The organism is Pedobacter nyackensis (assembly GCF_900176505.1).
GTDB lineage: Bacteria > Bacteroidota > Bacteroidia > Sphingobacteriales > Sphingobacteriaceae > Pedobacter > Pedobacter nyackensis.
Genome location: NZ_FWYB01000001.1, coordinates 501,100 through 558,770 on the forward strand (window position 1 = coordinate 501,100; position 57,671 = coordinate 558,770).

The following is a 57,671-nucleotide window of genomic DNA, read 5'->3' on the forward strand; positions in this document are numbered from 1 at the left end:
TAAAGCCGATAATGCCGGCGATGCGATCTTTGCAATATCAAAGGCTTTTATTTGGGATGCTGTAAAAGTAAATATCCCTGGTAAAGCACCAGCGTTAGCCATGTCTTTATATCCTATGGAGAGTAATTTTGCTGTTTGGCAGGAATCCGCACAATCCATGAAAAAAATATTGGAAAACTATTCAAAACTCTGGGGTGCGTATCCTTATGCTACGGCTGTAAATATCGGCGGTTTAGTTACAGGGATTGCTGGGCCTGGCGCTTGTTTCCTTTATTATAAATCTAATGGGATGGCAAACGGTGTATGGCCGATTTTGAACCATGAGCTTGGTCATAACTGGTTTAACATTATGGTCGCCGGTAATGGTCGACATGGTTGGATGGTTGAAGGTTTAAATTCATTTATCAATCATGTAAATGGAGAACAGTTAAAAAGGCAAACTGCGTTTGAGATGCCCGATGCTGTACAATGGCTTACAAAAGCAAAACCAGGACAAACCGCTGCTACTCCCGCTGAACTCGTTACCTACAATAATTTTGCTTTACTCTCCTATATGAAGCCGGCAATCGCCATAAATCTACTGAGAACGCAGGTTTTAGGAGCGGAACGATTTGATCCTGCATTTCGTGGATTTATCGCCGACTGGAAATTTAAACATCCTATGCCTTCAGATTTCTTCCGTTACATGGAGAGCGCGACGGGAGAAGATCTTTCCTGGTTCTGGCAAAGCTGGTTCATGAACGACTGGAGGTTGGACCAATCCCTAACAGAGGTTGCGTATGTTGATAACCGGTCCGAAAAAGGTATAAATATTAAGCTTCTGAATAAAGGAAAGATGGTGATGCCTGTTGTGGTAGAGGTTATTGAATTTAACGGAAATATAAATCGGGTTAAGCTACCTGCCGAAATCTGGCAGAAAGGCCCGGAATGGGTTTTTCATTACCCTTCAACTACTACGGTCATTTCTGTGAAGATTGATCCGGATCAGCGTCTTCCGGATCAGGATTATAGTAACAATACCTGGCAGGGCAATTCTGTGCGTAAATCAGTTCCTGCAGGAGTTACCGCAAAAAAGATTGTTGAACAATATCTCCATGCTGTCGGTGGAAGAAACAAAGCTATGAAAGTGTTTACGGCCGACCTTGAGTACTTTAAACTTGTAGATGAAGTTGAATATGTCTTAATCCGAACTGTCAATGAAGGTCAATATGATACGGAGATCAGACTTTCTAGTCTCCCATATCCCCTACATAAATATACCACAAAGGAGAGTGATGTCCGGTATAGACAAATGGGTACTCAAATGGAACTGAACACAACACAAAAGAAAAGTATTCAACAGATGTGTCAGCTGTTTCCCGAACTGCAACTCCTGGAATCCGATATGCAGCTGGAAGAGACTATACAAAATATAAATGGCACCGATGTTTATGTGCTTCATCTGGATAGGGGGAAACCCGGAGAAAGGAAGTGCTATTATGAAGTAAGCAGCGGATTAAAGGTGAAAGAAGTCTACCTCGGGGCTGAAGATTTTAATTTGTTGTATTCAAGTTTGGATATAGCAGAGTATAAACCGGTAAATGGCCTGCTCCTTCCTCATACGCTTATACTGAAGCGCGCAGGCGAAAACATCGTCATGTTAAAGAAAAAGCAATTTAAACTAACCATAAACTAATCTTAAAATAATGAAAAGACCAATTTTATCACTTCTAGGCCTGAGTATTTTCGCCCTTAGTGTTTCTGCTCAGAATAAACTGGAACTGACGGCTAAAATGCCGGAACTGATCAACGATGACGTGGTTTATCTATGGAACCCGATCGATAAAACGACAGATTCAACCTATGTTAAAAACCATAGTTTCTCTTTTTCCAACCCGATGAAAGGGGGCGGTTCTACCTTTATTTTGCAGGCCGGCAAAAATCCTGAGAAAACCGGACTGGGAATGGTCGTTTACCTGGAAGTGGGAAAAATGAATATTGCCGGAAATGGAACAGGGTTTAAGGGGGCAACTTTTACGGGGGATGCTTTTGTATCTGATTGGGTTGCTATGGAAAAAGCTATGGAAGAATCTTATCGTAACCTGGATAAAATCGACGAGCTGAGTATCGAATTGGGAGAAGCCAGAAAGATAGGCGATGAGCAGGCAGCGAACTCACTTGTGGCACAGATCACGATGTTAACACAAAAGGTTACCGCAAGTGGTAAAAAATGGATCGATAATCATTTGAATTCGGGTCCGTCTACCTATTTGCTCAATGCAGTTTTACCTAATATGCTTTCTCGTGAGGAGACATTGGCTTATCTGAATAAATTTACCGGCAGTGCTAAAAATCAGATCACAACAGCTATGTTGTCCGGTCTCACAGGCTCTAGGGCGCAATGGGTAGATAAACAGGCACCAGATTTTAGTCAGCCTGATGCGAAAGGGAAAGTGAGTAGCCTGGCCGACTTTAAAGGCAAATATGTGTTGGTTGATTTCTGGGCGAGCTGGTGTACACCCTGTAAAGCGGAAATTACAGAATTAAAATCTGTTTATGAAAAGTTCAAGGACAAGAATTTTACCATTGTAAGTATTTCTCTTGATAAAGACAAAGAAAAATGGCTGCAATCTATTACTGAAGAACAAATGCCATGGTTACAACTGTCAGATTTGAAAGCGGAGCAGAATAGTGCTGTATTGGCTTACAAGGTACAGGGTATTCCCGCCAACTTTTTAATTGATCCGACAGGCAAAATCGTAGGCGTAGGCTTCCGTGATGGTACTACTCCTGGTTCAAAAACGCTGGAAAACACCTTAATCAGATTGTTAAAATAACTCGGCATTCACCACTAAACCAAACTCATGAATTATTTTTATCGAACAATATGTGTCCTGATTTACGGCGTCATGTTTTTAACCATTTTTCTGCAGCCGGCATTGGCACAGCAGAAAAATGAAGATAAGGTTAACATCAATATCCGTAATGGAAAGCTTGAAGAGATCATTCAGGCTGTGATGAAGCAAACTTCGGTTAAGATCGTGTACAATCAGGAACTGGTACAGAAGAGCCCGCGCCAAACTTTTATAGCTAAAAATGAACCGCTCAAATCAGTAATGAAACGGCTATTGAAGGGGTCTGCCCTCACCTTTGTGATGATGGACAAAGTAATGGTCATTGCGCCTAAAGAAGAGGATGATGAAGCAGCTCAAATTAGCAATACTGTGAAGGGGATGGTGCAGGATGATAAGGGGAATCCGATTCCGGCAGTGACTGTAAATGTAACAGGAACGCCCTCTACTACATTTACAAATGAAAAGGGCACATTTAGCATTTTATTGGAAGAAGGTAAATCGCTTACTTTTTCTTCTGTAGGATTTCAAAAGAAAACCATCAGGCCAAAATCAGGAGAAATGATTACTGTCAGACTGGAATCGGAATTAAATGAGATGGAAGAATTCGTGGTAACGGGTTATCAGACTGTGAATAAGCGTTTGTCTGCCAGTTCTACCTATACCTTAAAAGGGACTGAAGTTAAAGAACCTGGTGCTACAAATATCGTTTCCATGCTACAAGGTAAGGTTCCGGGACTATCTGTTGCGAAAAATTCTGGAAGTCCGAATGCGATTCCGTCCATGCGAATGAGAGGAACCTCTACTTTGATCGGAAATGCAAATCCGATTATTGTTGTTGACGGGATTATCCGGGAAAACCCAAATGCTATTAATCCGGATAACCTTTTGGGGGTTGAGCCAAGTAGCCGTGATATGTACTTAATGAAAGATGGTATTCTGTCAAAAGCCAGTTTAACCGGAAATTCCATTAGTGGATTAAATGTAAATGATGTGGAAAGTATTACCTTCTTAAAAGATGCTTCAGCTACAGCAATCTATGGAACCAGGGCCGCAAATGGGGTAATCGTGATCACGACTAAAAAAGGAAAGGCTGGTAAGCCTGAGATTAGTTATTCCAGTACTTTAGGTACTTCGCGCAGGCCACAGTATAGTGATATGCAACTGATGAATTCACAGCAGCGTGTCCGGTTTTCCAGAGAGATGTACCAGGACGGGTATACCTATCAAAGCGTACCCATTAACATGGGATATGAAGGTGCCTTTATGGACCTGATGAACAAAAAAATTACGGAGGGACAGTTTCAGAAAACGGTAGCGGATTTAGAAAAGCTGAATACAGATTGGTTTGGTATACTGTTTCAAAATACGCTGAATGTAAGCCAGCATCTGAGCCTCTCTGGAGGAAGTGAAAAAACGAGTTATTATTCTTCTGCTTCTTATGAGGATAATAAAGGTACAGCTAAAGAAGACCGGCTAAGAGAAGGTAGTGTTTCTGTAGCCATAAATTCCCAGTTGAACAGAAAGCTTACCTTAAACTTTAATTTGAATGGAAGTCAACGGTTTTCTTCAGGCTACTTTAGTGTAAATCCCCTTGACTATGCGATACAAACCAGCCGTGCAATTTCCCCATCACTGGTTTATCCAAGCATTAAAGAAGATTCTTTTGGTTTTGTTACTCCATTGGATTATAACATCCTTAATGAGATTGAGCAGACAGGAAGTTCAGTTAAGAATTCGCAACTGGCATCTTCGTTGAGCCTCAACTATCTTGTTCTTCGTGGACTTACCCTTACTTCGTTGGCAAGCGGAAATGTGAACGCATTAAATTCTGAACAATATGCTACGGAGCTTAGTAATTATGTTGCCCTTAGCAGGGGGTATAATTATGGTTCCGTCGCACCAGGAAGCGTTATGGAACTAAATTCTATCTTACCTTTTGGTGGGGTTTTGCTGCCGTCAAACTCATCGGTATATGGCTATACGCTACGTAACATGGCTGAATTTAACCGTAGTATTTTTACCGAAAATGATGTGTTTAATATTGTGGCCGGACAGGAGATCAGGTCTGTAAAAAACGATGGTTTGGACAATCTGCTTCCTGGATATTTGCGGGACCGGGGCGAAGGGTTTTCCATGGTGCCCAATTCTATCCCTATGATCAGCCCAAAGCGGACAAATACGCTTAATAATTTCATGTCCTTATTTGCTACTGCAAGCTATAGTTATGCAAATAAATACATTGTAAATGGAAACATAAGAACAGATGCTTCCAATCGTTTTGGCCAGTTTGCCAATCAGCGTTTTTTACCTGTATGGAGTATTGCCGGTCGTTGGAACATTAGCTCTGAAAAGTGGCTCCAAAACAGCAAAATTATTAATGACCTGGGTTTAAAGGCTTCTTATGGATTTCAGGGGAATGTAATCAGTTCCGTAGGTCCGGATCTGATTTTGAGTATACCAGACGTTAATTCGGCACTTAATGGTGGGGCAAATGAATTTTATTTGAATATCAAATCTTTACCCTACCCAGGTCTGAGGTGGGAAAAAACTAAAAGTCTGAACCTGGAAATGAATGGTTCATTATTTAATTCATTTCTGAATTTCAACATGGCCTATTATCGTAAAAGAACCACTGATGCCATTACTCGAAAGTTTATTCCACTGGAGTATGGTGTGCCTATCATGCTCGTTAATGGCGGTAATATTAAAAATTATGGTTATGAAATGCTGCTGGGCATGAACCTCATCCGTAGGAAGAACTTAAACTGGCGGATGTCTGTAAATTCAGCAAAGAACTTTAATACCCTGGAGAAAGGAACAATCGAAACCACCAGTTCGATAATTGCGGATTATCTGAGTGGTGCTGTACTTGTTGAAGGACAGTCTATCAATACATTTTATGTTTTTTCATTTAAAGGACTGAATCCAAAAACCGGGGTGCCGATGTTTAAAGGGATAGATGAAGATGGGGTCGTGCCAAAGGGCTCATTTATCGATTTTTTAAAACCAGCAGGATCACGTGATGCTAAGATTAGCGGCGGATTAAATACTTCTGTGGATTATAGTGCTTTCTCCCTGGGGATGTCTTTTGCCTTTAAATTAGGCTCAAAAAGATTGAGAAATCCGGTTTATAAAGCCTCTGACGTATCTATCCCGATGACCCAAGAAAATCTGCCTGCAATTTTGGAGGAGCGTTGGCGTAAGCCGGGTGATGAAGCCTTTACTGATATTCCGGCTTTTCCTAAAAATAATGGTCTGCAGGGCGAGGGATTTGTTGTGATGACAAATGAAACGGGTTCTACCACCTCTAGTATGAGTCGTTATGATATGTACAACCATTCTGACGCAAATTTGGTTTCTGGAAGTTTTCTAAGGTGCAATGCAATTAATTTTTCTTATCGCTTAGCTGATAACCTGGTGAAACGGATGAAATTAAAGCAGGTTTCCGTTTCCGGAACAGCTTCTAATTTATTTGTAATCGCAGATAAAAAGTTAAGAGGCCAGGATCCCGAAATTGATGGTGTGGGTACAACAGCGTTGCCTATCAGTAAAATCTTCAGTTTGGGTTTAAATGTGATTTTTTAATAAAAAACTATGAAAAGAAATTTATCTATTTTACTTCTTCTTTCGGGCTTTTTTCTGGTGTCATCCTGTAAAAAATTTTTGGAAGAACAGTCTCAGACGGATATTATTCCCAGATCTGCTTCTGCATTGAACGAATTATTATTGGGTGCGGCCTATGTCAATAATGCCGGTCCTGGATATGATAGGAGCCTTCGTCTTTTGGATGATGATGTGGCTCAGGGTGCATTTTATAAATATGGTAATAACATGTATTTTGCCTATACCTGGCAGCCTGAGGGCCTGGGTAAAGATGGCTTAACCGCGGGATCAGATTCATGGACCGTCTTATACCCGCGCATTCTTACCTGCAATATGGTTTTAGATTATGCGACTAAAGTAACTGGTACAACTGCAGAAATAGAGAATGTAGTTGGTCAGGCCTGTCTTTTGCGGGCATTTTATTATTTTAAACTGGTTAATCTTTATGCAAAACCTTATAGTGATAAATTATCCGATCCGTCCAAAGATCCGGGTGTTCCATTAATGCTTAGTTCTGGTCTTTCGTTTGAAGGAAAGCCACGCAATACAGTAGCGGAGGTTTACAAACAAATCGTAGAAGACCTGGATAGAGGAATTGAATTTCTGGAAAGAAATGGTAAAAATAACAACGTTTACCGCATTAACCATATCGCAGGCTATTTGCTCTCCTCGAGGGTACAGTTACAGCTGGGCAACTGGCAAAAGGTGATTGATGCGACAACAAATGTACTGAATAGAAAGTCGGATTTAATGGATTTGGCCACCTGGGGCGCTGTAAATCAAAATGGTAAACCTATTATTGGTCCTGTGAATCAGGAAAGCTTATGGGTGCATAGTAATCCTGATGAGGTTATCTTTGACGGGAATACTCAGGAAGGGTACAGTTATATACTTTCTGATGACCTGATTTCCAACTTTGAAACGGGAGATTTGAGATCGAGTATTTACATTAAGAATAAAAGATCCATTAAACGCCCAACTGTTGGTTACATTGCAAAAGTTGGGCAAGCTTTCCGGGTATCAGAAGCTTTATTGAACCGGGCAGAAGCTTATGCGCAATTGAATAAATTAGGGCAAACAGGAAATGCACAGCTAGCCTTGGATGATTTAAATACCTTAAGGAAAAAAAGGTTTACTCCCGCAACTTATCATGACCTTGTGAGCTTAGGTGCTGATGACCTGCTTCAAAAATGTTATGATGAAAAACGTAGGGAATTTTTTGATGAAGAGAATCATCGGTGGTTTGACCTTCGCCGTCATGGCATGCCTTCTTTTACACATTCGTATTATGAGAGTGATGTGCAAGTTTTAAAATATGTCCTTCTTGATCATGATCCGGGCTATGTACTTCAAATTCCTAAAGTAGCATTAGATAAGAACGCAAAATTAACCCGAAATCCAGATCCAGCACGACGTATTGGACATTAATCAGATCGACATGAAATTAAGAACTTTAATATCCCCATTGATCGCGCTGCTTATGGTTGCGGGCTGTAAAAAGGAGGCCGCCATAGTACCAGATACGATTACACCTGAATATAGCCTTCCTCAAGGGAATCATCCTTACGATACTCAAATCGTGGATTTTTACCACACCTATGGTTGCTATGTGTTATATAAATTTACTGAAAAAGATTTTAACTGGAACATTTCCAGTAAGCTTTCCTATGTTGCCGATCAAGGTGACGAAAACTATATCGCACCCGCACTTGTAGCGCTGGACAAATATTTATTTAAGTATTACAGCACGGGTTTTCTGAAGAAGGCTTTGCCTTATAAAATTATCCTTTCAGCCAGGATCAGAGAAATTATTGATGGTAATGATACACTCGCTACGCCTATTAACAGTGTAAGTACTTTTAGTCATTTTGCTTTTGGCCATGCCGGCAGCAGTTTAGCAGGTATGACTGAGGATGAACTGAAGGTAATGAAGGTAGATTTGCATAGGGAATTCTGGATGCAAGCTGTGAGTTTCGGTAAAATCCATTTGCCACCAGCTTTTATTAGTGCTACTAATTATGCCGATGTGTTTCCTTGGACGGCAAAGTCCAACGGGGTTTTCTACCCAACAGTGGATGGAGTAGCTGCTGATGTTTATACTGATTTTCGAGGATATATTGATGTTATTGCTTCAAAAACTGTTGAAGAGTTAGAACAAAGCTTGTTTAAGCCCGCAAATGATCCCAATGGAAAGTATAAGCTAAAGTATAACATGATTATTAGTTACTATAAATCGGTTTACGGAGTTGATTTGCAAGGTATCGCTCGTTAACAGGCATGTTGCTGACCGGTAAGTAAATCCATAGGAAACCAAAATATACATATGAAAAAGATATGCTCGCTGCTGATCCTGGCGATCCCCTTGATGGGGATCTGCCAGCAGCAAAAATTTATGATAAAAGGGCGGGTTGAAGGCCTGCCAGCTAAAACTAAAGCTTACCTGGTTTATCAGCTCGGATCAAAGATGATACAGGATTCCTGTAAGGTTAGTAATGGGGTGTTTCAGTTTGCCGGAATTGTGCCGGAGGCTATGGAAGCCTCCCTGTTATTAGGTCGTGCCGGAAAACAGCCCGATGCGGAGCCAATGGACTGTCAGTCTGTCTATCTTGAAAATGGGATTATACAGGTGCAGGGTAAAGACTCTCTGATTCGTAGTACTGTTAAAGGAACACAGCTTAATGCCGACAACCAGGAACGGACGGCATTAATGAAGCGTTATTCAGGCGCCAGTCAAGCTATTCAAAAAGAAGCTATGGTAGGATTTGTAAGGAAGCATCCGAATTCGAGAGTTAGCCTGGAGTGGATGAATTTAGTTGGATACAGAGATAGTGTTGTAATGGCCAACTATCTTTTGTTGTCTGATGCGTTAAGAAATACAGAAATGGGAAAGGAGCTCAGTCATGGAGCAAAGACCGTACTGTCCATCCGTCCCGGACAAATCGCACCAGATTTCACCCTTTTGGACCCTGAGGGACGTCCGGTAAAGTTATCTGACTTTAGAGGCAAGTATGTACTGCTTGATTTTTGGGCCAGCTGGTGTAAACCTTGTCGTGCTGTGCAACCCGAGTTAAAAGCTTTGAATGAAGCGCTAAAAGCAACAGGTAAATTTGCCATTCTAGCCGTTTCTCTTGATAAAAATAAGGAAGCATGGTTAAAGGCAATAGCCGAGGATCAGGTGCCTTGGTTGCAGGTAGCAGATCTTAATGGACAAGGAAATAGGGCTGCACAGTTGTATGATGTAACGATATTACCTTCCAGTTTCTTAATCGGTCCTGATGGGACTATCCAGCCAGCAAAGGTGAAGGAGAAATTATTCAGAGAGAAATTACTACCAGTTGATCATCTTGCGAACGGTGGAGTCGATGAGGTATCCTTATCAGACCTTAATATGCAGGTGATATTGACAGCTCTTGCTAAAGAAAAATCGCTCAATGAAGATATTACAGCAGATTATAACCAATTGAACCAGATCCTGGAAACGGATATCGGAGAAAGGGCGCTTGGGAAGGAACTTGACCTGCTGGATCTTGAAAAAGACGGTGCTGCGATTTACCAATTGCTGAATACCAAAGGTGTGCTGTACAATAAACAAAAGCAAAATATGAAGCAGAAGTTTATAGCGGAGCATCCGGATTCTTATGTCAGTTTGTATACATTGGCGGAATTGGAATATATGTATAGTGCCGATAGCTATGCGGTGGCTTATCAGCAATTAACAAACAGGCTTAAAAACACCAGTATTGCGGCATTCATAAAGGGGAAAATAGACAAACTAAAAATCACTGCGACAGGAACGAATGCTAAAGATTTTACCCGTAAAAATCAATATGGCAAGTCCATAAGCCTCAGCGATTATCGCGGTAAGCTGGTATTGCTTGATTTTTGGGGCAGCTGGTGTGTACCTTGTCGGCAAACACATCCCCATTTAAAAGAACTGTACGATAAATATAAAAGTAAGGGACTTGAAATTGTTGCTGTAGCTAATGAAAAGAGCAAAGATCTGGAGAAGAGCAAACAGGCCTGGCATGCAGCAATTAAAAAGGATGATATTAACTGGGTACATGTATTGAATGATGAAGGATCAGGGGGGGCGGATATTGTTTCGGCTTATGGTATAACAAGTTATCCGACTAAATTATTGCTGGACCAGAAAGGAAGAATCCTGATGAGGGTGTCATCAGGATTGAATGAGGAAATGGATCAGTTAATAGAAAAACTGCTGAATAAGTAGCTGGTTTTTTTAATTAAAAGGGCTTCATAATCAGGTTAACATTATGAAGTCCTTTGTAGCTGATGTCTAGTGTTTTTGAAATACCAGCAATACTGCCTTTAAATTTCCCATTAAGGGTGACCATCGTACTATCCAATTTTAAACCATGTGCAGAAAGATACGCAAGGTCAATTTTTAATTTGGCTGGCACAGTAAATTCAGACTGCGCAGGGACATAGAATGTCGTGTCAATCAGCGCTTTCCCTAGTTTTAGTGTGTCGAGATAAATTGTGACCTCTCCGCCTTTAAACTGAAAGCCCAGGTGGTTCTGGTTGTAACATACCGCTTTTGTGCGGATGGTGGGGCTACTACCGTCCCATTTAAGTACTTCAACATCCAGGAGTGATGGCATTCGGAATTGTGGAGTTTTAAAAGGAGCGCAGCCCAGAAGAACTGAACATACAAGCAGTGATAAATTACGTTTGGTTAGTGTCATGTTTGATTTAATAGGTTAGGCATACCTATCCCTCAAAAGGGTGAATAGAATTATTTTTAATTATTTAAAGTATAGAAATGTTAACGGAATTAATAGAGAAAATTTTAATGCTACTCAGCATCTCAACAATTAGGTATTTTATTATGGCAGGTATTGCATTTGCCTTATGCTACAAGTTATTTGCCAGGAAGTTGTATAAAGCGAAGATCCAACTGGGGCATGCTGCCAGATCTAATTTTAAAAGAGATATCTGGTATTCTATGCAAACTACGATAATCCACGCTATTATAGGTTGTTTGGTATTGTTTACCCCGCTAAAAGACTATACGAAGGTGTACGAGGCGGTTACAGATTATCCTTTATGGTGGTTCTGTATAAGTCTGCCTGTTTGCCTAATTATACACGATACTTACTTTTATTGGATGCATCGTTTGCTACATGTTAAGGTGATCTTCCCTCGTGTACATCTGTTACATCATAGATCTACCAATCCATCGCCCTGGACATCCTATTCGTTTCATTTTTTTGAAGCCTGGACAGAAGGAGCTGTTTTGATCTTAATCGTTTTTCTGATTCCTATTCATCCTATTGCACTTGAACTGTTTGTTGTTGTTGCTTTCGCTATTAATGTTTATGGGCATTTGGGTTACGAGATAGCTCCGAAATGGTTTAGAAGAACCTGGCTGTTCGAGATCTTTAATACCTCAGTACATCATAATTTGCATCATCTTAAGTTTAAAGGAAATTATGGATTGTATTTCAGAATATGGGATAGGCTGCTGAATACGGAGCACCCGGATTATGTTAAAGAATACGACAAAATACAAAATAGAAGAATTTAAAATCTGTTTTACCAAAACCTAAACAACCATGAAAAAAGTACTCCTATTACTATGTTTGCTGCCATTTGTAACCTTGGGCCAGCAAAATTTTATCCTAAATGCTAAGCTAAGGCCCCTGCCTTTTCCTGCGAAGGCTTTCCTTTACTATACTATAAATGGTAAAACCACTATAGATTCTACCAATATAAAGGATGGTGTTTTTACTTTTAATGGCGCGCTGTCTGAGGTAGCGCAGGCATACCTAAAAATCAAACGGCAGACTGTTCCGGGAATCGCAACCCGACGTACACCCTCAGATCTGCTTGATTTTTTTCTGGAGTCGGGAACAACAACCCTCAGCTCAAAAAACGACTCTGTAAGCGCTGCGGTAGTAAAGGGCTCGGTGGTTAACGATGATGTCGCAAAATGTAAAGCTATAATGGCCGGGATTCAAACGAGAGCTGGTAAAATTATGTCCCAATACAAATCGGGAACTCCTGAACAATTAAAGGATTCCATATACACTGCGGGTTTTAATGAGCAATTGAAGACGCTTGATACAGAGGCGAAAAATATTCATGCTAATTTTATGCGTAGCAATCGTGATTCGTATTATAGTTTAATATTGTTTAAAACTGTTGTACCAATTGTGGCCGATCCCTTAGTCGCAGAAGCGGAGTTTGCTAAATTCTCGTCACGTTTAAAATCGGGCCCCTTAGGTAAGCGAATTCAGGATGAAATATATGCTACCAAGTTATTGGCTTTGGGGCAGCCCGCGATGGATTTTACGCAAAATGACATCAACGGTAAGGCCGTTAAATTATCCGATTTTAAAGGTAAGTATGTCCTGTTAGATTTTTGGGCCTCGTGGTGTGCTCCCTGCAGGCAGGAAAATCCAAACGTGGTAAAAGTATATCAAAAATACAAAAACAGGAATTTTACGGTGTTGGGGGTGTCTTTAGACAATGCTGGACTGAAAGCTGCCTGGCTGAAAGCGATTAAAGATGATGGGCTTAGCTGGACTAACGTTTCTGATCTTAAAGGCGCCGATAATGAAGTGGCTGTAAAGTATTTTGTGAAAACCATACCTGGCAATTTCCTGATAGGACCAGATGGGAAAATACTGGCAAAAAACCTTAGGGGGGACGAACTGGAACAAAAAATTGCAGAATTGCTGAACGATAAAAATAGCAGATTGTAGCCGGAATTATTTGCTATTTGGATATATAGTATATTTTTGCGTCATTAAGGAGCATACAATTGGTCCTGCTTCAATTGGTTCTGATGATGGAATCGGTACTCAATTATTAAAAATTAATGACGATGAATTTTAAAACCTTATATAAATCTCCTGTTGCATTAATGCTTTATGGGGTATGTTTATGCACTACCGTAAACGGACAAGTGGTACAAGTGGAGTCGGCGCCTTTTACTTTCGAACCAATGCCTAAGCATTCGGCGATAGCCATAACGGTTACAACAGCAATAGCTAATTATCATTATAAAAAAGTGAAGATTGATGATTCTCTTTCTACGCGCATATTTGATAATTACCTTAGTAAATTGGACAAAGCGCATGCAGTACTCCTGGCATCTGATGTGAAGGAATTTGAAAAGTATCGTTTCCAAATGGATGATGCTTTAGTATCAGGTGATCTTTCGGGCGCTTTTAAATTGTTCGGTGTTTACGCAACACGGATGAACGAAAGGGCTGAATACGCTTTAGCCACGCTTAAAACGGCTCAAAACCTAAGTTCAACTGACGTTTATGATTTTAGCAGGGAGGAATTGCCTTGGTTTAATTCTCTGAAGGAAGAAGATCAGTATTGGAATAAACGTATTCGTTACGAACTGATTTCCCTTAAGGCTGTAAATAACGACGAAAAGAAAGCCTATCAGACGCTTACCCGCAGATATGAGAAGCTTAAAAAAGGATTAGATATCTTGAAAAGCGAAAATGCTTTTGAAGTGTTCATGAACGCATTTACGGAAACTGTAGATCCACATAGTACCTATTTCTCTCCAAAAGCATCTACAGAGTTCAATATGCAGATGAACAAATCTTTGGAAGGAATCGGAATTACATTCAGTTTCCAGGATGAGCTTCCTGTGATCATATCAGTTGTTAAAGGTGGTCCGGTTGATAAAAGCGGCAAGATTGCCGTAAATGATCGTATTTTGGCCATTGCGCAAGGCGAGAACGGGGAATTTGAGGATGCAGTAGGATTAACTCAGGATGAAGTAGTTCAGCGAACACGTGGTGCAAAAGGATCAATTGTTCGCCTCCGTATTTTACCTGCAGGAGCAGCATTGGTATCGAAACCTAAAGAGGTTACTATCGTAAGGGATAAGATTATACTGGAAGATCAAAAGGTTAAAAGTGAGGTTAAATCAGTAAAACAAGGTAACAGTACTAAGAAAATCGGTATCATCAGTATCCCGAACTTCTATTTTGATGCGGCAGCTTTTAATAAAGGGGATAAAGACTATGCCTCAACTACAGCTGATGTACGGAAAGCGCTAAAAGCTTTCGAAACGCAAGGCGTTGAAGGAGTAATGGTCGACCTGCGTAACAATGGCGGTGGTTCTTTAAAAGAAGCGGTGGAGCTGACAGGTTTGTTCATAAATTATGGACCGGTAGTACAGGTGCGTAATGCCAATGGTAAAATTCAGGTGGAATCTGATAAAGACAGCCTGGTTGTATATGGAGGACCGTTAACCATATTGATTAACCGTTTAAGTGCATCAGCATCTGAAATTTTCTCAGCAGCGCTTCAGGATTATGGACGTGCCGTGATTATCGGAGAACAAAGTTATGGTAAAGGAACTGTTCAGACAGTATATCCGGTTGGCCAGCTAACAGGACAAAATGATCCAAGTTTGGGTTCTCTGAAATTTACTATGGCGAAGTTCTACCGTGTGAATGGTGCCAGTACACAACATCGTGGGGTAACACCTGATATCAGTTTCCCATCTAAATATGAATCCTTAAATATTGGTGAAAGTGCGCTTAAAAATGTGCTTCCGTACGATGAGATTGCTCAAGCGAGGTTTAGCCCGGTTGTAGGACTTAAAGGAGTTAATGAACTTAAACAGCATCATCAGGAAAGGATGAATGCCAGTCAGGAATTCAAGTTTTTGGTGGAGGACATTCAAAAGGTTAAGGAATCAAATGCTAAAAAAACAACAGTATTGGATCTTAATAAATTCGCTTTAGAACAACAAAAGCAGCAGGCAGATGAGTTAGCCCGTTTAAATAAACGTAGGAAATTGCAGGGATTACAACCTGTTGCCGCCTTAGGCGATCAGACGAAATCAGCTGTTGATTACGTTCAGGACGAAAGCTTGCAGATCACTGCAGAATTAATCAGTAAGTCTGCAGGTAAGTCGGCCAGTAAATAAGAGAGATTTTTGTAGGGCACAGCGCTCTGCTTTATTGAACGGATATTGTTCGGAAGAAGCCATTTGGTATCCGTACAGTATCCGTTTTTTATTTATAGTATAAAAAGCGCAAAATAAAACGCCAATTAATCCTGTAAAAAGGCAGCTTATTAAAAAAATAAAAGGCACTTTTGCAAAATTGAAAATCAATGGAATAATGATGTAAAAAGAACTGCGGATATTATATGGAAGAGGAAGTTGTTAAAGAGATCGTTAAACTAATAGAGCAGGATGACGACGCACAATTAAAAGTTTACCTGGATGATCTTAACATTTCGGATGTTGAGCATCTGATAGATGAGCTTCCTCAACATGCAGTGAAATTTATTGATACGCTGTCTATAAAAAGGTCAGTGAATGTTTTCAGAATTCTCGATTTTCCTACCCAGGAAAGAATCATTAAAAAACTTCCGGGAAATAAATTGGCTGAGCTGATTAATTTACTGCCTCCGGATGACCGTACCTCGTTATTTAGTGAACTGAAAGGTGATGCTGTAACAAAGCTCATTATCCTATTGCCTGCTAAAGATCGCGTAGAAGCGCTTTCGCTTTTAGGTTACGAAGAGGATAGTGTGGGTAGGTTGATGACGCCCGATTATGTTGCAGTAAAAAAGGATTGGACAGTAAACCGGGTATTGTCGCACATCAGACGGTATGGTAAAAACTCTGAAACCATTGATGTAATCTATGTGATTGATAAGGATGGCGTATTGCTGGATGATATCCGAATCAGGGAAGTCCTGCTGGCCGATCCTGAAGCAAAAATAGGTACGCTGACTGATCACAGACTGATTTCACTTAAGGTGAATGATCCGCAGGAAGAGGCCATTAATGTGTTTAGAATGAACAATAGGGTGGCGTTACCCGTTGTTGATGACAATCATGTATTGCTGGGTATTGTTACGGTAGATGATATCTTATGGATTGCTAATGAGGAATACACTGAAGATATTCATAAAATAGGGGGTACGCAGGCCCTGGATGAACCTTACCTGGATGTTCCGGTATTTCAATTGTACAAAAAAAGGGTAGTTTGGTTAATTGTGCTTTTCTTCGGAGAGCTGTTAACCATTTTTGCGATGTCGAACTTTGAACGACAAATAGAAAAGGTAGTTATTCTGGCCACCTTTATTCCATTAATTATATCAAGCGGTGGTAATAGTGGTTCACAAGCTGCAACGCTGATTATTCAGGCGATGGCACTAGGAGAGATTACCATTAAAGACTGGTGGCGCGTAATGCGGAGGGAGATATTCTCGGGTATCTTTTTAGGTGTTACTTTATGCTTATTAAGTTTCTCTGTGATCATTTGCTGGCAATTTATTGGCGGTTCACTTACCGAACCGGTGTTGATTGGCTTAGTGGTAGGCTGCTCACTGATCGGTGTGGTGTTGTGGGGAACCTTAATGGGCTCTATGTTGCCTTTGCTGTTAAAGAAGCTTGGGGCTGACCCTGCGGTGTCTTCTACGCCATTTGTAGCGACGCTGGTTGATGTAACAGGTCTGATCATTTACTTCTCAATGGCGCTGTTGTTTTTAAGGGGAGTGCTGCTCTAGCATTTGGCTTAAAAACAAAAGGCTGCTCATGATTGATGAACAGCCTCCTGAATGAATATTATTTATTACGATTGTTAAGGGTTTTTAACTTCTGCAAGTTTTATAGTAAAATCAAGTACAGAGTTAGCAGGAATACCCGGCATAGCGGCATTTCCATACGCGTATTGAGAAGGGATGAAAAGTCTGATTTCTGCACCTTTCTGAATATAAGGGATTCCGATTTGCCAGCCAGCAATTAAACCGCCAAGTTGGAATTCCCGGGCGGTACCTCCACTGCTGTCAAAGTTTTTGGTCTCGCCTAGTACTTTACCAGCATAATCTACAGTAACTAATGTATTCCTATTGTACGATGCCGTTCCGCTACCAGGTGTGATCACCTGATAAAACACACCGGATTTATCTTTTATCGTCTCGATTTTATTGGCCGTTACATAACTTCTAATAGCGGTAGTATCTTTTGTAAATTGTGCTGCAGCATCAAAATTATCGATGTCTGTTTTGCATGAAGTAACAGCACTTGCTACACCGGCTAAAAGAACTAAGTATTTTATTTTGTTTATCAACATGATTTGTATCAGTTTAAAATTTAAACATTAAAACGGAAGTGCATGATATCACCATCCTCTACAACGTAAGTTTTTCCTTCAACGCTTAGCTTACCTGCGTCTTTACATGCGTTTTCAGAACCTAAGGTTACAAAGTCGTTGTATTTAATTACCTCAGCACGGATAAAACCTTTTTCGAAATCAGTATGGATCACACCGGCAGACTGAGGTGCGGTAAATCCTTTAGTGATGGTCCAGGCGCGTACTTCCTGTACACCAGCAGTAAAGTAAGTGTATAAGTCTAATAAGCGGTATGCAGCAACAATAAGTTTGTTTACACCTGATTCTGTTAAGCCAAGGTCAGCTAAAAACTCCTGACGCTCTTCGTAGCTTTCCAGTTCAGCAATTTCTGATTCTATTTTAGCAGAAATAACCAATACCTCAGCATTTTCATTTTTTACAGCCTCTTTAACACGGTCAACATAAGCATTACCGTTAATTACAGAGTTCTCATCTACGTTACAAACATACATTACCGGCTTTTGAGTTAATAAGCCTAATTCTTGTATAAAGTCAAAATCTTCAGGAGCTACAGCCGCAGAGCGAGCTGAATTTCCACTTTCCAGATGCGTCTTGATTACACTGAGTATATCGAAAGTTTTTTTGGCGTCCTTATCATTCTTAGCCAATTTTTCTACTTTTTGGATGCGTTTGGTAACGGTATCCAGATCTTTCAACTGTAGTTCTGTATCAATGATTTCTTTATCGCGGATGGGATCAACAGAACCATCTACGTGGATCACATTTCCATCGTCGAAGCAACGTAAAACATGGATCACGGCGTTAGTAGCCCTGATGTTACCTAAAAATTGGTTACCTAAACCTTCGCCTTTGGATGCACCTTTTACCAGACCTGCAATATCTACGATCTCAATGGTGTTTGGAACGATGCGATTTGGCTTAACCAACTCAGCTAATTTGGTTAATCTTTCGTCCGGTACGGTAATTACGCCTATATTCGGCTCAATAGTACAAAAAGGGAAGTTTGCTGCCTGCGCTTTTGCGTTAGATAAACAGTTAAATAATGTAGATTTTCCAACATTTGGTAAACCAACGATACCACATTGTAATGCCATGAATTAATTTTTTCTTGATTTGGGGCAAAGGTATCAATTTTTTAAAAATATTTTTTATGTTTAGGGCTACTTAAACCTTATTGAGTAATAATTAACAATTATGGAGAATTTTGAAGATACTGAGCCAACAGCTGGTGCAGAACAGGAGCAGGAGCAGGAGCAATTAGTGGTAACAGAAGAGATCAGACGTTATATTTATGAAACAGCAAGGTGGACTAAGTTTCTTTCTATAGTAGGGTTGGTGTTTTCATTATTGATAGCGCTTATGGCTTTTAGTGCAACGGCTATCGTGGAGGGGCTTTCAATGGTAACTCCGGCCAATCCATTGGTACAGTTGGGCACAACTTTTTTAACGGTATATTTTTTATGTATCTCGTTAATGATATTTTATCCAAGCTTTTTGCTGTTTAAATATGCTAATGCAGCTAATACTGCCGTATTGTATGCCGATCAGGAGAATTTTACCATAGCAATGGAAAAGATGAAGTCGGTGTTTAAGTTCTGGGGTATCATCGTTATCATTATGCTAGCTCTGAATGCATTGAGCTTTGTATTGGCTATAATCGCTAAGCTTGGCGTTGCGTAGTCGTTTCTATTGTATGCTTAAATGTTTTGATTTCTTTTTTAAGCAAACTTTCGAAGTACGGATTTAACAATTTAGCAAGTCCTAGCCCAAGTCCGCCTGCAGGTGGGTGATAGGAGAGGACGATCTTTAATAGTGTTTCCTGTGGGTTGGATGTTTTTGCGAATTCAACCCTTCCAACATGATGAAATAGGGAGCCTGGGATAGATCGCCATCCGATCAGATGTCCGGGCTCATCTTTAACAATCTCTGCATTCCAGTCAATAGCGAACAGATTACCCATCACATTTGATTTCCATTTGGAAAGGTTCTCTTCTTCTATTTCTACACTCAAAAGGTGTTTTACACTTCCAGGAAGATTATTCAAATTGCGCCAATAGGCATATACTTCTGCTGCGGGGCGTTCGATAACAAACTCACCCCTGATGTTTATGGCATGGGGTTTACTGGCATCAATCCCTAATCTTTCGTATAGTAGACAGCGTCCTGTAAAGGCACGGTAAGTGAGGTATGCACCATACAAAAACTGCGCCTTCAATGGTCTTTTTATCCCCCGGCTAATCAATATGCCTCCTAAAAACATGGATACCATGCGCTCATTCAGCCCGATGTTTTCATATTGATGCTTTTCGATAGAAAATTTTCCAGAACGGAGTTTTAGATTGCTTTGGTGTATGTTCATAGTGTAGCAGTTATGGCTTCCCCGATTTCTTCAACTGTTTTGTTGTCCAGTTCTCCCCATATTTGCTCCCAGGTTCCATCTTCCTCTCTTCTGATCTGGGTGATGTTTTTACCCTCCAGATTGCATTTGAAATATTCAACGCCATCTGTGGTTTCTTCAGGACTTACTTGAATGGTTTGGTCTTTCCCATTTAAGTTAATTGTGATTTTAAAGCTTCGCTGATATGATTCTTTCTCGCCCATGGTGGTTATAATAAAGGTTAGATACTAACAAATGCGTTAGATGTTAACACTTTAGCTGGAATTAAGTTTTATTTTTTTAATTTGCGCCACCAAAATAAATCATTCCCATGATAGACAATAGTAGTTATCCTGAAATTTACCAGGGGTATTTCGATTACCGGGAACCCTATACCGAAAATCTGGACGATATTTACCAAAAACCTGTTGTAATCCCTATTTATCACCTTGAAGAGCTGTTTAATGATCAGGCTATGAATGATATTTATAGGTGTAATGAGATTTGTAATGATCCCAATTTTAAAGATGAGTTTGAAGCGTTGAATGCGCAGTTAAAGGAACGGGATATGCATATTTTTAGGTACTTTCATTTTATTGCGGTACAAAGACATGTTTTTCCTGAGTTAAAAATGAAATACCGCGACTTTTATGAACTGGAACATACTTTAAAGCAGTTCGAATTTATAGGATATGACGTGAGTAAGGCCCGGGAAACCGATCTGGTTAAAAGAAAACGTCAATTACTGGAATTTCAGGCAAAATTGTGCTACAGGCAGTTTGCTTAAGCTTAATTGATTATTATTCCTTTTTACTAGCTTTATAAATAAATTAGATCGTATGAAAATGAGTCGTTTCGTAGTCTTGTTGTTGATGTTATTACCATTTGCATCTATCGCGCAACAGGATTCAAGTACCTTAACAAAAATAGGCGATAGCATTCCACAATTCTCATTCGAAATAGAAAGAGGGAAAAAGGTGAACATCAGCGATTATAAAGGGAAATTAATATTGATTAATCTTTTTGCTACCTGGTGTCCTCCATGTAATGCTGAACTTCCGGAAGTGCAAAAACAAATATGGGATAAGCATAGCAGCAATAGCAATTTTGCTTTTTTTGTATTCGGACGTGAAGAAGGCTGGGATAAATTAGAACCTTTTAAAAAGGCTAAAGGGTTTACTTTTCCTATACTCCCGGATCTTGACCGCAGTATCTTTAAACAGTTTGCTACGCAGTCTATTCCGCGAAACATTCTCATCGATCAAAATGGCAAGATCATTTATCAATCTATAGGCTATACCGAAAAGGAATTCGCTCAAATGGTTGCATTGATTAATAAGAATCTTGAGTAGTACCTAAAGGGGCAAACGTACCATGGTACCTGTCAAGCTGAAGTCTATGCTGGTCCAGGTAAACCAGATCTGGTTATGAGGGTTAACCTTTATAGGCATTAAAACATATTTTCTTTCACCCTTTTTTTGTTGTTGTTCGCCTGTATTTGATATGCGCTTATTAATTGCGCAGTTAAACCGTAGCCAACCATGAAACTAACCATTAGTTATTTTGCATTTCTATTTCTGTTTTTAAGTCAGGCTCATGCGGGATATATCATTAAAGGAGAAATAACGGGGATTAAATATGGTAAGGCCTGGATTGTATCTCAGGGCAATAATCAAGTCATCGCTCAACCGGTTGAGATTGAAAACGGGCGTTTCGAATTGAGGGGTGAGGTTAAACACTTAATGGCTTCAGTACTACACATTAATCAGAAAAAATGGAACTTCATTTTGGAAAACAAAACCATAATTATAAAAGGCAACATTGAACATTTATCAACGCGTGCTTTTAAGGGAAGTCCTTTAACAGATTTTTATCAGCAGTTTTTAGATGTTACTGTGCCGCTCAGACTGGAGCTGATCCGGAATAATCCGGATAATGAATTGTCGGCCTATATGGCCCACTTGCTTTTTAATACGCCATATGATGTAGCGGTTGAATCTTATGGACTTCTTGGTCCTATCGGGAAGCAATTTTATCATGGTAAATTACTGAAACAGAAATTGGATCTCATGGCCAAAGCCCGTCCGGGACGGCAGGTGCCAGTATTTAAAATGTTAGCAACCAATGGAGAGCAAATAGACTTAACGCCCTATGCCGGAAAAGTAATTGTGATTGATTTTTGGGCTTCCTGGTGTGGCCCATGTCGTGCAGAGATACCTCATTTGCGTAAAGTTTATCAGAAATTTAAAGATCAAGGGGTGATCTTTTTAAGTGTTTCTATGGATACACACGATAAAGAGTGGAGAAAAGCACTTGATGAGGAGAAAATGGAATGGGTACAGGCAAGGGATGAAAGGGGTTTTAATGTTGCCGGCCTGCGGAGTGTATTTGGTTTTGATAGTATCCCTTTCCTGGTTGTAGTTAAAGCCGATGGGAAGATTGCCGCATCAATTGATTATAAAATTAAACATACACTTGAGGCCGAAATAGAAAGATCTATTAAAGAAAGAGCAAACTAAATATTTATGAAGTACTTCATTATTATTGGGATCATAACCTTCTGTAGTTATGGCAGAGTGTATAGTCAAAAAACGGTTAAGTCTACTGCAGTGCATACTTTTGAAACAAACTTTTTTGATGCAAAATCAGCCTGGCAATCTGTACTGACGCATAAAATTCTTCCAAAAGATCCCGCTATTGCAATTGCGTTGGCCAAGCTTAACATCGATGATCCTTTGTTGGACCGGGCAGGGGTTAATCCGTTTGACTACCTTGATCTGTATTTTAATCTTCGAAAAATCGTGAACGGCCCTGAAGCTTGTACAGGAAATGAGCTCAGCAAATTGGAGTATATGTTGTATAATGTGAAAAGCGCAGCAATAAAGAAAAGATATTTTAATAAGATCGTAAAACCAGAACTTGGGAGTCAGGGTATGACGGATAGTTTGGTCTCCTTATTTAGGGATGCCGAGTTGGCCATAAATGATCCGCAATTTATTGCAGCTAACCAATTGGAACAATCAAAATATAAACTGATCGCACAAAAGGCTGCTGTACCACAATTTAAACTCAAAGACGGCAAGGGGAATGTGATCAGTCCAGCGTCTTTCAAAGGGAAAGTGATGGTAATCCAGGTGCTGGATCAGCGTTCTTCCCAGACTAATCTGGCACAACAAATAACGTTTGAAAAAACTGCCGCCAAATTTGAGGGAGATAGTACGGTGGTCTTTCTACAGGTAACAATGAAAGGAACAGCCAAAATACCCGATGGAAAAAGCAGCGTAATTAATTTACTCCGTCTTACTCCGGTAAATCCTACAGCATTTAAAGAACAATTTATTTTGACCCGGCTGCCCAGACAGATAATTATTGCCAAGGATGTTTTTTTCGCTTCGCATTTAAACATAGATGAAAACCTTGCGGTCTTTGTAAATTTTGCAAAACTCCAATAGAACCTTTTACATTTTGGAATTTGCCTACTTTGGCTGAGAAAGCAGTAATCCGATCACATTTTTTAGTGCCGGATTTCTATTTGATTCTTTCCAGGCTACATACAATTCTGTCCGCTGTGGAATGTTTTTCAACTCAATAAACTTAACATTTAAATTGTACCCATATTGCAAGGATGTGGGTACAATTGCTATACCCAGGCCTTCTTCAACCAGTTTAAAGATAGTTAGCGCATTCACCGATTTATGGAAAACTTTCGGACGAAAGCCGTGATCTTCACAAATACTTGTAATCAAATCGTGGTAAAAAGGACTGTCTTCGCTTGAAAAGAAGATAAATTGTTCCTGGCTAAAATCTCGAACACTGTTAAAGTTTGCTTCGTTTATAGGATGGTTCATCGGCAATACCATCGCAAAGGTATCCTGATGAATAAGATGTCTGGAGATTCCTTCCGGTAAACGGTGCAGGCGGACAAAAGCGAGGTCTAGCTTATCCTTTTCGAGCATTTCTACTTGTAGTCTATTGGGCATTTCATCCAGAATAGTTTGTATTCCGGGATATTCTTTATTTAATCTGAGTACCAGCTCAGGTACCACCTTTTGTGCCGCAGACCCTAAAAATCCTATCCGTAATTCTGTTTCTTTACCCTGACTAATGTTATCCAATTGTCGCCTGATCGTCTCCAGGTGGTTGAAAATGAAGTCAACCTCTTCTTTTAAATACAATCCGGCAGCGGTAAGTTCTACTTTTTTTTTGCTGCGGTCGAACAAGCTTACATTGAATATCTCTTCCATTTGCATGATTTGCCGACTAAGGCCTGGCTGCGATATAAATAACAGTTCAGCAGCTTTTCTAAACTTCAATTCCTGGGCAAGAACCTGGAAATATTTCAGATGTCGGAGTTCTATTTGATAACTCATGGTTATTGGTTGATGATGTAATTGGTATTTATAAGTATCAAAGATAGGGGTTATATTTGTGTAAACGATTTTTGATATGAGTGTTAATCAGATTTTTAATTACGGTTCAGATTTTCTTACAGTCAGCAAAGCGCTGGCCATCAGTAAAGGAAAGATAAAAGGCGCTTTGAGCCCTGATACCCGTCAGAAGATAAAAAGAAGCAGTGAAATAGTAGAGAAAATAGCCCTTTCAGATAAGGCTGTTTATGGTATCAATACAGGATTTGGTCCGTTATGTACGGAGATGATCTCGGCAGAAGATACTAAAAAACTTCAGGAGAATATTTTGAAGAGTCATGCTGTTGGTGTTGGAGAGCCTATTGATGAGGAGATATCCAGCTTGATGTTGGTGCTTAAGCTGCAGGCGCTTGCTAAAGGATATTCCGGTATACAGGAAGCTACCCTTGATCGTATGATCTGGCACCTGGAAACTGGAGCAATACCTTTGGTCCCTAAACAGGGTTCTGTAGGTGCTTCGGGTGATTTGGCTCCTTTGTCGCATCTTTTTCTTCCTTTAATTGGATTGGGAAAAGTTCATTATAAAGGTGCTATTATAGCTACAGCAGAATTATTAAAAGAACACGGAATGCTGCCGATAGCTTTGGGTGCTAAAGAAGGTTTGGCATTAATTAACGGTACTCAGTTTATTGCTGCGCATGCGGTAAAAGTGGTGGCTCGTTTTCATAATGTATTGGCTACTGCTGATATTACTGCTGCTATGATGCTTGAGGGTTTAATGGGTTCTGCAAAACCTTTTGATGAAGGTTTGCATCAATTAAGACCATATTCAGGGAATCAGCATGTTGCCGCCAATATGAGAAATCTACTGGCAGATTCTGAGATTGTAAGCTCACATTTGAATTGTGCAAAAGTGCAGGATCCATATTCGTTACGTTGTATTCCACAGGTACACGGAGCATCGAGAAATGCATGGGTGCACCTTAAAGATACACTGGAAATAGAAATCAACTCGGTAACTGATAACCCGATTATCTTTAGTGAGGACAATACCATCAGCGGTGGTAATTTCCACGGACAGCCTATCGCTATGCCTTTGGATTACGCTTGCCTTGCAGCTTCAGAAATTGGTAACATATCTGACCGCAGGATCTACCTTTCATTGGAAGGAAATACTCCTGGTGTACCTAAATTGTTGATGCGTGAAACCGGTCTAAACTCAGGATTCATGATTTTACAATATACTTCAGCGGCTTTGGCCAGTGAGAATAAAGGACTTTGCTTTCCGGCAAGTGCCGATAGTATACCTACTTCTTTAGGTCAGGAAGACCACGTGAGTATGGGTTCTATCAGTGGTAGAAAAGCATTGCAAGTGATCGAAAATGTAGAGAAAATTTTAGGAATAGAATTGTTCTGTGCAGCACAGGCTATGGATTATCATGCGCCATTAAAGCCAGGGAAAATCATAACCGCTGTTCATGATTTTGTTCGTTCAAAAGTTGAGCATCTGGAAGAAGATCAAATCATGTATGAGATGATGGAGACAACCATTGAGATGGTGCAGAGCGGAACAATATTGAAAATCGCTGAAGATTTAGCAGCAAAAGAAAATGTTGCTTATACCACTGCATTTACTGCTCAATTTGAACAGTTTTAGGTTGATAAGTTGGTATTATTCATCTATCTAATCCAATAAAAATGAATTTTAAGGAGCAAATATTACAGGGGATTCCTAGTCAATTGCCTGAAAAAAAAACGTACGATACAAAGGTTAGTCATGCGCCGGTACGCAAGGATATTTTAAGTAAGGAAGAAAAGAAGTTAGCGCTTCGTAATGCCTTGCGGTATTTTCCGGAAGCCTGGCATGAGGAGCTGGCAGCTGAATTTTTGGAAGAACTAAAAACCTATGGCCGTATTTATATGTATCGCTTCAAGCCGGATTACGATATGTATGCGCGCCCTGTAAGTGAATATCCATACCAGAGTCTCCATGCTGCCTGCATCATGCTGATGATTCAGAACAACCTGGATCCGGCTATTGCACAACATCCACACGAATTGATTACCTATGGTGGAAATGGTGGCGTTTTTCAGAATTGGGCGCAATATCTGTTAACCATGCAATACCTGGCAAAGATGACGGATGAGCAGACGTTGAATATGTATAGCGGACACCCTCAGGGATTATTCCCATCTTCAGCCGCGGCTCCACGTGTAGTGGTAACCAATGGTATGATGATTCCGAATTACTCTTCTCCGGATGATCTGGAAAAGTATAGTGCATTAGGCGTTACGCAATATGGACAGATGACCGCAGGTTCTTACATGTACATCGGTCCACAAGGCATTGTGCATGGAACAACCATTACTTTGATGAACGCTTTCAGGAAGAAATTGGGGGCGGGACAGAGTCCTGCAGGCCGAATTTTCCTTACCGCAGGTTTGGGAGGTATGAGTGGTGCGCAGCCCAAAGCAGGTAACATCAGCGGTTGCATCACGGTATGTGCCGAAATAAACGCTACAGCTGCACGTAAAAGACATGAGCAGGGCTGGGTTGACGAGCTGGTTGAAGATTTAGATGGTTTGGTTGCGAGAATAAAAACCGCACAGTCATTAAAGGAAACGGTATCCCTTGCTTTCATCGGAAATATAGTTGATGTGTGGGAACGTTTTGATCAGTCGGACATTTTTGTAGAAATCGGATCAGACCAGACTTCACTACATAATCCATGGTCGGGAGGTTACTATCCGGTAGGCCTTAGCTATGAGGAATCAAATGTGATGATGGCTGCCGAACCTGAGCGCTTTAAAGAGCAGGTTAAGGCTTCATTGATCAGGCATGCTGCTGCTGTAAACAGGCACACTTCAAAAGGAACTTATTTCTTTGATTATGGTAATGCTTTCCTCTTGGAATGCAGCAGGGCAGGAGCAGATGTAATGGCTCCTAATGGTATAGATTTTAAATATCCTTCATACGTAGAAGATATCCTCGGACCAATGTGTTTTGACTTTGGCTTTGGACCTTTCAGATGGGTATGTACATCAGGTAATCCTGCAGACTTAAAAACAACCGATAGGATTGCTATGGAAGTATTGTTGGAGATTAAAGCCGAAGCTCCGGTTGAAATACAACAACAACTTCAGGATAATGTGACCTGGATTAAAGAGGCTGGTGCCAATAAATTGGTGGTAGGCTCGCAGGCAAGGATACTTTATGCAGATGCTGAAGGTCGCGCTAAAATCGCAGAGCGGTTTAATGAGGCAGTTGAAACAGGTTTATTATCTGCTCCGGTAGTACTGGGACGCGATCATCACGATGTGAGTGGTACAGATTCCCCTTTTAGGGAAACGAGTAATATTTATGATGGCAGTCGTTTTACTGCTGATATGGCCATTCATAATGTGATTGGTGATAGCTTTAGAGGTGCAACCTGGGTATCCATTCATAATGGTGGTGGCGTAGGCTGGGGAGAAGTGGTTAATGGTGGCTTTGGGATGGTACTGGATGGAACTGAAGCTGCTGCGGTGAAGTTAAAGAACATGTTGTTTTTTGATGTAAACAACGGCATAGCAAGAAGAAGCTGGGCCAGAAACAAAGAAGCGCGTTTTGCCATAACAAGAGAAATGGAACGTACCGCTACTTTGAATATAACGATGCCAAATCTGGTTAACGACGATTTATTAGCCAACCTGAAGTATTAGGTTAGTGACGATCCCTGCTGTTCATAAAAAGCAGAATGTAATAGAGCAAAGTTGCTACTGAACTAATTGCCGCAACAACATAGGTGCGTGCAGCCCATTTTAGTGCATCAGCTGCTTTATCGTGTTCAGCAGGGGTCGTAATGTTATTGTTCTCCAGCCATAATAGGGCACGGTTACTGGCGTCATATTCAACAGGGAGCGTAATGATTGTAAATAGCGTGGTAATGGCAAACAGCGCTATACCTATAAGCAAAATGGTTGGACTCGCGCTTCCTATTAAAAAGCCGAGTCCTGCGAGTATGATCCATTGAGATAATTGGGAACTGATATTAACTATAGGAACAATGGTACTGCGAAAAGTAAGCATCTTATAGGCTGTTGCGTGTTGAACGGCATGACCACATTCGTGGGCTGCGACAGCGGCTGCAGATATGCTTCTTCCTTCGTACACATCGGGACTTAGATTAACGGTTTTGTCTTCCGGGTTATAATGATCGCTTAAATGACCTGGAACAGAAGTTACAGTAACATCATAAATGCCATTATCTGCAAGCATTTTTTGAGCAATCTCCCTGCCACTCATGCCGTTCTGAAGGCCAATCTGACTGTACTCGTTGAATTTACTCTTGAGCCTGTTGCTTACAATAAGCCCAACTATAAACATAATACCCGCGATCAGGTAATATCCCATTAATCCCATATTTTATTGTCGTTTTTATAATAGATATATCAATAACAATCAAATCATGAATTGGTTCAGGGCTATTGCGTTTTTCCCTCAATAAATGCCCCTAATTTGTTAAACATCTTAATCCAGCTTTGATAAGCACCCGTTTGTTTTGCTTCTGCTTCAGAAACAGTTTGGTGTATAGTAAGTTTGGTTTGCTTACCAATCTCCGTAAAAGTAACTGTTGTAAGTACTTCCTCCGGCCAGTCTTCCGGTTTTCCGGCATCAGTAGATCTCACATCATCACCATTTTCGTTCGACAAAATCATAGAAAAGACCAGTCTTTCCGGAAAAGTTACCTCTTTGTATAGCCCCTTTATCCAGCAATCACCATGGATAGGATCATGAACGCAGGAGTGAAAAAATCCTCCTTCTTTAGCGTTTATAGTTTTAAATTCAATAGTGCAACCATCAGGTGCATACCAGTGTTTTAACTTTTCGGCGTCTGTCCATGATTCAAATACAAGTTCCCGGGGCGCATTGAAAAGATGTGTAATCAATAGTTCTTTTTCTACGTGTGTTTTACTTTGTTCCATCGTTTTGATTTTTGGTTTGTAATTCGATTAAATAGTTGTCTAGTTTTTCAAATCTGTGATTCCATAGTTTTTTCGATTGTTCAACCCAGCTCGTAACTTCATTCAATTGATTCAACTGGGCTTCACATAATCTTTCACGGCCTTTTTGCGTAATAGCAACCAATCCGCATTCCGTTAGTATCCGCATGTGTTTGGATATCGCAGGCTGACTGATCTGGAAATTTTCCGCAACCATATTAATGGGTAGGGATTGTTGGGCTAATAATCCTAAAATGGCCCGACGGGTTGGATCGGCTATCGCCTGGAATACATCTCTGCGTGCTTTCATTTTTATTTCTGTTATATAACCGTTTGGTTATGTAAAGCTATGTATAACCGTTTGGTTATGCAAATATTTTTGAAGAAAAAATCATAACAGGCTTTAATTCTTGATGATATAGATAATTTCCTATATTTGTAAAAAAAATATAAAGTCATGCTACGTATTCAACATATCTCAAAAAACCAGGATAGCCAGTCTTATTGGCTGAAGGGCCGGGGTATGGACTTTGTTTTTCTTCCCGGCCACTAGTGTCGTTCGCTTATTAATAATTAAGCTTTCAAAAGCTTTTTTCAATTAAAACATTTAAAAATCAATGTTAAGACGATTGTTCTTAACAAATCAATATATCCTTATGGACATTTTATATACTGTAGATGAAAAATATCTGCAGGGAATAGAGGAACTTGAATATGGTGAGCTGCCTAAGGCACTTCACATATTTAATGAAATTATCAATATAGACCCCGAATATGCTCGGGCACATTATCAGTTGGGCTGTTTTTATTATTATCAGTTTAAAAATTACCAGACTGCTGGTTATTACTTTAAAAAATGCATTGAACTGGAAGCTGAATTTCCGGATGTATATCCACATTATTTGGATTTACTGATTACGCTTAAGATGTATAAATCAGTAGAGCTGATGGCGGAAAAAGCACTAGCTGTTCCAGGAGTATGTAAAGCTGAAATTCACGGACGCCTGGGTCAGAATGCGGAAATACAACAGAATTTTGTTGTTGCAAAAGCCCAGTATAAATTGGCTGTATTAGCTGCGGCCAGTGATACGGATCACAGTTTATTTAAAGATCATCTAAAACGTGTGAATGATAAACTACACACTAATAAAAGTATGGTCTATGCCTATCAAAGCTAATTGACATTGTCAATTAGCTTTATCCCTTTTCATGATGTTCTGTATTTAAATTCTAATCGTTACCTGTTGATATAAAGTTGAAACAATAGAATGAAGAAAACAGGAAGAAAGGTTTTTTTGCATAAATAATTGAAAATTAATGCAATTGCAAGGTAATCTCCTTACCTTTGCGCAAATTTTATGAAGAAGATCACTGATTACAGAAAACTATTGGGTGTACAAAAGGATGCCGAATTGAAAGAATTGAAAACCATTTACAGGAATTTAATGAAAGACTGGCACCCTGATAAATTTCAGGACAGCGAGGAAGCTAAACTTGAGGCCGAAATCAAAAGTAAGGAGATCATTGAAGCTTATCATTTCCTTGTGAGTATAGCACCTGAAACACTTGCGCTTTCTATTGATGAATATACGCAAACTACTGCTACATGCGGTATTGCTGATTACACTTGGGCAGGATTGGTACTTACTGTACATTTTTTAGATGGTAGTGCTTACGAATACTTTGGTGTTCCTAAAGCTGTTTATGTGAAGTTGGTAAATGCTGATTCACCGGGCAGGTTTGCGCGTCGTCATATATTTGGCTCTTTCCCTTACAGAAATATAGCAAAATTACAAACGGCTTAAGCTGTTGTAAAAAACACTTTGATATAGGTTAATTGAATAATAATTTTAGCTTTGTTATAACGTACAACAAAAGCTAAGAACTATTGAAAATATCATTTAAAAATCTTGAAAAAGGGCTGTTGGCATTATCTTGCTGCAGCCTTTTTTTATTTTATTCTTGCGGTACAAGCAGGAAATCAGCAGTTGTAGCAGCGCCTAAGGTTCCTGTTAATCAACCACAGGTGACTAAAGAGTTCAGGGCCGCATGGGTATCTGCTTTATGAATGCAACCGTGTAAGTCTATGCAGTTTTATAATCTCTTCGGTAATAAAATCACCTTTATTTTGGCTAATATTTTTAGTTTAGTCTTATTTTGCTAAATATATTAGCTTAACTTTGCGCTCAGATAAATTTGTTTGTTATGAGGGAAGAGAAGCAAATCATCCATATGGATCAGGACGCTTTTTTTGTGTCCGTGGAGATACGAAAAAATGATACGCTGAAAGGAAAACCTATAATTATTGGTGGTACATCAGATCGGGGAGTGGTGAGTTCATGCAGTTATGAGGCCCGGAAATATGGAGTACATGCAGCTATGCCATCCCGTATGGCAAAATTGCTATGTCCGCATGCGGTGTTTATCAGGGGGAGTATGGATGCTTATTCTGAAGCTTCGCATGAGATTACGGCTATCATTAAAGAGCGGGTGCCTCTTTTCGAGAAAGCGAGTATTGATGAACATTATATCGACATGACAGGCATGGATCGCTTTCATGGTTGCATGAAATATGCACATGAGTTGCGGGAAACCATCATGAAGGAGTTGAAGTTGCCAATTTCCTTCGGCTTATCTGTGAATAAGACTGTGGCCAAAATGGCTACCAATGAATGTAAGCCCGATGGAGAGAAAAACGTGGGGCAGCCGGATGTGGTGCCTTTTCTTAATCCATTATCCATTCGTAAAATCCCAGGACTCGGTGAGAAGACTTTCATTAAATTGAGTGACATGGGGATTAAAAAGATTTTCACTCTGGCCCAGATCCATCCCGATCACATGAATGCCTTGCTGGGAAAAAGCGGATTGCAATTGCTGCAAAAAGCAAAGGGCATCGACAATAGCCCTGTAATTCCTTACACCGAACAAAAATCAATTGGTACACAATGTACTTTTAAAGCCGATACCATTGATGTAGGTACTATTAATAATCTGATTACCTCAATGGTGATGGATATCGCTTTCCAATTGAGGAAAAAAAACAAGCTGGCAGCCTGTATTACAGTAACCATCCGATATTCCAATTTTGAAGATGTAACCAAACAGGCCGTTATTCCTTATACCTCGCTGGATAATGTTTTGATTGAAAAAGCAAAGGATTTGTTCAGGCAGGTCTATACTAAACGTATGTTGTTGAGGCTGGTTGGCGTACGACTTTCTAGCCTGGTAAACGGCTTCGAACAGATCGATATGTATAGCGAATCAACAACCCAATATAATCTGGTACAGGCTATGGATAAAATCCGTAATCGTTATGGCGATAAAGCGGTTACAAGGGCCTCAGTTATGGACTTAGATATCTAAATCATGTACCTGAACGTCCATTCTCAATATAGTATGCGTTATGGTACCATGTCTGTTAAAAAGTTGGTTGCCGAAGCTATCTTTTGTGGCATTACACAAATGGTCATCACCGATATCAATAACTCTACAGGGGTGATGGAATTCATGAGGGAATGCCGTAAAGAAGGTCTAAAACCTATCGGAGGTATCGAATTCAGAAGAAATAAGCAATTGCTTTATATTGGCATCGCCCGAAATAAGGAAGGGATGAAGGAACTGAATGATTTCCTTACCTGGCACAATCTGGAACAAAAGGTCCTGCCGGATAGCGCAAAGCCATTTAAACATGCACTGGTAATTTATGCCTATAGTAGTGGTATTGAGGCCGGAGCACTAAATGAAAATGAGTATCTGGGCATCCGTTTTGATGAGCTGCATACACTCCATGGTAAAGACATCAGCAATATAAAAGATAAATTGGTCGCATTACAACCCGTTTTTGTGGCCGACAAAATTGAATACCGCCTGCATGAATATTTACGTGGGATAGATTTGAACACGCTGCTGACGATGGTCACGCCGGAAGATAAATGCAGGAGTACTGATAGGTTTTTGCCTCCCGGTGAGCTGGAAGCCAAGTTTAGTAAATATGCTTTTATCCTTGATAATACCCGTAAACTGATGGATGGCTGCATCATGGATTATGCGCAGGGTAAAGTTCACCTGAACCGTAAAACTTTTACCGGAAATAAACAGGATGATAAGGCTTTACTTGAAAAGCTAGCTATGGAGGGGATGGTTTACCGCTATGGTAAAAATAATAAAACGGCATTAAACAAAGTGAAAAATGAATTGAAGGTAATTGATGATCTGGATTTTTGTGCCTATTTCCTCATTACCTGGGACATTATTCGTTATTCAATGGCTAAGGGTTATTATCATGTAGGTCGGGGCTCGGGTGCTAATAGTACAGTTGCGTTTTGCTTGCGGATTACCGATGTTGATCCACTTGAACTGAATCTATATTTTGAGCGTTTTCTGAATGCGCAGCGTACTTCGCCACCCGATTTTGATATTGATTATTCATGGGATGAGCGGGAGGACGTACAGGATTATATTTTTAAACGATACGGCAGGGAGTATACGGCTTTACTGGGTACCATTTCTACTTTTAAAGACCGATCAGTAATCCGGGAGATCGGTAAAGTAATGGGATTGCCGAAGGCCGAGATCGATGGTTTTACCGATCCGTCGAGGGCTACGGAAAATCGGGATAATGCCACTTTCAAAAAGATTATGGCTATATATCAACTGATGGGAGCAATGCCCAACCAGAGAAGCATTCATGCCGGAGGTGTATTGATCTCGGAAGAACCGATCACTTATTATACCGCCTTGGATTTGCCGCCTAAAGGGATGCCTACTGTGCAATGGGATATGTATGAGGCCGAAGCCATAGGTTTCGATAAATACGATATCCTGAGTCAGCGGGGGATTGGACACATCAAGGAGGCTGTGCGACTCGTAGAAGAAAACAGACAGCGAAAAATAGACATTCATCAGGTAAAGTCATTTATGAAAGATGACAACCTGAACAATAAATTAAAGTCGGGCAATAGCATTGGCTGCTTTTATATTGAGTCGCCGGCCATGCGGCAGCTGCTTACCAAACTGGGTTGTAAAGATTATTTAACACTGGTCGCGGCCAGTTCCATCATCAGACCAGGAGTAGCGCAATCAGGCATGATGAAAGCGTATATCCAGAATTATCACGACCCGAAAAATGTAAATTACTTGCATCCTGTGATGAAGGAACAGCTGGAAGATACCTTTGGCGTAATGGTGTACCAGGAAGATGTGATTAAAATATGTATCAATTATGCTGGTATGAATGGTACGGATGCCGATATTTTAAGAAGAGGCATGAGTGGGAAATACCGTTCGAAAATGGAATTTAATAAGCTGGTGGAAAAGTTTCATGACGGTGCCAGAGCTCTGGGTCGACCGGAGCATATTACCGGGGAAGTATGGCGACAGGTTTTTTCTTTTGCAGGCTACAGTTTCAGCAAGGCGCATTCGGCCAGTTTTGCAGTAGAAAGTTATCAAAGTTTGTTTTTGAAAACCTATTATCCGCAAGAGTTTATGGTGGCTGTACTCAATAACTACGGTGGTTTTTATACCCGTTGGCTATATGTGCATGAATTACAAAAAGCAGGGGCAAAGGTGCATTTGCCTTGTGTAAATATAAGTACCACAGTTGTATCTATTAAAGATGCTGACGCGCATCTGGGTTTTATTGGGATACAGGGACTGGAAAGTAAATTCATTGAACTGATACCGGAAGAACGTAAGCAGAATGGGCTTTTTGTCGATCTGGAGGATTTTGTGAAACGCACAGGTATGGGCCTTGAGCAAGTGGTGATATTGATTAGGGTGGGAGCTTTGAGGTTTACTGGTAAAAGCAAGAAGGCGCTGCTTTGGGAGGTGCATTTGATGCTTGGAACTAAAGTTAGGCCCGTCAACGATGCTGAACTTTTTCAGCTGGAGCGTAAACGTTACACTTTGCCGGAATTGATCAATACCAAACTGGAAGATGCCTATCATGAACTTGAGTTACTAGGCTTTCCCCTTAGCCTGTCTATGTTTGATCTGCTGAAAACAGATTACAGAGGAGATGTACGCACGGATAACCTGATCAGCTATGTTGGTCAAACCGTAAAAATGGTGGGCCTATATGTATGCGAAAAAACCGTACACGCAAAGAACAATAAAAAGATGTGGTTTGGTACTTTCCTGGATGCAGATGGAAATTTCTTCGATACTACACATTTTCCAAACTATACACCGATCTATCCTTTTAGAGGAAAAGGCTGCTATTTAATACTAGGTAAAGTAGTAGAGGACTTCGGTTTTCCAAGTGTTGAAGTGATCCGTTTTGCCAAATTGCCAATTAAAGAGAATCCGGTATTGGTGTAACCAAAATAGTCAGCGCGCGATAGAGAGAAAGAAGAGACAAGGGAGAGATCGGGTAGTGTTTGACTTATAGTTAATATATTTTATATGTAAACAGGTTTTAAGCTAGGTGCAAGCTATATCAACGACCCTGTTTGCACCCTGTTTAGACCCTGCTTAGACCCTGTTTAGATATGGTTTAACTAGAACTTAAATAGGAGACTGTACAATGGTATATAAGCGGCAGGTAAATACTATTGATAATTAGATGAGTTATCCTTTTAATAGTGTAGGTTTGATTAAAAAAATGGAAGATTTAAGACACAATATAAATCCAAACGATTTAACACAAATGCATAAGTTAACTGATCCTGAGCCTGCACTTAGAATAGGGGAGACTGTTGAATATGATGAGGATTATAATGGGGCAATACCTTCATTAGATAGATTTAAAAAATATCTGGACCGGTTTTACGAATATAAACTGATCAAAGGTAAAGAACATCCTATCGATTTTCCGCTGTATCAGATTACTGCGATTAAATAAGCTCAATATATTAAAGTGGGTAAGCCGATTCAGTTTTAATTTCGGACATAACAAAGAAACTTTGGACCGTACCGATATTGCTGAGTTGTGCCAGTTTGCTCCTTAAAAAGTGATGATAGGCATCCATATCAGAAATCACTATCCTGAGGATAAAGTCGAATGCACCCGTCATATGGTAACATTCCATTACCTCAGGAAACTTTACTACTTCTTTTTCAAAACCGCTCAAAGCGTTGTCTGTGTGCTCTTTTAGTTGAACCTGCGAATAGGCTATCAGGCTTTTTCCAATCTTTTTGGCATCAAGTATGGCAACAGAGCGTTTGATATAACCTTCGGTTTTCAACCTCCTCACCCTTTCATGGATGGTAGCTGTTGATTTATTAAGTTCAAGCGATAATTGCTTGTTACTAAGTAAGGCATCTTGCTGTAAAAGCCGTAAAATGCCGATGTCTGTTTTGTCTAGGTCTGTCGTATTCATTGCCAGTTGATTAGATGAAAGTGTATCTGATACACTGAGATTTCGAAATTAATAAAAAAAAGCACGCTGAAAATTCGATTTCCGTAAAAGTTGTCATTTTTTATCGATTTTTCCGTAAAATAATCGGAAATAAGTAGTGTCCATTGATCTAAAAGTCATTTCTTCTGACCTTGCCTGCGATGAGACAATTAAAGATAGAGCAGTCCATTACCAACCGGGACTCGGACTCGATAGAAAAATACTTGTATGATATTGCAAGAATTGACCTGCTGAGCGTTGAAGAAGAGATTAAACTGGCTCAAAAAGTGAAAAAGGGAGATCAGTCGGCCTTAGACCGATTGGTAAAAGCTAATTTACGTTTTGTAGTGTCGGTAGCAAAAAAGTATCAAAATCAGGGAATGCGCTTGTCTGACCTGATTGCAGAAGGAAACCTGGGGCTGATTAAAGCCGCTCAGAGATTTGATGAAACCAAGGGATTTAAGTTCATCTCTTTTGCCGTATGGTGGATCAGACAAAGTATCATGATGGCCATAGCAGAACAAAAAAGGATGGTTCGCCTGCCTGCAAATCAAATTGGTGGTATCATGAAAATCAACAAAGCGATGAGCGAACTGGAACAACGTTTGGAAAGAGCGCCCAGTATGGAAGAGGTTTGTGAATTTATAGAATTGCCTGAAGAAAAGGTGATGGATTATCTTTTTCACGCGCCTATGACCACTTCATTGGATGCCGTGATTGCTGAAGAGTCAGGCTTTACCTTAGCAGAAACCATTGAGGATACGAATGTAGAAAAAACAGATAATACGCTGATACAAAGTTCAGTTTCCGTTGATATAGTTCGCTTAATGAGAAGACTACCTGAGCGGGAAAAAGAAATTCTGTCGATGTTTTACGGTTTGGGTGGTAATACCGCAATTGGTCTGGATGAGATTGGTTGTAAAATGAAATTGGGTAAAGAACGTGTAAGACAAATTAAGGATAAGGCCTTAAAAACACTCCGTTCGGAAAAACCAAAAGCGTATATGATGGAATATATGTAGTATATTTATATATGGATAAATCGCTTTATCTGGATCACACAAATCTGTTGCCGATTCCCGGAGAAGTGTTTTTTTATCCTGATTTTTTTGATGCAAAGGAAAGCGACGAACACTTTCGCTATTTAAAGTCGGCCGTAGATTGGAAACAAGATTCAATTCGGATGGCTGGAAAAGAAGTATTACAGCCGCGTCTTACTGCATTTTATGGTGAAAAAGGGGTAAGCTACAATAGCATGGGCTTTGTAATGAAAGCCTTGCCCTGGATAGATGTGCTGCAAAGCATCAAACAAGATATAGAGGGAAAGTTTGATGTGAAATTTAACAGTTGTCAGCTTAGTCATTACCGCGATGGCTCGGATTATATTGGATGGCATCGTGACAATAAAAAAAGCCTTGGCCAATATCCCTTTATTGCCTCAGTAAGTTTTGGCGCTTCCAGAATATTCCAGTTCAGACATTATGCCGATAAAATCCCTATTATTTCTATTGAGTTGACTCACCGTAGCTTGCTGATTATGAAAGCTGAAACTCAGCATCTATGGGAACACCGGCTTCCAAAAACAATTCTTCCCATTGGGCCTCGTATTAATTTAACTTTTCGTCATATCATCAAATAGTATTTGTTGTATTTAAGTCAGAAAAACAGATATAATCTTGGAAAATATATTTTAGCTATTACTTTTGTTAACACTGTTAACTAAAATGTATAGCGTATGGGGATTGCAGAACGAAAAATCAGACAAAAGGAGGAGTTCAGAGCAAGTATATTGGAAGCGGCATGGCTTCAGGTATTAGCTGATGGCTGGCAATCCCTGTCTATCCGCAAAATTGCCGATGCTATAGAATATAGTATTCCGGTGATTTACAATCATTTTGAAAATAAGGAAGCCATACTGCTGGAATTCACTAAAGAGGGCTTTCAGAAGCTTGCTGATACCCTGCAGGCGGTTAAAGACCAGCACACAGAACCTGCAGTACAGTTAGAGGCTATAGCATATGCCTATTGGGATTTTGCATTTGAGCATAAGGAATATTACCAGTTAATGTTTGGTTTGGGGATACCGGCCTGCGATCGGGTGAACCAGATTGCAGAAATGAAGAATATGACTGGCATCATGATCTCTACCATTAAAGAAACAATCCTGGTTAGTGCAAATAAAGATGCCGATCATTTCCTAAAATACCATACTTATTTATCAGTTCTTCATGGTTTGGTATCTATTCAGATGATTAGGAAAGACGGGCCACCTACGGAAGAAAATCGTAGGGTATTGCAAGACGCAGTGTCAGGATTTATAAAGTCCATTTTGGTTTAATTAGCGCACAAAATCATTATATTTAATCATCCATATTATTACAAACAAACTTATGAAACGACTATTCAACACTAATTTTAATCATGAAGCTGTGCATTTTATGCTACTTGTTTTACGTGTAGGCATTGCGGCTTTTATGATGGTTCATGGCTATCAGAAATTGAGCTGGCTTACCGCTGGCGGAGAAATTCAATTTGGTGACCCGATAGGATTAGGACAAGCAACGTCTTTGTATTTAGCTGTTTTTGCTGAGTTTTTCTGCTCTGTTTTCTTGTTAATTGGTTTAGGAACAAGGTTGGCACTTATACCTTTGATCATTACCATGTTGATTGCAGTATTTATTGTACATGCTCCGGATGGTTTTGATAAAAAAGAAATGGGCTTGCACTATCTGCTGGTTTACGTTTTTCTGCTTGTTTCCGGTCCTGGAAAATATAGCATTGATAACCTGATCAGCAAAAGCTTATACAGTCGCAGTCGCTAAACGTAACTTTTTATTAACCTTAATGTTATTAGATAATTAACATTAAGGTTAATTGGAAACTGTTTATTTATGCAATAAAGAATAATATTATGGATTACACTTTAGTTGCAATTGTAGTGGTCCTTGTGATCTCACTAATTGCTTACCTTATTCTTAGGAATAAAAAGGATGAGAAAAGGTATGTGGACGAATCTAATAAGGCAGACCTAAAACCCGATAAACACGATAAGCCCAAAGCTTAAGTTTATATTATTTTCGGGATTAATTCGTTATAGCCTTTGTGAAACAGTTTAATCATAACTGTTAGGGAATAAATATTTTTTAATGAGAAGCAAACAAACGCTGATGAAAAGAATCTTGCTAATATGCCTTACGGCCATTGTTGTATCAAGCTGCGGCATTAACAGGCAGGCACAACAAATTAAAGCACTAGAAAATTGTAAATACAGGATCACTTCTGCCGAACAGCTTACATTAGGTGGGGCAGATGTGAAAAATATGTTTCTTAACGGGGATATTAACCTGACCAGCTTGCCGGGGTTGGCGCTTGGTTTACTCAGAAAGGATGTTCCATTGAGGGCTCGTCTGAATCTGGAAGTTAAAAACCCAACCGGCGATGATGCATCAATCAATGAATTCGAATACAAGATTTTGATCAATAGACAAGAACTGGCTACCGGATTTGTAAACCAGGCTATGAATGTTGCTGCGGGTCAGACGACCACCATACCTGTTGATATGGAAGTTAATGTTTATCCTTTTGTTTCGAACAGCAAGGTGATGGGGGAGATTTCCGACTTTTTTAAAAGCGGTAAAAATGGTCCTGAAAAGAAAGGAATCCTTACACTTAAAATCAGACCAAGCATCAAAGTAGGTAATACAGTGGTGAAATATCCGGGCTTTATTACAGTAGATAAAGAAGTAAGTAGCAAAATCCTACTGTAAGCGTTTTATCATTTTGCAGTATTGTTACAGAGTTTAGTTTATATAAAACTTCAGATTAATGATTTTTGATTAAATTCGAGAATTGTCGGAAAAGATATTTTTACTGATTTTAATTAGTGCTGAAAGTATCTTTTCCGACAAAATCATTTAAAATCTGTATATGAAGTTTCGTTTACCTCTGTTCGTTTTTATAGCAACAATTCCTTTTTTTACGAGGGCACAAAATATGAGGCAGCTCAATGCTGCTGAAATTAAGCAAGGCCTTGAAGCACTAAATGTTACCGGGAGCGTGTTGTACATCGCAGCACATCCTGATGATGAAAATACCCGCTTACTGGGCTATCTGGCTAAAGAGAAGAAAGTAAGAACAGGATATTTATCATTAACCAGAGGTGATGGTGGACAAAACCTGATTGGTAATGAGCAGGCAGAATTGCTAGGCCTGATTCGCACACAAGAGTTATTGGCTGCCCGTCGTATGGATGGCGCAGAACAATTCTTCACCAGAGCCAACGATTTTGGCTTCTCTAAAAATCCTGAAGAAAGTTTTAAAATATGGGACAAGGCGAAGATCCTTGCTGATGTAGTTTGGGTGATCCGTAAATTCCAGCCAGATGTAATTATTACACGTTTCCCAGAAGATGCACGTGCCGGGCATGGGCATCATTCAGGTTCTGCAATCCTGGCTCGTGAGGCTTTTGCTGCAGCCGCGGATCCGAAGCAATTTCCGGAGCAGTTGGCTCTTGTAAAACCATGGCAAGCCAAAAGGATCGTCTGGAATACTTTTAATTTTGGTGGCAACAATACTACCGCTGATGATCAGATGAAGATTGATGTCGGTTTGTTTAACCCTTTACTGGGTAAAAGCTACGGAGAAATAGCTGCCGAGAGTAGGTCTAATCATAGAAGTCAGGGTTTTGGTGCCGCAAGACAACGCGGGGCATCTACAGAGTTTTTTACACCCGTAGCCGGCCAAAAAGCAAAGACTGATATATTTGAAGGTGTTGATTTTTCATTGAACAGAACCTCTGGAAGTAAGGCTATTCAGGAACTACTGACAACCATCAATGACGAATATAATGCAGCCGACCCTTCAAAGTCGGTAGCTAAGCTTTTAAAATTAAAGCAGCTGGTGAAAGGGAAAGCTTTTAAACAAGACTTATTGGATGATTTGATCCTGTCTTGCGCAGGTATCTGGTTTGAAACTGCAGCAACAAATCCTTCTTATGCCTTAAGTCAGCCCATCAATGTAAAAATACAGGCAATTGCGCGTGTGAAGGCCGATTTTCCATTGGCCATCAGTATTGAAGAGGTCAATAGCGGAGTAAGCTTTAATTTATCTCCAAACAAGTTTGTAAGTGAGGACAAGGAAGTGGCGACGGCAAATGTTGGAATAACGCAACCTTACTGGCTTGAAAAGCAACATCCACTGGGCTATTTTGTAGTGGATTCCCTTTCTAAAATTGGCATGCCTGAAAATTTACCTGCACTAACCAGATTGTTTAAAATCAAAATAGGAGATCAGGTGATAGAGAAGAGGCGACCACTGGTATACAAGTATACTGATCAGGTTAGGGGAGAGATCTATCAGCCCTTAGTTATCGCTCCACCGGTAACAGCAACACTTTCCGAAAAAGCATTCATTTTTAATGGCAATGAGCCTAAAAGTATAACCGTTTTGCTAAAAAGTTTTAAAGACAATAGTTCAGGCGTATTGGCGCCGCAAGTGCCTGCTGGATGGAAGGTAAGTCCGCAGAAAATTGATTTCAGCCTTGCTAAGAAAGGGGACGAGCAGTCGGTTCAATTTACCATTACACCTGCTGGGAATACGGCAGGGGGAAGTCTATTACTGGATGTAGTGGTGGAAGGTAAAACTTATAATAAAGGTCTGAATGTAATTAATTACGAACATATCCCTTTGCAAACTTTATTTCCCTTTGCGGAAGCCAGGGTTGATAAGGTCGATTTGAAATTTGCGGGGAAACGTATTGGTTATATTGCTGGTGCAGGAGATTTGATTCCTGAATCTTTGAAACAGATTGGCTATGAGGTGATCAATCTGACCGAGAATCAGGTGATCAATAGCGATCTTTCTGGTTTTGACGCCATTGTTACCGGAGTTAGGTTATACAATGTTAACGATCAGATTAAATCGATGCAGCCAAAGCTGATGAAGTATGTTGAAAACGGAGGGACCTTGCTGGTGCAGTATAATGTTAATAACCCGCTGAAAATTGAAAATATCGGTCCTTATCCATTCAGGCTATCCCGTGATAGAGTTACAGAGGAGGATGCAAAGATTACTATTCTGGCTGCTGAAAACCCTATTTTAAACTATCCAAATAAAATTACTGCTAAAGATTTTGATGGTTGGATACAGGAACGCGGATTGTACTTCGTAAGTGATGCAGATAAAAAATATACATCAGTATTTAGCATGAACGATAGCGGTGAAAGTGCTAAAACAGGATCGCTGATTGTGGCGGATTATGGAAAAGGAAAGTATATCTATACTGGGATTTCTTTCTTCAGGCAATTGCCTGCCGGTGTGCCGGGCGCTTACCGTTTGTTTGTGAATCTGGTGTCTGCAAAAAATAGTTCATTATCAGTAGTACGCTAAATATGATAGAGCAAGAGCCAAAAACAGATGAGGAACAGGATCTTCCTCCTTTTGTTAAAACCTGGAAACAGTTTTATCGCTTGCTGATCGGCTGGCTTATATTTCTGATTTTAATTTTTTACGCCTTTACAAAATATTTCGAATGAGTGTTATAGATTGGTCTGTATTAATCGTTACACTCGTTGTAATTGTGGTTTATGGAGTTTATAAAAGCAGGGGCGCTCAAAACATTCAGGGCTATTTACTGGGTAATCAATCGCTGCCCTGGTACCATGTTTGCCTGTCGGTAATGGCTACGCAGGCTAGCGCCATAACCTTTTTATCAGCACCTGGTTTGGCTTATTCATCGGGAATGAGTTTCGTGCAGTTCTATTTCGGTCTGCCTTTGGCAATGATTGTATTGTGTATCACCTTTGTGCCTATATTTCATCGTTTAAAGGTGTATACGGCCTATGAATATCTGGAGCAACGCTTTGACTTGAAAACAAGGGCGCTTACGGCCTTCCTTTTCTTAGTCCAGCGCGGACTTTCAACAGGTATCACCATTTACGCGCCATCCATTATTCTATCAACTATATTAAATATCAATACCACTTATACAACGCTGTTTATTGGTGGACTGGTTATATTTTATACGGTTTATGGAGGGACAAAAGCGGTTTCTTATACCCAGATGTTGCAAATGAGTATTATCTTTTGTGGCTTGTTTGCTGCAGGAATAATGGTGGTACACTTGCTTCCCGGAGATATAGGTTTTAGCAGGGCCATTAGCATTGCCGGGAAAATGGGTAGGACTAATGCAATAGATTTTAAGTTTGACCTGAGTAATCAGTATACCGTGTGGACAGGTTTGATAGGTGGTTTCTTCCTGCAGCTGTCTTATTTTGGAACAGATCAAAGTCAGGTTGGCCGTTATTTGTCGGGCGCCTCAGTTAGCCAGAGTCGCTTAGGTTTATTGATGAATGGCCTGGTTAAAATACCAATGCAGTTTTTAATCTTACTGATAGGTGTACTTGTTTTTGCCTTTTATCAATACAATCGCCCGCCTATTTTCTTCAACAGTTTCGAGTTAAATAAATTGGAAACGAGTAAGTATGCTCCTGAGCTGGATAGAATTAAGAGTGATTATAACCGGGTTTTTGAGGAGAAACAAGTAGAAGTTAATAAGATGAATGCGGCGCTTAATGCTGATGATAAAACATTGATTGATCAGCAGAGAACAGCTTTGCAACTCGCTGATGAGAAGGAGAAATCTATCCGGAAAGAAGTAACCGATTTAATGCTGAAGAATGATGAACATGCCAATATAAAGGATAACAATTATATCTTTTTAAGCTTTGTAACGCAATATCTGCCACAGGGATTAATAGGATTGCTGATTGCTATTATTTTCCTGGCTTCGATGGGCTCAACGGCGAGTGCCTTAAATTCATTGGCCTCTACAACTGTGATCGATATCTATAAACGGTTAATTAAGAAGGACGCATCCGACCATGAATACCTGCAGGCTTCGCGCCTGGCTACTGTATTTTGGGGTGTGATATGTATTGTAATGGCCTTGTATGCCAGTAAAATCGGGAACTTACTGGAAGCTGTAAACATATTGGGTTCATACATTTATGGTACAATCCTGGGTGTTTTCCTGGTGGCTTTTTATGTGAAGCAAGTAAACGGAAGAGCCGTGTTTTTTGGAGCAGTAATTACTGAAACAGTTATAGTGGTATTGGGCCAGTCAGATGTAGTCGCTTATTTGTGGCTCAACGTAATTGGATGTTTATCAGTTGTGCTCATCTCTTTGATTATTCAGCAGATTATCAATGTACGTAAGCGCAAGGAGACAGAATAAATCCAGACAATGCACACAAAAAAAGGGCTGTATCAAATGAATGATACAGCCCTTTTATAATTTTAAGCGATAATTATTTTTTCGCCTCGTTTAGCAATTGAGTATGTAAACGAACATATTCTGCGTTTTTCATTTCTGTAGCTGATTGTAAACCGGCTGCTGCTGTTTTTGCGGCACCTGCTTTATCGCCCGTTTTCAATTGGATGCGTCCTTTCAACAATTTTACCCATGGCGCTTTGGTATCAGCAGATTCGGCAGCAGTTGCCCACTCTAAAGCTTTATTGATGTCCTTGTTATTTGCAAAATAATACTGTGCTGCCTGGAAGTAAGGTTTTTTCTCACCTTTCATAGCCTCATCAATATTTGCCATTACAGTAGCATCAACTTCTGTAGTCAAGTTTAGGTTTATACCTGTGTTTTCCCACATCAATTGCATTTGAGCAGTAGCAGGGTATACATCAGCAAATTGAATAGTAAAAGTTTCTACTTTATCTTTCAGTTTGTTGGCTTTAACTTTAACTCTTAAAATATCGTCAGATTCTTTGTATTCATAAGAACCCCATTGTTTTGCTCCTTTGTTGAATATTACTGTCCACTCTTCTTTGCCTGGGATAGTAAATAGACCATATTCACCTGCTGGTAATTCTTTACCCTCAACTTTAACAGGTTCTGTAAAACTGATTATGGTAGCCGAGTTTGCACCGGTACGCCATACAGATCCATAAGGCTCCAGATCGCCAAAAACTTTACGACCTTTTACATTAGGACGTGAATAATTAAGTGTGATTTTACCTAAACCGAAGTTCTGAGTAACGATTTGATTTGTACTAGGTTGAGGCATTTTTAGACCCTGAGCCTGAAGGTCGGACGATAATGATACGGCTAACGCCAGTAACAACATTGCTTTAATGGTTGTTTTCATCAGAATGATTTTTTGTTTTTAATTGTGGATGAGTTAGTTTGTCATCTGCCACTAAATTACAGTAATGGTTGAGTATTTTAATATTAAATCTGCTGTACGTAGAAACTTGACGAAAAAATTAGAAAATCATACTTAAATTAGCGGCTATGGTGAATAATCGTAACGTTTTATCTGGCTTTATTGTTTTTTTTATTTTACTGATTACCGGTAAACAGGTAGTCGGACAAGAAGTCGAAACCGGTGTCTCAAAGAAACTGGCTGTCTATAGAAAATCAGTGATAAGTCGTGTTCATTATACGCTTGAATTTGATATTCCTTCAAAAAGAGCGGATAAAATAGTTGCAGCAGAAACGCTTAGCTTTAATCTAAGTGAGAATAAACAAACTATGCAACTCGACTTTAAGGAAGATAAAGCAAAGCTCTGGAAATTGACCGTAAATGGAAAGGTTGTTCCCGTACAACATAATAACGAACATTTACTGATTGAAGCAAGGTATTTAAAAAAGGGCAAGAACCAGATAAAAATAGCGTTTCAATCGGGCGAAGCTGCGCTGAACAGGAATGCGGATTATTTGTATACTTTGTTTGTTCCTGATAGGGCCCGGACAGTTTTTCCATGCTTCGATCAGCCGGATTTAAAGGCAACTTATGATTTAACATTAAAAGTGCCGGCCGACTGGAAAGCCATGGCCAATGGGCCATTAAAAGATTCTGTTTTAATCAACGGACGTAAAACTTATCGCTTTGCAACTTCTGATATCTTAAGTACCTACCTGTTTTCTTTTGTTGCCGGTAAATTTGAGCAGCAAGTAGCTAAAGTAGGATCTATGAGAAGTGATTTTCTGTATCGGGAAACAGATACGGCGAAAATAAACAACAGCATGAATGAGATCTTTAAAATCCACTCAGATGCGCTTCAGTATTTTGAAGACTGGACGGCTATCCCTTATCCTTTTCGGAAGTTTGATTTTGCTGCAATCCCTGATTTTCAGTTTGGGGGCATGGAGCATGTTGGCGCCATACAGTATAAAGCCTCGACCTTATTTTTAGACGGAACTGCTACAAAAGATCAATTGAATTCGAGAAGTAATCTGATTGCACACGAAACTGCGCACATGTGGTTTGGCGACCTGGTAACTATGAACTGGTTTACAGATGTTTGGATGAAGGAGGTGTTTGCCAATTTTATGGCTGATAAAAGTGCGGAAGGAAGCGTTGGTAAAGCCGTGTTTGATTTGAAATTTTTAGTAGACCATTTTCCTGCGGCTTACGGTATTGACCGTACGACAGGCTCAAATCCGATCAGACAAGATCTGGATAACCTGAAGGACGCCGGAACAATGTATGGCAATATTATTTATCATAAGGCACCTATTATGATGCAACAGCTGGAGCGTTTGATGGGGAAAGAAAAGTTTCAGCAGGGTGTAAGAGAATACCTTAAAAAGTTTGCCAATAGCAATGCGTCGTGGCCCGACCTGATTACTATTTTGGATAAATATGCTGATGCCGATTTGCAGCAGTGGAATAAAGTATGGGTAGATGAACCGGGAAGACCTGTAGTAGACTATACTATGGAAAAGAAAAATGGTAAGATCAGCAAGTTTGTAATCAACCAATCTGCCGAGTACGGCAGAGACAGAATCTGGCCGCAGTTTTTTGAAATGACCTTCTACTATAAGGGATACAGTAAGGAAGTTACCGTTAATTTAAATGCGACTCAAATTGAGTTAAAAGAAGTGGAAGGTATGGATGTCCCATTGTTTGTAGTGTTCAATTCGTCGGGACAAGGTTATGGATTGTGGCCTTCAGATCGGGCGGTGTTTAGTCATCTTTATACCATTGACCAACCTTTAAGTCGTGCTTCTGCCTATATTTCGCTTTATGAAAATATGCTGAATGGCAGATTTGTAAAGCCTGTTGAATTATTGAATCTTTTTGTTGAAGGTTTAAGTAAAGAAACTGAGGAGTTAAATCTTAAGTTGATGACTAATTATATTGGTGCCATATATTGGGAATTTCTGTCGCCGACTGACCGTGCAGGCTTGAGTGAATTGCTGGAAAATAAAATCTGGTCTGCAATGCTGATACAAGCGAAGGCTAATCATAAAAAATTATTGTTCAAAACTTACCAGGATGTATTCTTGAACAAAGTAGCCGGAGACAGGTTGTATCAAATCTGGAAGTCACAGATCGCTCCAGAAGGTGTGAAACTTTCTGAGGATGATTATACCGCTTTGGCTTTTTCATTGGCATTAAGAGCGGGTAGCGACTCCGCTCTGTTAAACGACCAGTTACTGCGTATTACTAATGCCGATAGAAAAAAGCGTTTTGAATTCATTATGCCGGCACTTTCTTCCAATGTGATTGAAAGAGATCAGTTCTTTAAAAGCCTGGAGCTGAAAGTGAACAGGGAGAAAGAATCAAACGTAGGGGCAGCGCTGTACTACCTGCACCATCCGTTAAGGCAGTCGACCTCCGTAAAATATCTTGCAAAGAGTCTGGAAATGCTTGAAGAGATTCAAACTACCGGAGATATCTTCTTTCCTCAGAATTGGTTACAGTCTACATTTGGTTATTATCAGCGTGCTGAAGCTGCACAAATCGTAACGGATTTTTTAAAGAGCCATCCCAATTATAACCCAAAACTAAAGGCCAAGATATTGCAAACAGCCGACAACCTGTTCAGGGCACGCCGGCTGTTAAAATAAGTTAGGGTTCGAGGGCCTTATAGGTTATTTTAATGTGTTGAACACTTGTGTTTTTGTTTATAGTCATTTTTGAAGGATAACCATCTTCATTGTATTCATAACTAAAACTGATATTCTCCAAAGGCATCTTGGGGTTCTCCAGGTTTAGTATGTTGTTGGAAGTAAAATAGAGGAACCAATGCTCATGTTCAAGGGCTAAAATCTGGCTATACTTAATATGGCTGGCTATTCCCTTTTTCTGGTCAAAAGTGTAAGTATTAACTTCTGCAGAACTGGGCGGCGTTGTATTGGCTTCTTCCGATAAATTTCCTGAAATATAGGATAGGTTACGCGTTTTGTTTAGCTGTTCATTATGATTGTAATATTTAACTTCATTGAGCTGTTGGAGGTTGTTGTAGCTTAGCGTGTATGATCCAAGTGGGGTATAGAATGAGCCCTTGGTTTCAAACATAATGACTTTGCTGGTCGTCTTTTTATCGGCCCTTTCATAATAGGCAGTATAGAATAATTTTCCATTTTTGTATTTCTCCAACTCCGATGGATGCTGTTCTGCCGTATAGGTTATGACAGTTTTAGTGCCGCTTGCATCACTTATTTCGGTCAGCAGGTCTGTCTTATCTTTATACTTCAAATTCAGAATTAAGCCTGTAGTTTCCAATTTTATGGGAACTAATATTTTGCTGATAGCAGGTGGGGGCTTTACCGGAACTGGTTCCGGTTCCGGTATTACAGGTCGTGTGTGTTGATTTTTCTTACAAGCAAGTACTAACAATAGTAAAAAGAGAGCAGTAATGTGATAATGTTTTAAGATGTTCATCATGTTGTTGATTTAAATTAAAGATTATATTACTGTATGTCAGTTAAAGTAATTCTGTTTATTTATATGGTGCTCGTTTTATTGGAAATTAATTTAAAACTTACTTAAGGGTAATTTTTATCTCTTTATTCTTCTGTTTATGTACCAGGAGACTATCGCAAAGCTTTTGTTTAAATTGTAATCATTTGCAGAATTATAGTGTAAATGCCCTACTTTTACTGCGTAAATTCTTTTAGCAATAACGTTTATCATATGGACGATTTTTTAGCTGCCCGCCTCCAGATGGCCTTCTCCTTAGGCTTTCACATTGTATTTGCCTGTATTGGTATGGTGATGCCTTTTTTTATGTCAGTAGCTCATTTTTATTGGCTCAGAACCAAAAAAGTAGTTTACAAGGATGTCACAAAGGCATGGAGTAAAGGTGTCGCCATTTTCTTCGCCACAGGCGCGGTTTCCGGTACGGTACTTTCTTTTGAACTCGGACTGCTTTGGCCCAAATTTATGGAGCATGCAGGACCTATATTTGGAATGCCGTTTTCTTTAGAAGGAACGGCATTTTTTATTGAAGCGATAGCCCTTGGTTTTTATCTGTATGGCTGGAACAGGCTTAACCCATGGTTTCATTGGGCAACGGGTGTAGTGGTAGGGATAAGTGGTTTGTTGTCAGGAATCCTGGTTGTTGCTGCGAATGCATGGATGAACAGTCCCGCTGGTTTCGATTACATAGATGGACAGTATTTGAACATTGATCCGGTAAAAGCCATGTTTAACGATGCCTGGTTTTCTCAGTCATTGCATATGAGTGTAGCAGCATTTGTGTCCACCGGTTTTGCTGTTGCAGGCGTTCATGCACTCATGATTCTAAAAGGTAAAAATGTAAATTTTCATAGTAAAGCGTTTAAAATTGCTGCTGTTTTTGGAACGGTAGCCGCATGCTTGCAGCCAATAAGTGGCGATATTTCTGCCAAAGATGTGGCTAAAAGGCAGCCTGAAAAACTGGCGGCAATGGAGGCCCATTTTCATACCGAACGCAATGCACCACTTATTATTGGGGGGATACCAGATACGGCTAATAAAACGGTTGATTATGCTATTAAAATCCCGGGACTGCTTAGTTTTATGGCCACAGGCGATTTTAATGGGGAAGTGAAGGGCTTAGACAGTGTGCCTAAAGATGAACAGCCTCCAGTAGCCGTTACCCATTATGCCTTTCAGATTATGGTAGGATTGGGGATGGCCATGGTATTGATTGCCGTTTTATACTTTATCGCTTTGTGGAAGAAAAGGCAATGGCTAAATAGTCGTTGGCTACTCCGATTATTCGTAGTGGCAACGCCATTAGGATTTATTGCCCTGGAAGCTGGTTGGACAGTTACTGAAGTAGGACGGCAACCCTGGATTATCCGGGGGGTAATGCGAACCGCGGATGCTGTAACACCTATGCCGGGCATAACCTATTCCTTTTACCTCTTTACAGCCGTGTACATTTCTCTTGCTATCATCGTGAGTTTATTGTTATTCCGCCAGATTACCATGGTTGATGAGTTGTATGATTCCGAAAACCTTTCAAAAGACAAGCTATTATGATTTATGTAGTTATCGTTTTCCTATGGACCGCTATTTTATTATATATCCTGCTTGGTGGCGCTGATTTTGGCGCGGGCATTATTGAATTGATGACTGCTAAAGAGAATAAAGCTAAAACCCGAAAAACCATGTATAAGGCCATTGGCCCTATATGGGAGGCGAATCACATGTGGCTCATCATTGCTGTAGTGATCCTTTTTGTAGGTTTCCCGAAAATTTATGCCACCATCTCTGTTTACCTGCATATTCCATTGGTGTGTATGCTACTGGGTATTATTGCCAGGGGTACAGCATTTGTATTTCGAAATTACGACGCGGTAAAGGATGATATGCAGAAGGTATACACGCCGATTTTTGTCTACTCCAGTTTGATTACACCATTTTTTCTAGGTATCATAGCTGCCAGCGCTGTTTCAGGTCAAATAGATCCCTTAGCAAATGATTTTTTATCAGCTTTTATATTTAGTTGGTTGAATTGGTTTTCCGTAGCTGTAGGCATTTTTACCGTAAGTATATGTGGTTTCCTTGCAACTATTTTCATTATTGGGCAAACAACAGATGAGGGAGATCGGGCGCATTTTGTAGGAAAAGCAAGAAGGGCAATCTTTTTTGTAATGGGCTGTGGCGCCCTGGTCTTTCTTGCAGCGGCCGTCGAACATATTCCGCTAGCTACATGGATTTTTGGAGATACCCCTGGCTTAATCGCCATAATTGCCGCGAGTTTATCTCTAATTGTGATGTTTTATGCGCTAAATAAAAATAAGCCAATATTATTGCGTTTGTTGGCGGGATTCCAGGTAGCGATGATTTTATTTGCAGCAACCTATTCACATTTCCCTGATATCGTATTACTCAAAAATGGAGGGAATCTTTCTCTTTTGATTCATCAGGGGCAAGCTAAAACTATTGCTACTTTAGGGTATGCATTGCTGATAGGTAGCTTGTTTATTTTACCCGCATTGGTTTACCTGATTTATATTTTTCAGACGCCGAAGAAGGCCTCGCAGATCGCTGAATAAAATATTGCCATAAATTCTAAAAGCCTGGATGTTTGTGTAACAAAATTAGATAACATTTTCTAATAGAGGGGATTTTGTGTTTAATTCGCGGTCTTTTCTTTATGATCGAAATAATTACTCAGTCAATATAGGAAAACGCATTAAACCTAAACCATTTTATAAAGTCTTAAACTCAATGTTGCACTTAAACACAACACCAAATATGAAATCAGGATTCCTTAAAATTACACTTTGTACGGCTTTATTTGCAGGCCTTACATCAGTTGTTCATGCTCAGAAAGTTAATGAACTACAGGAAGTTAGTATATTCGCCCCACATGCAATAAAAATTGATGGTAAGAATTTTGAATGGAAAGACACGGAGTTTTCTGTAAACAAGCGCACCAGTCTTTCTTATATTATCAGCAATGATGATAAGAATCTTTATCTGATCATTAGATCTACAGACCTGGGTAATAATTCGAAAATTATGGCAGGTGGAATTACTTTTTCTATAAACCCTGATGGGAAAAAGAAAGAAAAGGAAAGCATCACTTTAACTTATCCGCTTGCGACTAATCCTTTTAGAGGAGGACAAGGCGGTGGTGGCAGACGCGCAATGGGTATGACTATGTCTATGGGGGGCGGTGGTCCGCAGGATACAAAACAAAGAGATTCCTTTATGGTGGCCAGACAGAAAACTCAATTGGGCACTGCAAAAGAGATCGCAATTAAAGGATTTAAAAATACAACGGATACATTGGTGTCTATTTATAACGAATATGGCATTAAAGCATTTGCCAGTATAGATAAGGACAATGCCTTCTTCTATGAAGTTGCGATTCCATTGGAAGCGTTGGGCATTTCCGTAGCCTCGCCAAAAGAATTCGCGTATAACATCAAACTTAACGGATTACAAATTCCAAGTTTTGAGGGACGAGGTTCTGGTGGTGGCGGTGGCGGTCGTGGTGGTTTTGGCGGCGGTGGCGGTGGTAACTTTGGAGGCGGCGGTGGCGGCTTCGGCGGTGGCGGTCGCGGTGGAATGGATTTTCAAGCCATGATTAGTCCTACAGATTTTTGGGGAAAGTATACCCTTGCAAAAAAATAAGCACCTCAATGGTGTAAAATAAGACACACACAAACACCCAACCATACAAACACGCAAATGAATTATTTTAATCGGGTCAAGACAAAGGATTTGAACACCATTCCGAGGTCGAAATACCTACAGCATTTTAAAAAGCTGGCGATCATTTTATTAATGATGCTTAGTTTTACAGAGGTATTTTCCCAGCAACCAGCTAAAAAGGAAACTCCTCCTCCTTTACCTACCCGACAAATCAGTGGTATTGTTAAGGATAGTACGGATTTAGGGGTGATAGGCGCAACGGTTAGCCTTACTTCTGATAAGGATACCTTAAGGACTTCGACTAATAGCGATGGTATCTTCATATTTAAAGATGTAAAATCTGCTACTTACACGCTTGTAATCCAAAGCATAGGTTATGAAAAATCACCGGTGATGCGTTTCAAACAAAACGATATGATTCCGAGGATTGTGATGGATCCTATTATGCTGAAGGAGCAAAAAAACACCTTAAACGAGGTGGTGATTAACGGTACACCATCTATCACCTATAAGACGGATACGGTAGAGTATAAAGCCAGCGACTATGTGGTGCGGAAGAATGCTACAGTTGATGAGTTGTTGAAGAAGATGGAAGGCATGGAAGTAGGCACTGATGGAAGTTTAGTACATCAGGGAGAAACCGTTGCTAAGGCTAAATTGAATGGTAAGGAATATCTTGGGGGCGACATTGCAAATGCAATTAAAAACCTTCCTGCGGAAATCGTTGATAAAATCCAGATTGTGGATGATTATGGTGATCAGGCGGCCCGTACCGGGGTTAAAGATGGTGATCCTCAGAAAGTATTAAACATCACAACCCGAACTGATAAATCTGTTGGTAATATGATGAATATGAATGCGGCCGGTGGGAGTAACGAAAGAAAGGAAGCAGGATTATTTACGACACGGATTAATGGGAATCAGCAGATGGGCTTGAATGGTAATTACAAAGATGTAATTAATCTTAACGCACTTGATGGTTCGAACAAGAATGCAGATGCCAGATTTAGTTTGAGGGATAAAATCGGAAAGAAAATAGAGTATAATTTGAATTACAATTTTACTAATTCCAATGGCGACAATCTGAATGAAACGGAATCCCTTAGTATTTTAACTGATGGACAATTGTTCTCCAGAAGTTCGAGCACTGGCTTGCAAAAGTCAAAAAATCATGATTTTAAACTCGAGTTTGAAGTAAATCTGGACTCAAACGATTACCTTAAAGTTATCCCTACCTTTAAGTATGGTTCTAATAATAATAATACCGGTTCCACGTCAAGTCAAAGGGGTAGTGATATCTCAATGGGACTAGATCAGGACCGTAAAGTAACCAATTCAAATTCCAGAACGGCTCCTGATTTTGGTATTTCTGCTTTTTATCAGCATACCTTTAAAAAATACAGAAGGAATTTTTCGACACAGATCGATCTGAATAAAGATAATCAGGATAACGAGCAGGAGCGATATAACTTCACAACTTATTATCTTGAAAATTCAACTACAAAAGATTCAGTACTTAATCAAATCATCGCACGTAAGAATTTACGTGATAATTATCGCGGAAGCATGACTTATGTGGAGCCTCTTGGCGTTAATACTCAATTTGAAGTGAATGCTCAGGTGAATTATAATGGATATGACAATACTGCTACTACAAGAAACATTCTAACAGATGGTCTTTCTGATGTGGTAGACTCATTGAGTAACATTTATAACTATTCCTTTACACAAGGGCGGATTGCATTGAATTTTAGATATGGAATGGCGAATACCTCCAAAGTTCGTTTTTCTGTAGGTTTAACCGGTGTACCTGCTTTACTATCCGGTACTAAATTAAGTTTGGGTACGACGACAAATCGTAGCAGTTTTAACCTGATTCCAATTGCCAGATTTGAATACCGTTGGAGCAGACAGCAAAAAGTATCTTTAAACTATTCAGGAAACGCGGTAGAACCAACTTTTGATCAGATACAACCGGTAAGGGATGTTACGAATCCAAATAATCCAATTATTGGTAACCCAGACCTGCTTGCTACTTTTGTGCATACTTTAAGAGGTGATTACAATAATTATATCGCAAACTCGAAGCTTAATTTTTCATTAAACGCAAACGGGTCTTATACGGAAAATGCTGTAATTAGAAATAATCAACGCGTTGATAATCCAGATCCTGCGCTCGCTGGAAGTAAAATTAACGAAACGCGCTTTTTAAACGTTAGTGGTGTATATAGGCTGACTGGTAATTATAATATTAGTAAACAGCTCAATAATAGAAAGTACAATTTGCAACTTAACGGTACAGCAAGTTATAACCATAACCTGAGTATGAGAGACGGTATTTTGAATACTACTGATATCACGGTTTTGGAACAGCGCTTTGGTCCGAAAATCAATCCTACGGAATGGTTCGAGATCAATGCGAATATAGGATACAGAAATGAAAAATCTAATTCAACACTACCTGGTGCTAATAATAACATCAATACGCTTTCTCTCAATTTAGATGGAAGAGTGTATTTATGGGAATCCTGGATGTTAGCTTATAATGGTAGTAAGCAGTATATAGATGGTATTGTCGGCAATACGAATAACAGACCTTTGGTAATAAACGCAAGTCTGGAGCGTCAGTTATTTAATCGCAGAGGCCAGATCACGTTTCAGGCGTTTGACATTTTAAACCAAAATAATTATCTGAGGACGCAGCAACCAGAGGATGGTGGGTATATAAATACAAGTGTAAACCCGATGAGCAGATATTTTATGTTGAAGCTTAGCATGCGACTGCAAAAATGGTCTGGTGCCCAGGGACGTGGCGGCAGAGGTATTATGCGTAGAGGTGACGGTAGTTTCATGTAAACTTTTTAATATATTTTATAACAACAAAACACCCGCTGGAGAATCCTTCAGCGGGTGTTTTGCTTTATGTCGGCCGCTGAGGGCTAATCAGTAATGTGTGTTGCCTAGATAATTTTTAAGAGATGCCAATGAATTAAAAATAATTATTTAACATTGGGAATAAATAAAGTCTATGAAATGGACTACCGGAATTAGAAGGGGAAATTAACAAAATGACATTAGCGGTTAACAACAATGAGCGATTGCTGTTAAAGCAAATTGCCGAGGGCGATGAGCAAGCTTTTGCTGTGCTTTTTTATCGTTACCTTCCGGTTCTCCAACCCTTCGCCTTAAAATTCACTAAATCTGCTGATGCGGCTGAAGAAATTATCCAGGATACCTTTTTAAGAGTATGGCTCAACAGAGAGAAGCTTGAGGATATTGAGAATGTTAAAGCATGGCTGTATAAGTATGCTTCAAATGAGTGCTTAAATTATCTTCGGAAGTCACTCAAACAAGCAACAGCGATTGATAACCTGAGTATTGATCATCCAAAGCAAAGCAACAATACCACAGAAACGATTAATCTGAATGATCTCAACTCGCTCGTTGCAGAGGCTATACATAAATTGCCCAATCAGCGCAAAAAGATTTATCAGATGAGCAGAATCGAGGGAATGAATATTCCTGAAATTGCTGCGGCACTTGATCTTTCTCCAAACACCGTTAAAAATGCATTGGTGATTTCATTGAAAACCATTCGCGAACATTTAAATAAGCATGGGGTAGCACTTTCTGTACTCACCTATATCGCATTGCTAAAATAATTTTAAAAAAAGTTTTAGTTCCAGTAGTCCTAAATAGCATTTCGTGTTTCTTAGTATCAGAATCCTATGAAAGAAAGAATAAACTATTTGTTAAGCAAGTTTGAAGAGGGGAAACTTAGCAAAGTAGAAACAGCCGAATTATTGGAATTGACGGATAGCAGTGAGCCCCATGTGGCAGATGCTATTGCGGAAATGATCAATGCTCAGGTTCCAAGCTCAGTAATTGAAGCGAATGATTGGGAAGCTGTGTTCGACAATATTGTATCGGTTGATAGACCGACTTCAAAAACAGGATCAATATTGAGTTTAATGAGTTGGGTTGCCGCTGCAGTGATTCTGATCACCTTAGGCGTTGGTTCCTGGTTTTATTTTAATGAGGGTGCGCAAAAGAGTTCAAATGAATTGCAGTATGCAAATGATGTTCCTCCAGGTGGTAACGAAGCAATCTTAACGCTGGCTGATGGATCGAAAATTTCCTTAACAGATGTCGGCAAAGGGGAACTATTGAATACTAGGGGGGTACGTATAGTTAAAACGGACGATGGACAGCTGGTTTATACGGTGGATCCTACTGTGACGGTAAAAGGAACAGCGCTTAGTTATAATACCATTACTACGCCACGCGGGGGGCAGTATCAGGTGAATCTGCCGGATGGGACCAAAGTATGGCTGAATGCTGCATCTTCAATTAAGTTTCCTACAACATTTACGAACTTAAAGGAACGTAAAGTTGAACTTAGTGGCGAAGCTTATTTTGAAGTAGCGAAGAACAAACAGCAGCCATTTAAAGTACTTAGTTTGGCCAATGCATACGATAGGGCGCAGGAAACAGAAGTATTGGGTACTCATTTTAACATCAATGCTTATGAAGATGAGATTGAAACAAAAACCACATTACTGGAAGGCTCAGTCAGGGTAGCTACACCTGAAAACAGGAATAAGAAATATGATGTTATTCTTTCTCCGGGTCAGCAGGCTGTCCTAAGTAACAATGCGTTTA

General features: G+C 39.9%; 49 protein-coding genes (2 of these 49 only partly in view). 37 read left to right on the forward strand and 12 right to left on the reverse strand.

The features are described from left to right. The 6 genes in view from B9A18_RS02055 to B9A18_RS25600 are tightly spaced (at most 51 nt apart) and all read left to right on the forward strand, a layout consistent with a single transcriptional unit that may run on beyond the window. A protein-coding gene (locus B9A18_RS02055) for a M1 family metallopeptidase (protein ID WP_084286996.1) crosses the window boundary here: on the forward strand, window positions 1-1,675 show its 3' portion. It extends 908 nt beyond the left edge of the window; the window shows 1,675 of its 2,583 coding nt (coding positions 909-2,583); its start codon lies beyond the left edge, outside the window; it ends in the stop codon at window positions 1,673-1,675. 10 nt (window positions 1,676-1,685) lie between these two features. Beyond that, on the forward strand, window positions 1,686-2,816 hold the full coding sequence (locus tag B9A18_RS02060) for a TlpA family protein disulfide reductase (protein ID WP_084286997.1): 1,131 nt from the start codon (window positions 1,686-1,688) through the stop codon (window positions 2,814-2,816). A 27-nt stretch (window positions 2,817-2,843) separates the two neighbouring features. Further along, complete coding sequence (locus tag B9A18_RS02065) at window positions 2,844-6,419, forward strand: SusC/RagA family TonB-linked outer membrane protein (protein WP_084286998.1); 3,576 nt, start codon at window positions 2,844-2,846, stop codon at window positions 6,417-6,419. A 9-nt stretch (window positions 6,420-6,428) separates the two neighbouring features. Continuing rightward, window positions 6,429-7,865, forward strand: a complete 1,437-nt coding sequence (locus B9A18_RS02070; RefSeq protein ID WP_084286999.1) for a RagB/SusD family nutrient uptake outer membrane protein — start codon at window positions 6,429-6,431, stop codon at window positions 7,863-7,865. 10 nt (window positions 7,866-7,875) lie between these two features. Then, window positions 7,876-8,709 (forward strand): hypothetical protein, encoded by an 834-nt coding sequence (locus B9A18_RS02075; RefSeq protein ID WP_144009370.1) that lies wholly within the window; start codon window positions 7,876-7,878, stop codon window positions 8,707-8,709. A 51-nt stretch (window positions 8,710-8,760) separates the two neighbouring features. Beyond that, on the forward strand, window positions 8,761-10,668 hold the full coding sequence (locus tag B9A18_RS25600; protein WP_084287001.1) for a TlpA disulfide reductase family protein: 1,908 nt from the start codon (window positions 8,761-8,763) through the stop codon (window positions 10,666-10,668). Window positions 10,669-10,681: 13 nt separating this feature from the next. Here B9A18_RS25600 and B9A18_RS02085 read toward each other — a convergent pair whose 3' ends face one another. Next, window positions 10,682-11,143: an LEA/WHy family protein gene (locus B9A18_RS02085; protein ID WP_144009371.1), complete on the reverse strand. Its 462-nt coding sequence runs from the start codon at window positions 11,141-11,143 to the stop codon at window positions 10,682-10,684. A 77-nt stretch (window positions 11,144-11,220) separates the two neighbouring features. Between B9A18_RS02085 and B9A18_RS02090 the strand changes: the two genes are divergently transcribed. The 4 genes from B9A18_RS02090 (at window position 11,221) to mgtE (ending at window position 16,961) form a co-directional block, all read left to right on the forward strand. Then, window positions 11,221-11,985: a sterol desaturase family protein gene (locus B9A18_RS02090; protein WP_084287003.1), complete on the forward strand. Its 765-nt coding sequence runs from the start codon at window positions 11,221-11,223 to the stop codon at window positions 11,983-11,985. A 28-nt stretch (window positions 11,986-12,013) separates the two neighbouring features. After that, entirely contained in the window at window positions 12,014-13,165 is a 1,152-nt protein-coding gene (locus B9A18_RS02095) for a TlpA disulfide reductase family protein (RefSeq protein ID WP_084287004.1), read from the forward strand. Window positions 13,166-13,287: 122 nt separating this feature from the next. Continuing rightward, on the forward strand, window positions 13,288-15,366 hold the full coding sequence (locus B9A18_RS02100) for a carboxy terminal-processing peptidase (protein WP_159452583.1): 2,079 nt from the start codon (window positions 13,288-13,290) through the stop codon (window positions 15,364-15,366). Window positions 15,367-15,590: 224 nt separating this feature from the next. Next, window positions 15,591-16,961 carry a magnesium transporter gene (gene mgtE / locus B9A18_RS02105; protein ID WP_084287006.1) on the forward strand — a complete coding sequence of 457 codons (1,371 nt, stop codon included), beginning with the start codon at window positions 15,591-15,593 and terminating at the stop codon, window positions 16,959-16,961. Between the two features lie 74 nt (window positions 16,962-17,035). On the opposite strand, the gene B9A18_RS02110 is transcribed toward mgtE, so the two are convergent. Then, window positions 17,036-17,527: an FKBP-type peptidyl-prolyl cis-trans isomerase gene (locus B9A18_RS02110; protein ID WP_235005212.1), complete on the reverse strand. Its 492-nt coding sequence runs from the start codon at window positions 17,525-17,527 to the stop codon at window positions 17,036-17,038. A gap of 20 nt (window positions 17,528-17,547) precedes the next feature. Then, complete coding sequence (ychF, locus tag B9A18_RS02115) at window positions 17,548-18,642, reverse strand: redox-regulated ATPase YchF (protein ID WP_084287007.1); 1,095 nt, start codon at window positions 18,640-18,642, stop codon at window positions 17,548-17,550. A 100-nt stretch (window positions 18,643-18,742) separates the two neighbouring features. On the opposite strand from ychF, the gene B9A18_RS02120 reads away from it, so the two are divergent. After that, entirely contained in the window at window positions 18,743-19,228 is a 486-nt protein-coding gene (locus B9A18_RS02120) for a DUF5362 family protein (protein ID WP_084287008.1), read from the forward strand. On the opposite strand, the gene B9A18_RS02125 is transcribed toward B9A18_RS02120, so the two are convergent. Together B9A18_RS02125 and B9A18_RS02130 are read right to left on the reverse strand one after the other, a co-directional pair. Beyond that, complete coding sequence (locus B9A18_RS02125; protein WP_084287009.1) at window positions 19,209-19,907, reverse strand: SRPBCC family protein; 699 nt, start codon at window positions 19,905-19,907, stop codon at window positions 19,209-19,211. The genes B9A18_RS02120 and B9A18_RS02125 overlap by 20 nt on opposite strands. After that, window positions 19,904-20,149 (reverse strand): hypothetical protein, encoded by a 246-nt coding sequence (locus B9A18_RS02130; RefSeq protein WP_084287010.1) that lies wholly within the window; start codon window positions 20,147-20,149, stop codon window positions 19,904-19,906. Before B9A18_RS02130 ends, B9A18_RS02125 begins: the two co-directional genes overlap by 4 nt. Before the next feature lie 107 nt (window positions 20,150-20,256). Between B9A18_RS02130 and B9A18_RS02135 the strand changes: the two genes are divergently transcribed. The 4 genes from B9A18_RS02135 (at window position 20,257) to B9A18_RS02150 (ending at window position 23,377) form a co-directional block, all read left to right on the forward strand. Beyond that, complete coding sequence (locus B9A18_RS02135; RefSeq protein ID WP_084287011.1) at window positions 20,257-20,712, forward strand: hypothetical protein; 456 nt, start codon at window positions 20,257-20,259, stop codon at window positions 20,710-20,712. Between the two features lie 52 nt (window positions 20,713-20,764). Continuing rightward, window positions 20,765-21,277 (forward strand): TlpA family protein disulfide reductase, encoded by a 513-nt coding sequence (locus tag B9A18_RS02140; RefSeq protein ID WP_084287012.1) that lies wholly within the window; start codon window positions 20,765-20,767, stop codon window positions 21,275-21,277. A 189-nt stretch (window positions 21,278-21,466) separates the two neighbouring features. Next, entirely contained in the window at window positions 21,467-22,444 is a 978-nt protein-coding gene (locus B9A18_RS02145; RefSeq protein ID WP_084287013.1) for a TlpA disulfide reductase family protein, read from the forward strand. A gap of 6 nt (window positions 22,445-22,450) precedes the next feature. Further along, on the forward strand, window positions 22,451-23,377 hold the full coding sequence (locus B9A18_RS02150; protein ID WP_084287014.1) for a hypothetical protein: 927 nt from the start codon (window positions 22,451-22,453) through the stop codon (window positions 23,375-23,377). A gap of 24 nt (window positions 23,378-23,401) precedes the next feature. Here B9A18_RS02150 and B9A18_RS02155 read toward each other — a convergent pair whose 3' ends face one another. Continuing rightward, window positions 23,402-24,295 carry a LysR family transcriptional regulator gene (locus B9A18_RS02155; protein WP_084287015.1) on the reverse strand — a complete coding sequence of 298 codons (894 nt, stop codon included), beginning with the start codon at window positions 24,293-24,295 and terminating at the stop codon, window positions 23,402-23,404. Between the two features lie 76 nt (window positions 24,296-24,371). Here B9A18_RS02155 and hutH point away from each other — a divergent pair, with 76 nt between their 5' ends. Together hutH and B9A18_RS02165 are read left to right on the forward strand one after the other, a co-directional pair. Further along, window positions 24,372-25,949, forward strand: a complete 1,578-nt coding sequence (hutH, locus tag B9A18_RS02160; protein WP_084287016.1) for a histidine ammonia-lyase — start codon at window positions 24,372-24,374, stop codon at window positions 25,947-25,949. Between the two features lie 41 nt (window positions 25,950-25,990). After that, window positions 25,991-27,994, forward strand: a complete 2,004-nt coding sequence (locus B9A18_RS02165; protein ID WP_084287017.1) for a urocanate hydratase — start codon at window positions 25,991-25,993, stop codon at window positions 27,992-27,994. 1 nt (window position 27,995) lies between these two features. On the opposite strand, the gene B9A18_RS02170 is transcribed toward B9A18_RS02165, so the two are convergent. The 3 genes from B9A18_RS02170 to B9A18_RS02180 all read right to left on the reverse strand — a co-directional run bounded on the left by B9A18_RS02170 (window position 27,996) and on the right by B9A18_RS02180 (window position 29,585). Continuing rightward, entirely contained in the window at window positions 27,996-28,694 is a 699-nt protein-coding gene (locus tag B9A18_RS02170; RefSeq protein WP_084287018.1) for a zinc metallopeptidase, read from the reverse strand. A gap of 62 nt (window positions 28,695-28,756) precedes the next feature. Beyond that, window positions 28,757-29,257: an SRPBCC family protein gene (locus B9A18_RS02175; RefSeq protein WP_084287019.1), complete on the reverse strand. Its 501-nt coding sequence runs from the start codon at window positions 29,255-29,257 to the stop codon at window positions 28,757-28,759. Beyond that, window positions 29,244-29,585 carry an ArsR/SmtB family transcription factor gene (locus B9A18_RS02180; protein WP_084287020.1) on the reverse strand — a complete coding sequence of 114 codons (342 nt, stop codon included), beginning with the start codon at window positions 29,583-29,585 and terminating at the stop codon, window positions 29,244-29,246. Before B9A18_RS02180 ends, B9A18_RS02175 begins: the two co-directional genes overlap by 14 nt. Window positions 29,586-29,931: 346 nt before the next feature. Here B9A18_RS02180 and B9A18_RS02185 point away from each other — a divergent pair, with 346 nt between their 5' ends. The 5 genes from B9A18_RS02185 (at window position 29,932) to B9A18_RS02210 (ending at window position 36,116) form a co-directional block, all read left to right on the forward strand. After that, window positions 29,932-30,453, forward strand: a complete 522-nt coding sequence (locus B9A18_RS02185) for a tetratricopeptide repeat protein (protein ID WP_084287021.1) — start codon at window positions 29,932-29,934, stop codon at window positions 30,451-30,453. A gap of 180 nt (window positions 30,454-30,633) precedes the next feature. Further along, complete coding sequence (locus B9A18_RS02190; protein ID WP_084287022.1) at window positions 30,634-31,080, forward strand: KTSC domain-containing protein; 447 nt, start codon at window positions 30,634-30,636, stop codon at window positions 31,078-31,080. A gap of 400 nt (window positions 31,081-31,480) precedes the next feature. Next, window positions 31,481-32,638: a DNA polymerase IV gene (gene dinB / locus B9A18_RS02200; protein ID WP_084287024.1), complete on the forward strand. Its 1,158-nt coding sequence runs from the start codon at window positions 31,481-31,483 to the stop codon at window positions 32,636-32,638. 3 nt (window positions 32,639-32,641) lie between these two features. Next, window positions 32,642-35,593: a DNA polymerase III subunit alpha gene (gene dnaE, locus B9A18_RS02205; RefSeq protein ID WP_084287025.1), complete on the forward strand. Its 2,952-nt coding sequence runs from the start codon at window positions 32,642-32,644 to the stop codon at window positions 35,591-35,593. 283 nt (window positions 35,594-35,876) lie between these two features. After that, window positions 35,877-36,116, forward strand: a complete 240-nt coding sequence (locus tag B9A18_RS02210) for a hypothetical protein (RefSeq protein WP_144009372.1) — start codon at window positions 35,877-35,879, stop codon at window positions 36,114-36,116. Between the two features lie 10 nt (window positions 36,117-36,126). Here the strand turns inward: B9A18_RS02210 and B9A18_RS02215 are convergent, their stop codons facing one another. Next, window positions 36,127-36,594 carry an Lrp/AsnC family transcriptional regulator gene (locus B9A18_RS02215; protein ID WP_084287027.1) on the reverse strand — a complete coding sequence of 156 codons (468 nt, stop codon included), beginning with the start codon at window positions 36,592-36,594 and terminating at the stop codon, window positions 36,127-36,129. 179 nt (window positions 36,595-36,773) lie between these two features. Here B9A18_RS02215 and B9A18_RS02220 point away from each other — a divergent pair, with 179 nt between their 5' ends. The 8 genes from B9A18_RS02220 (at window position 36,774) to B9A18_RS02250 (ending at window position 44,845) form a co-directional block, all read left to right on the forward strand. Continuing rightward, window positions 36,774-37,634, forward strand: coding sequence for a sigma-70 family RNA polymerase sigma factor (locus B9A18_RS02220; RefSeq protein WP_084287028.1), 861 nt, complete (start codon window positions 36,774-36,776; stop codon window positions 37,632-37,634). An 11-nt stretch (window positions 37,635-37,645) separates the two neighbouring features. Then, window positions 37,646-38,251: an alpha-ketoglutarate-dependent dioxygenase AlkB family protein gene (locus B9A18_RS02225; RefSeq protein ID WP_084287029.1), complete on the forward strand. Its 606-nt coding sequence runs from the start codon at window positions 37,646-37,648 to the stop codon at window positions 38,249-38,251. 96 nt (window positions 38,252-38,347) lie between these two features. Continuing rightward, window positions 38,348-38,950 (forward strand): TetR/AcrR family transcriptional regulator, encoded by a 603-nt coding sequence (locus B9A18_RS02230; RefSeq protein ID WP_084287030.1) that lies wholly within the window; start codon window positions 38,348-38,350, stop codon window positions 38,948-38,950. Window positions 38,951-39,002: 52 nt separating this feature from the next. Continuing rightward, window positions 39,003-39,434: a DoxX family protein gene (locus tag B9A18_RS02235; protein ID WP_084287031.1), complete on the forward strand. Its 432-nt coding sequence runs from the start codon at window positions 39,003-39,005 to the stop codon at window positions 39,432-39,434. Window positions 39,435-39,523: 89 nt separating this feature from the next. Next, a complete protein-coding gene (locus B9A18_RS25265; protein WP_200816294.1) occupies window positions 39,524-39,676 on the forward strand; it encodes a hypothetical protein in 153 nt (50 codons plus the stop codon). Window positions 39,677-39,758: 82 nt separating this feature from the next. Continuing rightward, window positions 39,759-40,379: an LEA/WHy family protein gene (locus tag B9A18_RS02240; protein WP_235005213.1), complete on the forward strand. Its 621-nt coding sequence runs from the start codon at window positions 39,759-39,761 to the stop codon at window positions 40,377-40,379. Between the two features lie 160 nt (window positions 40,380-40,539). Continuing rightward, window positions 40,540-42,999 (forward strand): PIG-L family deacetylase, encoded by a 2,460-nt coding sequence (locus B9A18_RS02245; RefSeq protein ID WP_084287032.1) that lies wholly within the window; start codon window positions 40,540-40,542, stop codon window positions 42,997-42,999. Between the two features lie 142 nt (window positions 43,000-43,141). Next, entirely contained in the window at window positions 43,142-44,845 is a 1,704-nt protein-coding gene (locus B9A18_RS02250; protein WP_084287033.1) for a sodium:solute symporter family protein, read from the forward strand. Window positions 44,846-44,918: 73 nt separating this feature from the next. Here B9A18_RS02250 and B9A18_RS02255 read toward each other — a convergent pair whose 3' ends face one another. After that, on the reverse strand, window positions 44,919-45,767 hold the full coding sequence (locus B9A18_RS02255) for a DUF2911 domain-containing protein (RefSeq protein ID WP_084287034.1): 849 nt from the start codon (window positions 45,765-45,767) through the stop codon (window positions 44,919-44,921). 146 nt (window positions 45,768-45,913) lie between these two features. On the opposite strand from B9A18_RS02255, the gene B9A18_RS02260 reads away from it, so the two are divergent. Further along, complete coding sequence (locus B9A18_RS02260; protein WP_084287035.1) at window positions 45,914-48,478, forward strand: M1 family metallopeptidase; 2,565 nt, start codon at window positions 45,914-45,916, stop codon at window positions 48,476-48,478. A 1-nt stretch (window position 48,479) separates the two neighbouring features. Here the strand turns inward: B9A18_RS02260 and B9A18_RS02265 are convergent, their stop codons facing one another. Further along, on the reverse strand, window positions 48,480-49,298 hold the full coding sequence (locus B9A18_RS02265; RefSeq protein ID WP_144009373.1) for a hypothetical protein: 819 nt from the start codon (window positions 49,296-49,298) through the stop codon (window positions 48,480-48,482). Between the two features lie 249 nt (window positions 49,299-49,547). Between B9A18_RS02265 and B9A18_RS02270 the strand changes: the two genes are divergently transcribed. The 6 genes from B9A18_RS02270 to B9A18_RS02295 all read left to right on the forward strand — a co-directional run. Further along, entirely contained in the window at window positions 49,548-50,882 is a 1,335-nt protein-coding gene (locus tag B9A18_RS02270) for a cytochrome ubiquinol oxidase subunit I (protein ID WP_084287431.1), read from the forward strand. Next, window positions 50,879-51,901 (forward strand): cytochrome d ubiquinol oxidase subunit II, encoded by a 1,023-nt coding sequence (locus B9A18_RS02275; protein ID WP_084287037.1) that lies wholly within the window; start codon window positions 50,879-50,881, stop codon window positions 51,899-51,901. Before B9A18_RS02270 ends, B9A18_RS02275 begins: the two co-directional genes overlap by 4 nt. A gap of 202 nt (window positions 51,902-52,103) precedes the next feature. Continuing rightward, complete coding sequence (locus B9A18_RS25270) at window positions 52,104-52,988, forward strand: hypothetical protein (protein WP_084287432.1); 885 nt, start codon at window positions 52,104-52,106, stop codon at window positions 52,986-52,988. A 57-nt stretch (window positions 52,989-53,045) separates the two neighbouring features. Continuing rightward, complete coding sequence (locus B9A18_RS02285; protein WP_084287038.1) at window positions 53,046-55,865, forward strand: outer membrane beta-barrel protein; 2,820 nt, start codon at window positions 53,046-53,048, stop codon at window positions 55,863-55,865. 212 nt (window positions 55,866-56,077) lie between these two features. Next, window positions 56,078-56,671: an RNA polymerase sigma factor gene (locus B9A18_RS02290; protein WP_084287039.1), complete on the forward strand. Its 594-nt coding sequence runs from the start codon at window positions 56,078-56,080 to the stop codon at window positions 56,669-56,671. 66 nt (window positions 56,672-56,737) lie between these two features. Then, a protein-coding gene (locus B9A18_RS02295; protein ID WP_084287040.1) for a FecR family protein crosses the window boundary here: on the forward strand, window positions 56,738-57,671 show its 5' portion. Its footprint extends 263 nt past the window's final position; 934 of the gene's 1,197 nt are visible here — the first part of the coding sequence; the start codon lies at window positions 56,738-56,740; the stop codon falls past the right edge of the window.

What these genes read in the sequence shown, in the direction of transcription:
- B9A18_RS02060 (WP_084286997.1), top strand. Translation starts at nt 1,686, where the DNA reads ATGAAAAGACCAATTTTATCACTTCTAGGCCTGAGTATTTTCGCCCTT.
- B9A18_RS02065 (WP_084286998.1), top strand. Translation starts at nt 2,844, where the DNA reads ATGAATTATTTTTATCGAACAATATGTGTCCTGATTTACGGCGTCATG.
- B9A18_RS02070 (WP_084286999.1), top strand. Translation starts at nt 6,429, where the DNA reads ATGAAAAGAAATTTATCTATTTTACTTCTTCTTTCGGGCTTTTTTCTG.
- B9A18_RS02075 (WP_144009370.1), top strand. Translation starts at nt 7,876, where the DNA reads ATGAAATTAAGAACTTTAATATCCCCATTGATCGCGCTGCTTATGGTT.
- B9A18_RS25600 (WP_084287001.1), top strand. Translation starts at nt 8,761, where the DNA reads ATGAAAAAGATATGCTCGCTGCTGATCCTGGCGATCCCCTTGATGGGG.
- B9A18_RS02085 (WP_144009371.1), bottom strand. Translation starts at nt 11,143, where the DNA reads ATGACACTAACCAAACGTAATTTATCACTGCTTGTATGTTCAGTTCTT.
- B9A18_RS02090 (WP_084287003.1), top strand. Translation starts at nt 11,221, where the DNA reads ATGTTAACGGAATTAATAGAGAAAATTTTAATGCTACTCAGCATCTCA.
- B9A18_RS02095 (WP_084287004.1), top strand. Translation starts at nt 12,014, where the DNA reads ATGAAAAAAGTACTCCTATTACTATGTTTGCTGCCATTTGTAACCTTG.
- B9A18_RS02100 (WP_159452583.1), top strand. Translation starts at nt 13,288, where the DNA reads ATGAATTTTAAAACCTTATATAAATCTCCTGTTGCATTAATGCTTTAT.
- mgtE (WP_084287006.1), top strand. Translation starts at nt 15,591, where the DNA reads ATGGAAGAGGAAGTTGTTAAAGAGATCGTTAAACTAATAGAGCAGGAT.
- B9A18_RS02110 (WP_235005212.1), bottom strand. Translation starts at nt 17,527, where the DNA reads ATGTTGATAAACAAAATAAAATACTTAGTTCTTTTAGCCGGTGTAGCA.
- ychF (WP_084287007.1), bottom strand. Translation starts at nt 18,642, where the DNA reads ATGGCATTACAATGTGGTATCGTTGGTTTACCAAATGTTGGAAAATCT.
- B9A18_RS02120 (WP_084287008.1), top strand. Translation starts at nt 18,743, where the DNA reads ATGGAGAATTTTGAAGATACTGAGCCAACAGCTGGTGCAGAACAGGAG.
- B9A18_RS02125 (WP_084287009.1), bottom strand. Translation starts at nt 19,907, where the DNA reads ATGAACATACACCAAAGCAATCTAAAACTCCGTTCTGGAAAATTTTCT.
- B9A18_RS02130 (WP_084287010.1), bottom strand. Translation starts at nt 20,149, where the DNA reads ATGGGCGAGAAAGAATCATATCAGCGAAGCTTTAAAATCACAATTAAC.
- B9A18_RS02135 (WP_084287011.1), top strand. Translation starts at nt 20,257, where the DNA reads ATGATAGACAATAGTAGTTATCCTGAAATTTACCAGGGGTATTTCGAT.
- B9A18_RS02140 (WP_084287012.1), top strand. Translation starts at nt 20,765, where the DNA reads ATGAAAATGAGTCGTTTCGTAGTCTTGTTGTTGATGTTATTACCATTT.
- B9A18_RS02145 (WP_084287013.1), top strand. Translation starts at nt 21,467, where the DNA reads ATGAAACTAACCATTAGTTATTTTGCATTTCTATTTCTGTTTTTAAGT.
- B9A18_RS02150 (WP_084287014.1), top strand. Translation starts at nt 22,451, where the DNA reads ATGAAGTACTTCATTATTATTGGGATCATAACCTTCTGTAGTTATGGC.
- B9A18_RS02155 (WP_084287015.1), bottom strand. Translation starts at nt 24,295, where the DNA reads ATGAGTTATCAAATAGAACTCCGACATCTGAAATATTTCCAGGTTCTT.
- hutH (WP_084287016.1), top strand. Translation starts at nt 24,372, where the DNA reads ATGAGTGTTAATCAGATTTTTAATTACGGTTCAGATTTTCTTACAGTC.
- B9A18_RS02165 (WP_084287017.1), top strand. Translation starts at nt 25,991, where the DNA reads ATGAATTTTAAGGAGCAAATATTACAGGGGATTCCTAGTCAATTGCCT.
- B9A18_RS02170 (WP_084287018.1), bottom strand. Translation starts at nt 28,694, where the DNA reads ATGGGATTAATGGGATATTACCTGATCGCGGGTATTATGTTTATAGTT.
- B9A18_RS02175 (WP_084287019.1), bottom strand. Translation starts at nt 29,257, where the DNA reads ATGGAACAAAGTAAAACACACGTAGAAAAAGAACTATTGATTACACAT.
- B9A18_RS02180 (WP_084287020.1), bottom strand. Translation starts at nt 29,585, where the DNA reads ATGAAAGCACGCAGAGATGTATTCCAGGCGATAGCCGATCCAACCCGT.
- B9A18_RS02185 (WP_084287021.1), top strand. Translation starts at nt 29,932, where the DNA reads ATGGACATTTTATATACTGTAGATGAAAAATATCTGCAGGGAATAGAG.
- B9A18_RS02190 (WP_084287022.1), top strand. Translation starts at nt 30,634, where the DNA reads ATGAAGAAGATCACTGATTACAGAAAACTATTGGGTGTACAAAAGGAT.
- dinB (WP_084287024.1), top strand. Translation starts at nt 31,481, where the DNA reads ATGAGGGAAGAGAAGCAAATCATCCATATGGATCAGGACGCTTTTTTT.
- dnaE (WP_084287025.1), top strand. Translation starts at nt 32,642, where the DNA reads ATGTACCTGAACGTCCATTCTCAATATAGTATGCGTTATGGTACCATG.
- B9A18_RS02210 (WP_144009372.1), top strand. Translation starts at nt 35,877, where the DNA reads ATGGAAGATTTAAGACACAATATAAATCCAAACGATTTAACACAAATG.
- B9A18_RS02215 (WP_084287027.1), bottom strand. Translation starts at nt 36,594, where the DNA reads ATGAATACGACAGACCTAGACAAAACAGACATCGGCATTTTACGGCTT.
- B9A18_RS02220 (WP_084287028.1), top strand. Translation starts at nt 36,774, where the DNA reads ATGAGACAATTAAAGATAGAGCAGTCCATTACCAACCGGGACTCGGAC.
- B9A18_RS02225 (WP_084287029.1), top strand. Translation starts at nt 37,646, where the DNA reads ATGGATAAATCGCTTTATCTGGATCACACAAATCTGTTGCCGATTCCC.
- B9A18_RS02230 (WP_084287030.1), top strand. Translation starts at nt 38,348, where the DNA reads ATGGGGATTGCAGAACGAAAAATCAGACAAAAGGAGGAGTTCAGAGCA.
- B9A18_RS02235 (WP_084287031.1), top strand. Translation starts at nt 39,003, where the DNA reads ATGAAACGACTATTCAACACTAATTTTAATCATGAAGCTGTGCATTTT.
- B9A18_RS25265 (WP_200816294.1), top strand. Translation starts at nt 39,524, where the DNA reads ATGGATTACACTTTAGTTGCAATTGTAGTGGTCCTTGTGATCTCACTA.
- B9A18_RS02240 (WP_235005213.1), top strand. Translation starts at nt 39,759, where the DNA reads ATGAGAAGCAAACAAACGCTGATGAAAAGAATCTTGCTAATATGCCTT.
- B9A18_RS02245 (WP_084287032.1), top strand. Translation starts at nt 40,540, where the DNA reads ATGAAGTTTCGTTTACCTCTGTTCGTTTTTATAGCAACAATTCCTTTT.
- B9A18_RS02250 (WP_084287033.1), top strand. Translation starts at nt 43,142, where the DNA reads ATGAGTGTTATAGATTGGTCTGTATTAATCGTTACACTCGTTGTAATT.
- B9A18_RS02255 (WP_084287034.1), bottom strand. Translation starts at nt 45,767, where the DNA reads ATGAAAACAACCATTAAAGCAATGTTGTTACTGGCGTTAGCCGTATCA.
- B9A18_RS02260 (WP_084287035.1), top strand. Translation starts at nt 45,914, where the DNA reads ATGGTGAATAATCGTAACGTTTTATCTGGCTTTATTGTTTTTTTTATT.
- B9A18_RS02265 (WP_144009373.1), bottom strand. Translation starts at nt 49,298, where the DNA reads ATGATGAACATCTTAAAACATTATCACATTACTGCTCTCTTTTTACTA.
- B9A18_RS02270 (WP_084287431.1), top strand. Translation starts at nt 49,548, where the DNA reads ATGGACGATTTTTTAGCTGCCCGCCTCCAGATGGCCTTCTCCTTAGGC.
- B9A18_RS02275 (WP_084287037.1), top strand. Translation starts at nt 50,879, where the DNA reads ATGATTTATGTAGTTATCGTTTTCCTATGGACCGCTATTTTATTATAT.
- B9A18_RS25270 (WP_084287432.1), top strand. Translation starts at nt 52,104, where the DNA reads ATGAAATCAGGATTCCTTAAAATTACACTTTGTACGGCTTTATTTGCA.
- B9A18_RS02285 (WP_084287038.1), top strand. Translation starts at nt 53,046, where the DNA reads ATGAATTATTTTAATCGGGTCAAGACAAAGGATTTGAACACCATTCCG.
- B9A18_RS02290 (WP_084287039.1), top strand. Translation starts at nt 56,078, where the DNA reads ATGACATTAGCGGTTAACAACAATGAGCGATTGCTGTTAAAGCAAATT.